Origin of the sequence: Ginsengibacter hankyongi (genome assembly GCF_008710285.1) — a bacterium.
GTDB classification, from domain to species: Bacteria; Bacteroidota; Bacteroidia; order Chitinophagales; family Chitinophagaceae; genus Ginsengibacter; species Ginsengibacter hankyongi.
Map to the genome: position 1 here is coordinate 1 of NZ_VYQF01000015.1, position 57671 is coordinate 57671.

Genomic DNA, 57671 nt, shown 5'->3' on the forward strand with positions numbered 1-57671 from the left:
AAGAAAAATGAAAATTATCCTGTAAACCTATTGCAGAATTTATCTTTTAACCTGTAAACTTTTTTTAGGACGAGTCATATTATCTTAGAAAAATATGTTGGACCTTTTAAATATCTCGCCTCATTCCTGCGCAATGAATGGGTTACTTTTTAGGTATTCAGGTATTAAGAGGGTAATTAATACCTAAAAAATAAAAAAAATAAAATGAAAAAAGCATTATTAGCAATTTCAATTGTAACTATTTCTTTCGCAGCTTGTTCAAGTGGCAATGATAAAGATAAAACTAATGAAGTTACAACAAGTGACACTTCAAACATAGTTACTAAAGACACTATGCAGGTTATTAAAGATTCTACCGTAAAAACAACTGTTACAGTAGATACTACTAAAGTAGATACTTCAAAAAAGAAATAATAAGTTGACGGTAATCCAATTTGAATAAGCGCCTCTTTTTTTGAGGCTCTTATTTAAAAGTCCTTTTTTTGGCGTGAGTGTTCGCGCAGTGTCATTTAATTAAGGAGTCTTGAGTTTATTTTCATTCGCAGATGCCCATCAGCGGAGAAAAAGCCTATCCAGGTTTTTACATTCCGCATGCGGAAGATACTTAGATTTTCGCCCCGAAAGGGGCGAAAATAGTTTTTATACTATAAACGGAACATTAAACCTGCTGAAGGATTTAATACAGTTTTATTATAATCCAGGCCGTAGTTGAAATTACAGTTCAATGTGAGTGCTACAGCGCCTACATTAAAATTAAATCCAACTGTTGTTGAATTATATTTAAGCGAGGTAGCATTTAAATTAACTACGCCTGAAGAAGAAATAACCTGTTTATCAAAAATTTGCCGCCCTACACCGGTGCTTATACGGAAGATTTCTGAAATAAGAACTCCTCCTTCCAACTGGTAAAAATTATTAGATGAGTTTTGATTGGTAGCTAATGTAATATAATTTTGGTCATCAAATATCTGGACCATCGTTTTAGCATTATTAATACCAAAACTCCCAAAACCACCTAACATTGTTCTCCGATCATTTTTATCACGTGCTATTGTTAATCCTAACATGCCGTTTAATTGCCCGTTAATACGGTCGTTATCAAATTTGCCGAAATTACGGTCGCCGGGACCATAATAATAATTCACTGCTGCTCCAATAGAACCGGCAATTCCACTACGACCATTATTGTTTTGTGCATTTACGGAAAAAGCAGATACCGTAAATGCTAAAAAAGCTATTAAAGTTTTCATATCCATTTTTTTAAAGGTTAGAAAAATTATTTTAAAGACACTGCCAAACCAAAATTTATAACAGATGTACCCACACCGGCATCTAAAAACAATTGAAGCAGATCACTTAAATAATATGCTGCACCTACTCTTGCTATTACCCCTAAGCCAACTGAACTTGCCCCGGATTTTACAAGTAAAACCTGGCTGTTACTGTTAGTGAAACTTATAATGTTTTCTGAACGTATATGTGATGTGTTGATACCTAAACCTGCAATAATATAAGGCCTCAACCTGGAGGAATCGTGCGTTACGCTATATTTTGCATAAACATACAATGCGAAAATGTTCTCCTTTAAAGTGATGTTGTTTTGAGTGCTGTCGTAAGTACTATACTCCTGTTTGGAAAATTTATTGGAAGCAAAATCTACTTGCAAACCTAAACGCACCTTGCTCTTAAAGTTTACATCATAGCCAATATTTACAGCAGGAAAAGACCTTGAAGAAGAATAGTTTTTTGCACCATCTACCTTTGTAAAACTCCTGATAAATCCAACAGCTAAACGGAAACTACCCTTTTCAAAAAGAGGGTTACGTTTATAGTCTATTTTAGGAGTAAGACCTGGCTCATTTATTAACGGGTAACCATTATCGAGTGGTGGGTTAAAATATTCCTTTACCTGATTTCGGTAACTTATGGCATATACATCAGTGCGAAGCATGGTATAAATTGGTCCGTCAGGAATGTCGGTGCGTTGGTATGAAATAAGGTAAAGCCCTACTTCTTTTACAAGGCCATAAACTATCTCGCCGTTTGTTTTTATAATAACATCAAACCCCGCATTGTACTGAACAGGCTGAGGTGGAGTCATAAATTTTTTTACTGTATCGGCCTGTCCATAAGTATTGCTAATTACAAATAATAAAATGAAAAATGTAAAGCGAGTAATTTTTAATCTTTTTTTCATAAAAATATAATATGGGTTGCCGTTATTTAATAATGAATATCCGTGAGTGTGCCATTGATAATGTTTATTTTCTTTGTTGAATCCCGGGCATCACATAAAGTCATTTGAAACACGCCCTTAATAAGCTGTTCCGTTATATCTTGCTTTTGTATTTGAAATGTGGCATTACTAATATTGAAATCGCAGAGGTTATAAGCTGATAAATCGTTACTGTTTGTAAGATTAAACAACCTGACATCAGCCAATCCCCTTTCTGTTGAATATACAGGACTGTAAATACCAATTAAATGTGATACGTCTACAGCGTCAAAATTTATAATTAATTGTAAATGATTGCCTGTGTTATCTCTGCCCAAAGCCTGTAGCGTTAAGCGGTTATATAGTCTGCCAGGTTTGGTTGTGTCATTAGGATATACCACAACTTTTGATACATCTGCAAATGAATAACTATCCGATTTCCAGGAAGAGGTTGAATTAAAATCAAATTTTATTAAAGGATTTCGTATAACCTGAACGGTAGCTACATCTTGTGAGCAACTAAAAAAGAAAGCAGTAAAAATCAAGAAAAGTAAAATTGTTGTTTTCATTTTGTAAAAGGTTAGTTGTTATTGAAATTAATTTGGCATAACACGAACCCCTACTTTAATCGTGGAGAAAACTACCGCCAGGTGATGAAGACCTGGCAGTAGTTCTTTACTGGAAAGGGACAGTTATAAATCCATGATTTTTTTCAGCTCTTCTTTGCTCTTACCCAATTTTATTTGAAGTTTTCCTAACATTTCGTCTTTCTTGCCTTCTTCATACATCAGGTCGTTGTCAGTTAACGTTGCAAATTTTTGTTTGAGCTTTCCTTTCTGTTCATTCCAGTTTCCTTTTACTTTTAAATCTGTAGGGTTTGACATTTTATTTAGTTTTTATGGGTGATAAATAGCGAATCATTTTCCCTGGTAAGGTAGGTCAAATAGAAGCCAGCACATATGATGAGGGATATACAAACGTATGATATTAGTCACTAAAGACAATTAGGTGAATTGATGTTTCAGCGGGGTTTTCATTTCCATCCTAAATAAGGCTAACGGTTACGGATAGCCGGAAATGAATTTTCGCGGCAGGAATTTAGTTATAGTGAGGGGTGTCATTAAAAACTATGATAGGAATCAGGACGATTAATCTTTTTTTAAGCGGATATTATGGTAGCTTATGACATTATTTAACAATTAAAATTTACTGTATGTCAGAAAGAAGAATGTACCCGCCTCTCTATCTGGTGGTAATATTTTGCGCACTTGCAGTTGTAACTTTAATATTTTTATTGTTGATATGAAGACTTTATATGCCCGCGATGATTTATTAATAGGTGCAATAAAGCGAACGAGAGTTACAAAGCAAATGGACGAGACATTAATGGATTGTCACGAAAGAGAGCTTATTTTGCTCTGTACAAATGCAAGGCCGGTAATTAGCGACCAACTATTATTTTTTATACAACATTAAGAAACTACCGGTTCATTTAAGTCACGACACACTAAACCAAGGGGAAGGAGAGATTTTAATATTTCATTTACTGAAATATGACAGATACGGTACATCCATTACCCGGTGAAGAGCGAATGCTGACTTCACCATTATAAATCTCTGCCCGGTGCTGAATATTTTTTAGCCCTATGCCGTTTCGGTTGGCGTTTGTATCAAAGCCTTTACCATTATCTTCTATAGCAAGGCTAATGCGGCCATTTTCATATTTTAAATCGATGGCTATCTCCGTAGCCTCAGCATGTTTTAGTATATTATTTAATTGCTCCTGGATTATGCGATAGATCACTAATTTTAGCCCATCGTCTGAAACTGGTTCACAGTAAGAATCATGGGCAAATCTTATTTTTATTTCCCCCACGCGTAAAATATCCGTTACGAGGTCCTTGATGGAAACGATGAGGTCCATCTCCTTGGCTTTCGAGGGGCCTACCAGTGCTTTTGTTAACTTCCTTATCTCTTCTATAGCGGTTAACACATACTCCTGGCTGTTAATTATAAATGGCTTGTATCCCTCGGCAAGGTGTAGTGAATGGCCGAGAAATAGATTGGCTGTTGCCAATAGCTGGTTTACATTATCGTGCAATTCTGCTCCTATTTCCCGCCTTTCCTTTTCCTGGCCACTTATAGCGGCCTTCGCTATTTCTTTTTGGTTATTTATTTTTTCGTCAAGCAATTGCTTTTCCAGTACGATCCGTTCGGTAATATCTGTCACCATTGCCAGGGCTCCCTTATACCTATTGTCCTCGTTAAACAGTGGATTGGCAGAAAGAGTCGTCCAGATCTCTTTGCCTGACTTGGCTATATATTTAAAGTTTTTTTGGCCCGACTGCCCTTCTTGTTTTTCTACCATCATTGTGGCTGCAAGCTCCTTACCATCTTCGTCCATAAAATCGTAGATCTCCCTTCCCATCATTTCTTCTTCACTGTATTCTAATATTTCGCATAATTTTTTATTTACAAAAGTTGTAATGTTATTTTCATCGATCAGCCATATCCCTTCCTGTGCAGTTTCTACTATCTGTCTATATCGCTTTGCACTTTCCTCTATTTTTTTACGGGATAGCACCTGTTCAGTTACATCTATAGCAAAGAAAAATATACCGTCAATTTTATTTTCAATATCCCGATGAGCCTGGTAAATAAAGTTCAGGTAAGTATCAACCAGCTGCCCATCTCCGTGAAAATCAAATTTCACCAGCATTTCACTTGCTGAAAAAGTTTCTCCTGTATTATAAACGCCATCCAATAACTCAAAGATCCCCTGGGATTCCAGTTCCGGCAATACTTCTTTTACGGTTTTACCAATGATATCCTTCTTATCAATTAACTGCAAATAAAGCGGGTTAGCCAATTCATATACGTAGGTAGGCCCTTTGATTACTCCCATGCAGGATGGAGCCTGTGCGTACAGATCAAGAAAGCGTTGTCGTTCAAGTTCAACAGCTTTTTCAAGAACTTTTTTCTCTGTAACATCTTTGGCTATGCAATAAGTGACTTTATCATTGTCATCCCAGGCTGCTGACCATAGCAGTGGCACGATGCTACCATTTTTATGAATGTACCGGTTTTCAAATATCGTAACTGATTGTCCATTTCTTATTTTTACATCCTCTTTTAACGTGATTTCTACATCTTCTTTCAGTACGAGGTCAATAAAAGAGGTGTTGGTTAATTCATCGGGCTTATAGCCCAAAATGCGTTCTGCTGCAGAACTAACTGTAACAAATCTTCCTTCTTCATTTACAGAACAAATCATATCCAAAGAAGAGTCCAATATCTTATTCAGGCCATTCACTGCCTGCTGCAAAGCGCAAGATGTGGCAATAAGATTTTTTTCAGCGTTCCGGCTTTCAGACAGATCCCGTATCACCATGGAAGTTCTGTTTTCTCCGCTGGCGTTTACAAATATAACAGAGGTAATCTCCCCGGGAAAAGTTGTTCCATCTTTGCGTATGCACGTAACTTCTCCCTTTGCCCAGCCATTGCGGGCACGTTCGGCTATAAGGGGTTGTAACCTTGGGTCCGAAAGATCTACAAGGCCCAATCTGCCGGCACGGCAAATTTCCTCTTCAGTCATTTGAAAAATTTCAGAGGCAGCCGGGTTAGCGGCGAGGATATTACCGTCAGTTACTGTAAGCAGCAAGGCATCCTGAATATTTTCATAAAATGTCCTAAACTTTGCTTCGCTTTCCCGCAAAGCATATCCAGCCTCTTTTTGGGAAGTGATATTTTGGCTACTGCCAACTAAAGAGATGGGTTTCCCACTTACATCCCATTGAAAAACTGCATTTAACTTAATATAATGTAAGGATCCATCGTCCCAGGTAATTCTGTATTCAAAGGCTAAATCAGCCCGATCATTTAATGCCTTCTTATACTCTTCGGCGACCCGTTTTTTATCATCAGGATGAACATAGTCCCATAAGATCTCGTAATTGCCGGAATAGCCGGGAACAGTTTTCCCAAAATGAGACATGAGGACATCGTCAGCTATTAGCCTCTTTTGCTCAAACACATATTCCCATATTCCAATACTTGCGGCTCTCGTAGCAAGCAAAACCCTCGATAAATGGGCTGACGTTTCGTTAGATGTTGCATCATTTTTAAAATCTGTGGAACTATATTGCGACGACATATCTCTGCCCGGTGTTTCAACATTATAATATTTCTTTCTCATATTAAAATTATGTTTATGAAAACAAAGTCGGTTAGCGTGGTTGCTGTACAAATTATCCAGGCCTGGCAACATTTTACTATTTCCATGCCAACATGCGATAATGTAATCTCATTAGATGATGAAAAACGGTTAATATTTATTCGGGCAGGTCTGTAGTTTTTTGGCCACGGATGGTTTTACCCTTGGTAATGTTGGGCGGAATACCAACATACGTTTTAATAGAAGGATAATATTTGTATTAATTGGCGATTACATTCACTTAATGCTTATCAGCTACCTCGGAATTTGCATCCTTGCCGGAAGAATATAAATGGTCTGGTGAGCATTTATTTCAACAAAGGAGTGGGATATCATAAATCACCCTTTTTAAAAATCAGAGCTAAGTGCCCGGTAATAGTTTTTGGCACGATTTTACACGCTGTTTGCAAAGGTTGACCTTTTATTTAATTTTAAAACATAACATCATGATCAGAACATTAAAAGTCTTTGTCGCAGGAGTTGTATTCGGGGTTTTGTTTGCTCCTAATAAGGGCACCAAGACAAGAAGAAAGCTTGCAAAGGTATTTTCTAACTGTAAAGAAGATGCTAAGGATTACCTGGTGGACACAGCCAACAACGTTGAATCAAAGATGGAAGCCGCCAAAGAAGCTATTAACAAAATCTAACCCCGTCTATACAGGGACGAACAATTTGAAAGGCGGTGGAATCGTGTGCCGGAGTGGATGGGATAAAATTTATAAGAAGTAAAAAAGAATGGGGCTGTTCAACTAACCTGCATGGTTAACCGAACAGCCCTTCTCCATCAATCGTAGGTATTTTTCATGGGTGCGGTGTTACCGCCGTTACTTATAACGTAGTAACATGTTAGCTATTTTCTTCCTGCATTGCAAGTGCCTTTATTTCGTCATGCGATTCCCGGATCGTTTTCAGTTGCTTTTCTATCATTTCTCTCAGGTAGGCAGGCAGGTGCTCAGCTTTTAATGCTGTTTCATAAGCTTTTCGGGCCGCATCTTCACCAGCATGGCAGTTTTCTAACACTGCGTGCCGGCTGTGCCCGGTAAATACCGCCTTTAAATCCATCCACGCACGGTAAATTTTGCCGCTTGCTGTAGTGCCTTTATCCACGTTTTTACCCATCACCTGTACTTCTTCGGCAAGTGCCATCTTTGCCCTGTGGCTTTGAGCAATCATTGTTGCAAATAAAACTTTAAGATCTTCATCTTCGTTGTCTAATTCTTTAATAGCACGCTCGTACCCGGTGATACGGTCATTATTTATTTGAACAAGGTCCTGGAGAATTTCAATTGTTTCCTTTGTTGTTTCCATATGTTTTTTTAGCTAAACGTATAAAATTTCATGCCAAAACTAAAAAGTCTGGATAAATAAAAAGCTGCAACCAGCAAGGCAGGGGAGGGCAATATGTTTGCATAGCTGGCTCAATTTTCTTTTTTTTGTCTTCAGCCGTTTATATAACGTGGAAGTGTGTACGTAAATATGAGGTCATTTTTTTTGTAAAGGTTCATGGGTTAATTTGGATATAACGATGCAGCCTATGCGCTTTTAAAGCAGTAAGGGAGGTGGACTGAATCTTTTTATTCCGGGAATTGCTATAGGAGTATTTATTACCATTTTCAAATCCATGCCCCGGCGTTGAAACTCTTGCGTATATGCAAGAATGTTATGATTAATTTTCCTTTTCCATTGGTTGAACCATACAAATAAAAAAGGTCCCGGATGGGACTATTCCGGAACCTTTTTGTAAGAAGATAACTATTAAAAAAAAATTAGCGCCACATAAACCCGGAAAGGCTTACATAGAAATTTCCGTTTGAGGTATTCCTGTAAACGCTATATTGAGTAGGATAATACGTGTTGGCAGGGACAAAATGCATGGGCTGCCTGATAGGGCTGGTGCTGTACGAAGTGGCTTCCATAAATGCTTTCGTAACCATTGGCTCATAGAAAGTAACGGCTCCATTGTACGACCCATAGATGAATGTTTTAGTGAAATGCCCGCCATTAAATTCCGGGGCGAGTACATCCAGCCAGTGAAGTCCCATTTGGGGCACACCGAAAGGCCCGGCCACATACCCTGCGGGTATGTAACCTGCCGGAGGATAATTGGCAAACAGGTGATGTGTAGTGGCATCATCTGCTGGGATGGCCATTTGCGCCGCAAGACTGATTTTATAAAAATGAAAATCAAAATGGGGGAACGAATAGATGCCTGGAGGCGGATGCCCCTGCGGATTCCAGTCTAGTTCAAGATGGTCAAAAGGTGTTACAGTTCCGGCCTTCTGGTGCAAGGGTATAATGTAGCTGTTTTCACCGCTGGCAGGCAGGCCCGTCATTACGGATTCGGTTAGCTCAAAACCTATCTCCACGGGAACGCCGCTGTGAGATATCGTAATAAACGAACGCACTTTGCCATCTCCTACATGCACCTCCGGGCCTTTGAAAGTGTTGCTGATTTGCGTTCGGTCCACAGCGGAATTAGCTGCAATTGCATTGACGCCCTGTGGCTGTGATTGATTCATTTCCTTTTGACAGGAAATCACCAGCATTGATGAAATAATTATCAATGCCGGGTAAGATAAAATTTGCTTCATACTATTTAATTTTCGGTTAAAAAATTTTCTACAAATATCTTTTTTTTCATCGTTAAAAATAACAACAAAAAAAAAGTTGTATTAAAAATTGAGACGAACGTCATGTGTTAATTTCATAACTTATCTAACTCTCATCCCTGCCTGAAAAAATTATTTTATACAATCTTAATATATTATGCAGCGGCTTTTAAATAAAGCGTTGGCTGACTGGAATAAAACAAAGTTGATTTGACATCAGCAAATACAGGAGGTTTTATATAACTTATTTGTTAATCGACAAGATTCATTAATCAACATTACCGAGGGCATCAGCAGGATTGTTGTTGATAATTTTTTTCACTGGGTGGATATTATATCCTAACTTTAGCGCTGTTAATTAACTGCTTATTAAGTAACTAACTCGCTAATCTACATTCAATCACTCCTAAGAATAAAGGATATATTGATTATCGGATAATTTGATAACCATTGTCGCCTTTTAAGTTGTTTACCTATTGCATTTACTTAAGGAAAGGTATGTAACCCCATAACTTTTATTCACGATTAATTAGAAAAATCTATGTTTGACTGCAAATTATTTACCCACTTTTATAAGTGGACGTTGGTATGTTTTACCTTGCTGATTTTGTCCCCCGCTTTTGTTAAAGCGCAGCAACTAAAAGCGAGCGATTTTGTTTTGTTTGGAGGATCTTCTTCGGTAGAAATATCATCATCAACAAATATACAGGGGGGATCAATCGGAAGTTATAATCTCGTTACAACGACCGGAAATTCCACCCTTAATTCTAACATCTACAGTGGTGGAACGATTCTGCTTAATAATAGCAATGTTATTAGTGGTAACATCACTGCGGCAAATTCGTCAGGAATAAAAGGCATTGCCCTTTCTGTCGGGTCGTCTGCGAATATTGGAGGCAACATTGACGTGAATGGAAGCATAGTTATTGGTGGTGGAACGGTCTCAGGAAAGGTTACTCACCCGGATAGTACCACTTATACCGGACCTTTGCCGGCAAAGGGCGAATTTGTGGCAGCACCTAATCTGCCCGTTTTTTCGGGTTTACCTGCTGTTACGAATTTTGATTCTGCCGGGACGAAAGATATTACCTCAACGCAAACAATATTACCGGGAGCCTATCGTAACATAATTTTGACAGGGAAACAGGCAATAACATTCTCTGGTTCTGGGACGTATATTTTTAAGTCAATAAAAAACTCAGGGAATCCCAATAGCTTCATCTTCGACTTTGCGAAATCATCAGCTGGTACCTTCAGGATTTACATTTACAATGACGCAGACCTCGATAATATTAGCGCCAGTATACAGAATGGTGGAGATGCTTCCAGGATATTTACTGAAGTTCACGGAACCGGAGCCAGTACTTCTTCCGGAAGCGCATTTGTTATTGCCAATGGATCGTCCAGGAATGCTTCCAAATGGTTTGGTACCGTGTGGGCGCCTAATGGGGGCATAAATATTGGTTCCGGTACAGGGTCGAGCAATCTTACCGGGGCACTGCTGAGTGCTACAAAAGTGACCGTGCAAAGTGGTGTGACGATTAACTATTCGGCTTATTCCGATGGGACGGTGATCTTTCCTTATTATCCTTCCACCGGTAAAGTGAACGACCTGTTGGGATCAGAACTGAATTCACTGTATGCGAATGCAGCCACATTAAAAGACACGGCAAGAAATATTTTCATTATAAGCAACGACTCCGTAATGATTGAAGTGATTGCCAAAGCCGGTAAAGTTGCCGAGCTTTCAGCGTTGTTACAAACTTCTGAATATGGTATGACCAATCTTATCGATAATGGTTCCAATTCATTAATTGTTTCCGGTAAATATCCCATTGCTAATCTTTTAAAACTGGACCTGCTGCCGGATTTTATTGATTATTGCCGCCCGTTATTTCCGCCACTCAGCAATATTGGTGTAACCACATCTAATGGAGATATTGCCATGCATTCGGATTTTGTTCGTAATGGTTATAACGTTTCCGGAGAAGGTGTGAAGGTGGGAATTATTTCAGATAGCTATAATACAATCCCCGGTAATCCGGCAAACACCGATGTTATTAACGGAGATCTCCCGGGAGTTGGAAATCCCGATGGAAATACTACTCCTGTGCAGGTTTTGCAGGACTATCCTTTCGGCAGGAGATCGGATGAAGGACGGGCGATGTTACAAATTGTTCATGATATTGCTCCAAAGGCCCAATTAGGTTTCAGAACGGGTTTCATCAGTGCAACAGATTTTGCCCAGGGCATCAGGCAATTTAAACAGAATAATTACAATGTAATAGCAGATGATGTTACTTATATTACGGAACCTTTTTTTACAGACGGGGTAGTGGCCCAGGCAGTTAATGAAGTAACTGCACAAGGCGTATCATACTTTGCTGCTGCGGGCAATTACGGAAATACTTCATATCAAAGTTCATTCAACAGTGCGCCGGCTCCTGCAGGATTTACAGGTACGGCTCATAACTTCAACAATACCGGCGGTACTGATATTTACCAGGGTGTTTCTCTTGCGCCGGGAACTTATACCATTGTATTGCAATGGCAGGATAACGTCTACTCGCTGGGGCAATCCTCCGGAACGGTGAACGATCTCGATATTTACCTGGTGAAACCCGATGGGTCAACCATTGGTTTCAACAGGAATAATATAGGAGGTGATCCGATAGAAATACTTCCATTCACAGTTACAGCAAGCACGCCCGCAAGTCTGATGATAATAAGAGCATCGGGCACAACACCTGTGAATTTTAAATACGTTGTTTTCCGCGGAGACTTAACCATCAATGAATACAACACAGGCCAGTCTACTATTGTGGGCCAGGCCAATTCAGCCGGTGCAATAACGGTAGGTGCGATCAGGTATAATAAGACGCCTGCCTTTGGAGGTACTTCTCCGTATACAACGGAGACTTTTTCATCGCTTGGCGGAACACCCGTAAATGGCGTTGTGCGAAACAAGCCTGATTTTACTGCGCCGGATGGGGTTAATACGACCGTCAATTTTAGCTCGCTAAATATTGAAGGAGATGCGTTTCCAAACTTCTTCGGAACGTCTGCTGCTGCACCGCATGCAGCGGGCGTCGCTGCCCTTTTGATAGAATCCAAATTGAAGTTTTCTAACCAGGTAATTACTCCAAATGGAATAAGAAGTTTGTTGCAATCGACAGCGCTGGATATCAATTCACCCGGATTTGATTTTTCAAGCGGAGCCGGCCTCATACAGGCCCAAACTGCATTAGCAACATTTGCTGCGCCTACGCCGATAGCTACATCGCTTACAGTTCCTGCGAATACAGTTCCCGGAACAACGAACTTTACTGTAACTGTAGAAGGTAATTATTTCAGTGATTCAACCAAAGTACTCTTCAGGTCCGATACACTTTCAACCACGGTTCTTAGCTCTACGGAGGTGACGGCTACTATACCAGCCTTTACCGGCAACCCGTCGATCCGGGTTTCTACTAAACCAAAATCTATAACCGGAATTGATGGCGGTGTTTCGCAGTCATTGTTTTTCTTTACCATAGCAAAAAAGAAAATTATTATCACCGCTGATAATAAGAGCAAAAAGTACGGCGAAAAAATTCCGGCCTTTACAGCAACTATAACGGTAAATGGTGTTCCTCTTGCCAATTCAGGATTAACCTTAAAGGACATAGGTCTTGATCAGATGACATTTACTTCGCCCGCCACTGACTTTAGTAATGTAGGTAAATATTTTATTAAAGCTTCCCGGACATTTGATACCGCAAATTCGGTAGATGCGGGACTTATCGAATTGTATGATTACACTTTTAACGACGGATTGCTAACGATCGTAAAGATGCCACTGAAAATTACGCCCCAGGATAAAGTGGTTACCTATGGTGATAAAATCAATGGTATTACTTTCAATTATGGATACAATGATGCCAATATTGATGTTGCTAACAGGGCGAATTTCCTGGATAGCATAAAGACGGATCATCTTGCAAATCTGGTCGATACCGCGATAGCATTTGTAAACGGCAAGGCTATTGTTGCGGGGCGCACTTTAACCGCCGGTGACCTGCAAAATATGAGCTTCCTGGCGAGCGGAAAAGCAATTGTGGCCGGCAAGGCAATAGTGGCCGGCAGTCTTGTAACAGATATGAAAGTAATTGAAGTTGGTCTTTCATCTATATTCGATTACGAGCTTAACGATTCCACGGTAGGAAACCTCGTCAACGGAAAAGCGATTGTTGCCGGTAAGGCTCTTGTGGCGGGTAAGGCTATTGTTGCCGGTAAAGCTATTGTTGCAGGCACGCAAATTGTAAACAGTGCCAATATTAATGACACGAGCAATAATAATGTAGTGGTAATAGTTGATTCCGCCGACGTTTATTCAACGGACGGAGAAACACTCAATGAACTTAAATCAATCAACCTCATCACTGGTATCCATGCCGGCGAATCGTTTATTGTTCCCGGTGCCTTCCTTTCGGAAAACTTTGAAGTTAGCTATGGCCTGGGTAAGTTAACGATCCTGCCTTCGGCATTAACTGTTGCAGCCCGCGATACCTTTATCTTCCAGGGGTCGCCGTTGCCGGCATTCCCATCAACCATAAGCGGATTTGTTTACCACGAGTATACCGTGACCGGCGGGCCGCAATTCACGTTATCGCCTACTTATACGGGTAACGCCGGCGTATATACGCTAACGCCGGATTCAGTAGTGTTGAGTAACCCGGCTGATTATTTCATTAATTATGTGCCGGCAAACTTTTACGTAAACCCTGACGGGGGTGGCACTAAAAATGTGAAGCCAAAACTGGAATGCGTGGATACATTAATAAATGATCCATCCGGGTTTAATTACGTGGCGCATTATTCTTATCAAAATGCCAATGCAACGCCTGTATATGTGCCGATAGGCCCTGATAATAGCATAATTGCGACAGGGAGTTACAGTGGTGTTCAGCCACAAGTGTTCCTGCCGTCAGGCGGATCATTCGATATTTATTTCGATGGTAATAAAATGACATGGTTACTGGTAACTTACAACGGAAATCAAAAATCATCCAGTGGCAGCGTTGCGAGCTCAACATCATCGAAATGTAGCCCGGCATATTCTTTCAGCGGCGCCGGTACCAGTATCAGTTTAGCGGGCACTAACGTAACAGCGTACCCTAATCCCGTTACCAGTAAGGTCAGGATAAATATTGCAGCTGCTTCAACCGTTGGCAAGGATATTCTTTTGCTGGACGTGCCTGGCAGGACCTATATACCAAAATCCTATCAGCGAATTTCAGCCAACAGTTTCGAACTCGATGTCAGTAACCTTAACCCGGGAGTATATTTTATTAAAATGGAAATAGATAATGCTTATAAAATCTTTAAGATCTTAAAATTATAACCTGGTAAAATATATCTGCAATAATAAAAATGAGCGGTTCCGCGAACGGCTCATTTTTATTATAATACATTCCGGGGCATCTGGTTTTCGAAATAAAAGAAGGTGTAAATTTATTCAAGTAACTTTCGCAAATGAATAGACAGAAAATATTTTTGAGCATATTTTTTATCGGTCTTTCTGCGTGCTGCATGGCTCAAAAAGGTAAAATTGATAGCTTACAAAACATAATTAGCCAGGGTAAAAATGATACCAGCAAGGTTAAAAATTTACTTTTATTAAGTACAGAGTACATGAGTTCTTCTCCGGCAGATGCTATCAGGTATAGTGATGAAGCCATGAAGCTTGCAGAGAAACTCGGTTATTCAACGGGTATTGCCTTCGCCCATAAGAATATTGGAATGGTTTACTATAACCAGACAAAATATCCCGAAACAATTGAGCATTGGAGTCAATCTTACCTGCTTTTCGATTCAATAGGCGATAAGGTAAACGAAGCATTGCTTCTTAATAATATCGGGTCGGTATATATGAACCAGGGCGACGATCCGAAAGCACTGGAGTATTATTTTAAATCCCTGGAAATTGCTGAACAAACCAAAGATGATCACAAAATAGCCATCGCGATGGGTAATATTGGAACTATTTATTCCAATAACAAATTTACCTATAACAAGGCCATCGGTTACTATCTAAAGGCACTGGATCTTAGTAAGAAGCTCAAAGATCAAAATATTATGGGCGGGCTCATGGTGAATATCGGTGAGACCTATATGAATCGAAATGAAGATGACTCAGCACTCTATTATTTTAACCAGTCGCTGGACGCCTACAGTAATACGGAAAATATTCCTTACTCTTTAAACGATATAGGTAAGATATATACCCGGAAGAAAAATTTTACACTTGCCAGCCAATACCATACCCAGGCACTGTCATTTGCAAAGAAATTTGATTTGAAGTTGGATATTGCACAATCGTACCTTGGCCTTGGAAATACCAATTATAATAAAGGCGATTATGCAAATGCATTGGTTGCTTATAAAAATGCGCAGGTTGTGGCCGATAGTGCAAGCCTGAAAAGGGAATTGAGAGATGCATACAAGGGCCTGGCTTTAGCCTATGCCGGACTTAAGAATTTTAATGACGCTTACAAATATCAAACGCTCTACACCAATATTAAAGACACATTATTTAACCTGGATATCGCCCAAAAGGTGAACAATCTTCAAACAAATTTCGAAATACAGAAAAAGCAAACGCAGATTGATAATCTTACCAAAGACAAAGCCCTCCAGAAGCTGGACCTGCAAAGGCAGAAATTTGCCAGGAATACTTTGGCAGTGAGCCTGGTTTGCGTTTTTATAGTTGTTTTTGTATTGCTAAAATTATATCGAAAAGTCAACCGACGTACGCTCCAGCTAAGGAGATCACTCGAAGAATTAAAATCCACCCAGGCCCAGCTGATTCAATCAGAAAAAATGGCCTCATTAGGATTGCTCACCGCCGGCATAGGGCATGAAATACAAAACCCCCTGAATTTTGTAAATAACTTTTCTGAAGTTAACGTGGAACTATTGCATGATTTGAAAGATGGTCCAATTAAGAAATTAAACAGTGCAGACCAGCTGGAGGCCGATGAAATTTTGACGGATCTTACCCAAAATATGGAAAGGATCATTCATCATGGAAAGCGTGCCGATATAATTATTAAAGGAATGCTACAACATTCGCGGGTAAGCACGGGAGCTAAGGAACTAACGGACCTGAACAGCCTGGCTGATGAATACCTTCGGTTAAGCTATCATGGTTTCAGGGCAAAAAATAAAATACACATTGGCAACCTGGTAACTGATTTCGATAGCAAAATCGGTGAAATAAAAATTGTGCCCCAGGACGTTGGAAGCGTATTGCTAAACTTATATAACAACGCATTTTATTCGGTTAATGAGAAAAAGAAAAAGCTTGGAGATGCATATGAACCAAAGGTAGTAGTAACTACCAAAATGGTAAATGGTAAAGTAGAGATCAGGGTACGCGACAATGGTATGGGTATTCCCAAAAAAGCTTTAGATAAAATATTTCAACCATTCTTTACCACCAAGCCAACGGGTGAAGGCACAGGGTTAGGCTTGTCGTTAAGTTATGATATTGTTACCCAGGAACACGGAGGCACCATACGGGCAGAAACAACAGAAGGTGAGGGGGCCGAGTTTATAATTCAATTACCTGCCTGATACCTGGGGCTACATGTACTTACACCTGTAAAACGAATAATATAGCTACAGAACACGCATTTTCCGTTTGACAATTCACGGTACAGTTAATATAAAATTGCAGAGCATCTTACAAGATTGAAACAATTAATATAGGTATAACCAAACTTACCTTAATTCAGCATCCTGTACTCATTCGGCGAATGACCCACTCTCTGTTTAAACAAACGGGTAAAATGCTGCGGGTATTTAAAGCCAAGCCCGTACGCAATTTCACTAACCGATTTGCTTTCGTCGAATATTCTCTCTTTCGCCACATCTATCACTTTCGATTGAATGTATTCCTGCGCTGTTCTTCCCGTTTCCTTCTTTACCAGGTCTCCAAAATAACCTGCAGATAAATTGAGCTCACCGGCACACCAAGCCACTGAAGGCAGGCCGATAGTTTGCGGCTTGTCTGTTTCAAAATAACCATTCAGCAAATACTCAAACCTTTCTAAGATGCCTTTGTGTACATTGTCACGGGTAATAAACTGGCGATCGTAAAAACGGGTGCAATAGTTCAGGAAAAGTTCAATGTTAGAAACAATTAATTTTTTACTGTGCTTGTCGATGGCATGTTCTAATTCATATTCAATTTTTGAAAAACAATCCAGCACGATTTTTCTTTCACGCTCCGATAAGTGCAGCGCTTCATGAAATTGATAACTGAAAAAGGTATAGTCCTGTATGTGCTTTCCAAGTGGTGTGCCGTGGATTAAATCAGGATGAAATAGCAGTGCATAACCTTTTGGCTGGTAGGTTTCCCCGTTACTATTCACACCTGCAACCTGCCCCGGCGCAATAAATACCAGGGTGCCTTCCTGGTAATCGTAAGTGTGCCGGCCATACACGAGGTCGCCGCATTTTATATCTTTTAAAAAAATTGTATAAAAGCCGAAATACATTTTTGAACCTTGCCGCGGTGAAGCCTTCGACAAGTCAACAACACTCACCAGTGGGTGCAGAGTTTCATTATTGTTAAATGAATTGTAATCGCTGATGGACTCAAATCTTATTATGTTATCCATTTCTGTCGTGTTTTTTTGCTTAATCAAAATTAGCGCATTATTCATGGCCCGGTTAATGTGCATGCTTCAATCAGCAATATTGGTAAATAAATCCGCGATCTGTATACTATGTGAGATGATAATTACCAGCACCTTTGTAAAACTAAATGAAGACGATGCAAGCAGTAAAACTAAATAACGGTGTTGAAATGCCTATACTGGGATTTGGTGTTTTCCAGGTAAGGGATTTGGAAGAATGTGAAAGAAGCGTGGTTGATGCGATTGAGACAGGCTACCGGTTAATTGATACTGCAGCATCGTATATGAATGAAGAGGCAGTAGGAAAAGCAATTAAAAGAAGCGGTGTGCCAAGAGAAGATTTATTTATTACTACCAAGCTCTGGATACAGTCTAACGGTTACGATAATACGAAGAGAGCATTTGAAAGTTCATTAAAGCGATTGCAGTTAGATTACCTGGATTTATATCTTATTCACCAACCTTTCGGAGATGTATATGGTGAATGGAGAGCGATGGAAGAATTGTATAAAGAAGGGAAAGTAAGAGCCATTGGTGTAAGCAACTTTCATGCGGACCGGCTGATTGATTTAATCATTCACAACGAAATTGTTCCGGCCGTAAATCAAATTGAAACGCATCCGTTTCATCAGCAAATTGAAGCACAAAAATTCCTGCAGGAAAATAATGTACAGATAGAAAGCTGGGGCCCGTTTGCCGAAGGCAAGAACAATATGTTTCACAATGAACTGCTCGCTTCCATCGGTAAAAAATATAATAAGAGCATTGCCCAGGTAGTAATTCGCTGGCTTACCCAAAGAGGCGTTGTTGCTATTCCAAAATCAGTGCGTAACGAAAGAATAATAGAGAACTTCAACAGCCTTGATTTTGAGTTAAGTGCAGAAGATATGGAAGCCATTAAAACATTAGACACAAATGCAAGCCTCTTTTTTGACCACCGTGATCCTGCAATGGTAAGATGGCTGGGCGAAAGAAAATTGGATATTTAACTTACTCAATAGACTGCAGGGGTAGTATTGATATTATGTAATTAAACAAAAAAAAATATTATGAAAATTACAAGAATCGGTTCCGAGCCTTCTGCCAAAGGGCCGGAAGATTGGTTTACAGGAGCGGTGCGCATTGATGCGTTGTTTGAGCCAAATGAATCAAGACGTGCAGCCGCCGCCAGCGTTACATTTGAGCCCGGAGCACGAACCGCATGGCATACTCATCCGTTAGGGCAAACATTAATTATTACAGCGGGTTGTGGCTGGGTGCAAAGAGTAGGGGGTGATGTGGAGGAAGTTCATCCCGGGGATATAGTTTGGTTTGAGGCAAATGAAAAGCATTGGCATGGCGCTACCTCCACTACCGGTATGACACATATAGCCATACAGGAAAATTTGAACGGCAAAGTGGTTGAGTGGATGGAGAAAGTTTCCGATGAACAGTATAATAAGAAATAAAATAAACGAAGTTTTCTTTGAGCTCTTTGAGCCTTCGTGGTCAATTCCTTTTGGCTGTGAACACAGGATTTTTTCTATGGGTAAGCATATAAGATACCACAAAGAATACACAAAGGTTATAATTATTAAAAATTAAAAAATAAGTTATCATGCAAAAAAGAAAATTAGGCAAAAGCGGGCTTGAAGTATCTGCATTAGGCCTTGGCTGTATGGGACTCAGTTTTGGCTTAGGTCCTGCAACGGAGAAAAAAGTGGCAATTAATTTAATCAGGAAAGCATTTGAATTGGGTGTTACCTTTTTCGATACTGCTGAAGCATACGGGCCGTATGCCAACGAAGAGCTACTTGGCGAAGCGTTGCAGCCCTTTCGCAACGAAATAGTGATTGCAACCAAATTTGGTTTTAAAGAAGGTAAAACGGTTTTAGGAACCGACAGCAGACCTGAGAATATAAGAGCAGTTGCAGAAGCAGCGCTTAAGCGTTTACGAACAGACGTTATCGACTTATTGTACCAGCATCGCGTTGATCCTAATGTGCCCATTGAGGATGTGGCTGGTACAGTAAAAGAATTGATTGCAGAGGGTAAAGTAAAACACTTTGGTATGTCGGAAGCTGGTGTGGCGTCTATCCGTAAAGCACATGCTGTTCAGCCTGTAACCGCTTTGCAAAGTGAATACTCACTTTGGTGGAGAGAGCCGGAGAAAGAAATAATCCCAACACTCGAAGAACTGGGAATTGGCTTTGTGCCTTTCAGCCCTTTGGGCAAAGGCTTCCTAACGGGGAAGATAGACGCAAATACCACTTTTGATAAAACTGATTTTAGAAATGTTGTTCCGCGTTTTTCTGAAGAAAACAGGAAAGTAAACCAGGCGCTGGTGGATGTGCTTGCAGCGATTGCCAAAGAGAAGAACGCAACTAATGCACAAATAGCATTAGCATGGTTGCTTGCACAAAAGCCTTGGATTGTTCCCATTCCAGGCACAACCAAATTGCATCGGCTGGAGGAAAATGTTGGTGCAGCAGCAATAACGCTCAACCTTAGTGATCTTAAAGAAATCAATGAAGCGGTTTCTAAGATTGATGTGCAAGGCGACCGCTATCCTGAACAGATGCAAAGAATGATTAATCGTTAGGTTATAATATTAATGAAAGACATAGCAACATAAGAATAATATGAAAAACGTAATTGTTGTAATTGGTGCCGGTTCCATCGGCCAGGCCATCGCAAGACGCGTTAGTGCAGGAAAGCATGTTTTGCTTGCTGATATACGACAGGAAAATGCGGACGCGGCTGCGCAAACATTGAGTGATGCAGGTTTTGAAGTTACTACCACAACTGTTGATGTATCGTCAGGAAATTCTGTTCATGCTCTCGTTGAAAAAGCAACATCTTTAGGCGAAGTGTTTGGCGTTATTCATGCTGCTGGTGTTTCCCCTTCGCAGGCGTCGCCTGAAACAATTCTTAAGGTTGATTTGTATGGAACGGCATTAGTGCTGGAAGAATTCGGAAACGTTATAGCGCAGGGCGGGTCTTGCGTTGTCATCGCTTCCCAATCGGGGCATCGATTGCCACCGCTATCAATAGAACAAAACAAAGCTCTTGCAACTACGCCGGTTGAAGAACTATTGAAACTTTCGTTTCTTCAGCCTGGCCAGGTAAAGGATTCTCTACATGCTTATCAACTTTCAAAGCGTGGTAATTCTTTGCGTGTGATGGCTGAAGCTGTTCGCTGGGGCAAACGTGGCGCAAGGGTTAATACCATTAGTCCCGGCATCATTATTACACCGCTTGCAAACGATGAGTTGAAAGGCCCGCGTGGCGAAGGTTACAGGAGAATGATAGACGTATCTGCAGCAAAACGCGCCGGTACACCTGACGAAGTTGGAACAGTCGGCGCATTGTTAATGGGCAATGATGGTGCATTTATTACCGGCAGTGATTTTCTGATGGATGGCGGAGTAACTGCCGCTTATTGGTATGGGGAACTTGCTCCATAATCAGGCGTAACAATAATGAAATATTCGGATTCTATAAAAATAACTTTCAAAATTCTCGATTGTAAAAACATAAAAATCAACAACACATGAAAGCAAAAATTCTCGGGCTGTTTCTATTAATAATGGGTGCGCAATCGTCGTTCGCACAGCAGCCGCCAACGGAAACAATTAAGACTTCCGCAAATAATACACCTGAACAACAGGAAATCATCAACCTTTCCAAACAGAAATGGGATTGGATGGCGAGCAAAAACGTAGATTCTTTAAATATGCTGTTTGATGATAAATCCATGTTCGTTCATATGGGAGGAAGCTGGGGGAAAACCCAGGAACTGGTAACCATTAAAAGTGGCGGTATCTGGTATAAGCAAGCAGAGGTTTACGCAGTTATAGTAAACATGTTTGGTAACACAGCCATCTTATTAAACGACATCGACCTGGTGGCAGAAGTAGGTGGCCGTGAAGTCACCAATCCTTTTATGGTAACTGAAGTGTATATCAAAGAACACGGCAAATGGAAAATGGGTTCATTAACTTTCTCGCACCTGATGAGGCCCGTTAAAATGAATAACAATAACCAGCAGCACTAACGTCACTTTCAAAAGTTGTAACCCGACCTAACTTCCTGTAAACGCAACGGAGACGGCAGCAGTAATGGGTTTTATTATAAACGAAACCATTTCCCTGGGCTCTATAACAGTCCAAGTATCTTTCTACGAAAGTTATTAAAACGATAACCAACTGTAAGTGAAAAATTGGTATTTACCTGGTTCATGTCTTTGATAAGAAGGTCAGTCTGCAGGTTATTCCACCAGGCATGAAAGTAAAAATAAAATGTAGGACCATTATAACCCGCATTCAGCCATGCCTGCATGTTGGTAACTGCATGCAGGCTTTTGTCAGCAGTATTGATCTCTCTTAATAAACCGGCGCCGGTTAAGATGGCGGGTGCAATAATCCACTTGCCTTTATCGATTACAAAATTGTATGTATAGCCGATGCGGCCAATAAATGAAATCCATTCCGGGTGCTGTGATAGAAGACTGTATGTTGTGGAATCTTTTACCAAATTCCTTGAAGGTTTCTTCCAATTGATCTTTTGCCAGGAAGGTGTAGCCATTACAAAAACGGAGCCTGCACTTTTAGCCTGCTTTAAAGAAAAACTTTTTGCCGCATTAAATGAAAATAGTTTTGTGTTGCTGAAAAAATAATAATCGAACCCTGCTGTGGTAAACTGTATTCCCTGGAAAATATAATACCTGCGTTTAACTTTCTCCACGGGTATCAACAGCCCGTTATATGATTCATAATAGGGACGAAAACGCATTTGCTTTCCGCCAAGATTTAATCCCAGGGAAGTATACTGCAGTTTTACATGCCTGTCGAGTTCGGTACCCGGCATAGCCCACGAATAACTCAACGATAGCCATTTATAATTCAGGTTGGTACTGATGTGCGCATTGCTGTTGGCAACAAGGCTATAATTATTTTTTCGCTCGTGGCGACTGTAGAAATTAAATCGTGTACTGTATATGTCGGGGTATATTTCTATAATATTTGTTTTTTCAAATGGCTGGATATAATTTGAATCAACAGCAGACTTTTGAGCAAATGACACGGAATAGCTAAGAATGCCCGTTAGCAAAAAGACGATATTGCTCAGAGTAAAATGCTTCATTAAAATGCCAGGGGTTAATAGTACGCGTTGCAAATAAACGAAAAGAACCAAAGCCCCGTAGTTAAGAATAATATAATACCACTTCTGTTTTTCGTTTCTGATATGATTTACTAACGGTGCCTGCTATTTGTAAATAGCTTTCGATTCATGTTAAACCTGGCTTTTTGTTTGGAAGCATTAATATAAAAAAAGCGCCCGGAATTTCGGGCGCTTTCGTTTAGGATAATCAATTGATGTCTCCGGTTAACTGTTATTGGTTTAGTTGAATTAACTTACCAGTTACAACCTTATTATCTAATATAAACCTGTAAATCAGGTTGGCATTTTTCTGGCCTGGTAAATTCATGTCAAAATTATTGACACCTGCAGCCACATGTCCATGATAAACAGTTTTTACTTTTTGTCCAACAATATTAAATATTTCCAATGTTCCATTTCCTGCATGCGCTGCATTCACCACAAACTTTACCTGGGTATTAAAAGGATTGGGATACGCCTTTACCGTTGTTTGGTCTGAAGCGATCTTGATGGATTGAGTTGGAGCTACTACGCCTATGGCAGGAGGAGCGCAGTTAGACGTTATGTCATTACAACTAACGGGAGCAGAAATACAGCCATCGGAATTTTTAACCTGGATACTGCTTACCGATCCGGAACCAAGGTTGTTAAAAATTCCTGTGTTATTGGTAAAGTCTGTTCCATCAATGCTATAGCTAAACCCACTTCCTCCGGAAGCACTGATTGTTACGCTTCCACTATTTGCACAAAGAGTAGGCTGAACCAGACATACTGTAAATGTAGGTGATGCGGGCGGGGCGTTAACCGTTATATCGCTCCCTGCACTGGAACAAGTACCGTTAGAAGCGTTCAACCCATAAGTGCCCGTTGCTACCGAGCTGAAAGTGCCATCAGAAGCTGCCGTGTATTTTACCACACCAGATTGGGTAAGAGTATAGGTGATTCCGCTTACGGGAGATGTTACAGTGACTGTCGCTGTACTTACCGTACAGGTTGGTTGAGTTACACTTGCTGAAGGTGCTGCCGGCGTTGAAGGCTGTGCATTAACAGTTACATTGCTTCCGTTACTTGAACAAGAACCGTTAGTAGCAGTTAATCCATAAGTGCCTGTTGCTACTGAGCTGAAAGTGCCGTCAGAAGCTGCTGTGTATTTTACCACACCAGATTGGGTAAGAGTATAGGTGACTCCGCTTACGGGAGATGTTACAGTGACAGTCGCTGTACTTACCGTGCAGGTTGGCTGAGTTACGGTTGCTGCCGGTGTTGCCACTGAACCTGTTGCGACGATCGTCCTGGTTCTTACGACAGGATTAGGGCAATTATTCGCATCAGTAAGATTAATGGTATATGTACCTGGAGCAAGATTTGAAAAGGTTATTGAGTCACCTGCAGCAACGGAAACAGGCGTATTATTTCCTAATGCCACTTTGTAAGGTGCTGTACCACCAAATGGTTTCACCTTGATAGAACCCAAAGTAGTACATGTAGCATTTACAGTATCGATATTGGCATCTACACCTGCAATAATATTAAGTAAAGGATTTGTTCCACATTTAGGATTAATGGTGGAAGTATTTGCCAGGAGAATAGGGCACGTGGACCCCGGAGAAGCATCCGTCCATGCTTCCCATATATTGGTCAGCTCCAAGGATTGCCCGCATTTATAACCAAGTTTTTTTGGGTATGGGAAATTAGTAGTAGTGTTTTTTGGTATGGGACCAAAACAGCCTTGTATGGGTGTTGTTGACGCAGTTGTTCCATCAGAATTAAGGATTGTTAGGGTTGCCCAGAAAGCAAAAGATGTCCTTGTTGAACCTGTTTTGTTGTTGATACCTACAGTTAAATTATGAAATACAGAGTCACCTTGCGTACAATTTTCGCATTTTACAACATCAAGCGTTGCACTTACCAGGGACAAATCTTTAGATGTGCATGAACTTGCCGACGGGAAAGTTTGCGCAAATGAATTTGATGAAATAAAAAACAGTAATGTAAAGAATAAGATTTTTAAAGGGCTGAATAAATAATCTGCCCATTTTTTGTCTTTAGAAAGGTTGGCAGGTCTCAAATTTTGAAATTGCCCGGATGTGAAAATTGATTTCATGATTAATTGTTTTACTAATTAAAAAATTGATGTGATTATTTTTCATGCAGAAGAAGAGGCGAGCACATTTGGTTTATCGAATGGATGGATGGACTCACACATAATATTTCGATTGATATTATGTATGGTAAAAGAAGTAATGTAAATGTTTAACTCTGATGCTTCTTGCAACTCAGGGGCAAACTAAGCCGGCTCTTGATAAATGATGAATGGACTGTTTAGAATCTTTTCAGAAGTAAAGATTATTCAACAGAAAAGGAATGATAATTAGCTTTCTAGCGAGACTATTGGATTTTACGATAAAAATCCTGGTGATAAAAATTCGAGTGGTAACTGGAAGAAGCGGGGTTTATAGAATTGAATTGGCTACAAAGTAGCACAAACTCTGTCACATTTCCAAGTAAAAATCGAAGTTTTTTTCAATGAAGTTTACCCCCTAATTTAAAACAATGTGCTTGTTGCTGAACAACCGTTAATTGCAATTGCACAACACACTTTTTGTTGCGGTTGCCGAAACTATTAATTTCAATTCGGCCTTGCTTATTGATTCAGGATAGAACATAGCATGTGAGATTTTATTTATTTTAAACATTGATATAACAAAAGCGCCCGGGAATTCCGGGCGCTTTAGACAGTAGATTATTTTTATCTCTTTTTGCTCTGGGATATTTAACTGCTATTGGTTCAACTGGATTAACTTTCCGGTTACAAGTTTATTATCCAAAATGAATCTGTAAATCAGGTTGGCGTTCTTCTGGCCTGGTAAATTCAGGTCGAAATTATTGACACCTGCGGGAACATATCCGTGGTAAACAGTTTTCACTTTTTGTCCCAGTACATTAAATACTTCCAATGTTCCATTTCCTGCATGACCAGCATTTACAACAAATCTTACCTGGTTATTGAATGGATTAGGATAAGCCTTTACGGTTGTTTGGTCTGATGAAATTTTCGTAGAAGGCTGTGTCATAGAGAGCGGAGTTTGCGGGCTTGAACAATCTGAAGCATCGCAGCTAACCGCTGAAGAAACGCAACCTGTGCTGGTTTGCTTAACTTTTATTCCTGTAACTGAACCGGCAGCGAGACCTGTGAAATTAGTACTTGATTGCCATGTGGTTCCGTTATCTATGCTATACGAATAATCTGTACCTAGTGGACTCTTAATAGTTACACTACCAGTTGTTGGCCCGCACAAAGACGGTTGCGTTACACAGATTGCTGGTGCAGATGGGGGTGTAGTTGACACCGTGACTGTCACATCATCTGTAGCTGTACATCCGTTACTCCCTGTAACTGTCACTGTGTATGTAGTTGTGGACGTTGGCGTCGCTGTCGGATTAGCGATATTCGTTGCACTCAGGCCGGTTGCAGGTGACCAGGAGTACGAAACGCCACCCGAAGCACCAAGGGTTGTGCTGCCGGTGGTACAGTTTAGCGTCACATCGTTGCCTGCGTTTGCAGTCGGCTTTGTATTATCAACCGTTACTTTTACGTTATCGGTAGCTGTACACCCATTAGCCCCTGTCACTGTCACGGTGTAGGTAGTAGTGGACGTAGGCGTCGCTGTGGGATTAGCAATATTGGTTGCACTCAATCCTGCGGATGGTGACCATGAATAGGAAACACCACCTGAAGCTCCGAGAGTAGTACTGGTCGTTGTACAATTTAATGTCGCGTCGCTGCCTGCGTTTGCAGTTGGCTGTGTATTATCTACTGTAACAACTACATCATCTGAAGCTGTACATCCATTACTCCCTGTAACTGTTACTGTGTAGGTAGTTGTGGACGTTGAAGTCGCTGTCGGATTAGCGATATTCGTTGCACTCAGTCCGGCAGATGGTGACCATGAATAGGAAATACCACCTGAAGCTCCAAGAGTCGTACTCTTCGTGGTACAATTTAATGTCACATCGCTGCCTGCATTTGCAGTCGGTGGTGTCGTGTTAACGGTTACCGTTACTGCATCAGTACCGGAACAACCTGTAGAAGTGCTGGTTTTTGTTACAGTATATGTGGTTGTGGAGGAAGGATTGGCTGTCGGGTTAGCGGCAGTTGCATCACTTAACCCCGCTGTTGGAGACCATGAATAGGTAAATCCACTCACCGCTGTTTCGCCAATTTGAGCGCCATTTGGATTGGTGCTGCAGGTCTTTGTAAAATCATTGCCTGCATTGGCTGTTACAGCAGCGGCAGAATTAATAGTTCTTGTATGTGAATTGTTAGTGCAATGAGTTGGAAGGGTTGCGTCAGTTATAGAAATTGTATAAGGAGTGGTTGAGGCCGGAAGATTGCTGAAGGTTGCTGTCCCGCCAGCAGAAACTGTTTTAGTGACACTATTCACCGTAACACTATAAGGAGCTGTGCCGCCATAGGGGCTTACAGAAATTGTTCCTCCCGAAGTACAGGTTGCATTAGTAGTATCAATGTCTGCATTTAAACCAGCCACTACCGTTATTGAAGGCAAAGTTCCGCACTTAGGATTAATAGTAGCAGAATTTAAAGGACATACAGATCCTGGTGATGCATCAGTCCAGGCTAAGTACAAATTGATAATCTTAAGGGATTGACCGCATGTATATCTTACCGTGTCGAAATCGATACCCGTTATATTATTTTTTGGAATCGGGCCGGCACATCTGGTTATTGAACGAGTATGTATAGTGCCATCAGGGTCCGTTAATACAAGAGTGCCCCAAAATGCAAAAGATGTTCTTGTTGAGCCTGTCTTGTTATTAATATAGCCGATTAAATGTCTATTAGTGATTTGAGTGCCAGGTGTACATGAGCCACATATATCACCATTATTCAATTCGGCGCTAACCAATATCAAATCTTTTGATGTGCAGGAACTTGCCGGCGGGAAAGTTTGCGCGAATGAATTAGATGAAATAAAAAGCAGCAACACAAAGAGCAAACTTTTTAAAGGGAGGAATAAATAATCTGCCCATTTTGAACGTTCAGAAATGCTGACAGATCTCAATTTTTGAAATTGTCGGAAAGTGAAAATTGATTTCATGATTAATTGTTTTAATGATAAAAAAATTCTTTTGAATTTTTCATAACGAATGCATGGATGAATGCAGTTAAAAGATTAATCGAAAGGATACCCGGACGGTATTATTAATAATTCGGTGGTAATATTTCAGAAGTAATAGAATGCGTTATAGTTTGTCTCGCAACAAAATAAGGCATTGGTTCTGCAGTATGGATAAAGGACCTGATGTACCAGGAGTACTAGTGTGTGTAGAAAATAATTTAAGGATTGAAATGAAAACAGGTGTGCAGGAAATAGCGAAAGGATTTTTACAAAGGATAATCGTCTTTAAAGTAAATAATTCAATATCTATAACAACCTAACGTTATAACGATCTGATCAGAAGTAATCTGGAGTATTCGCAGAATAGTCTGGACTTTAAATATAACCGTTAGTGTGTTAATGATAGATTGTTGGAGTGAGGAGTAGGTTTTGATAAGAATTGAGTCGGGTGTAAATAGAATTAATTTTTTTCATATTTGCAAGTGTTGGAAAAAATATTTTTAATTACGGATAAAAAAAGGAGCAATCGTTGAATTTATAATCGCCAAATATCCCGGACCCCGGGCTGTGCGGTTGAGCATTAATTAATTTAGACCGTTAGTTCTAATTGAGTAGTTAGCAAGACGGATCATTTAAAATTCCTCGCCTGCGGAAAAATTTTCTCCTCTTCACCAGGCCCTGCCTGCGATCTTTTATTTTGTAAATATGCGGGAATAGATTTTTCATCTGCACGGGACAGGGTAAGCACCGGTAAATCTTCTTTGTGGGCTTCGGTAAGATGGCGCAACAATTTTGAAATATTATAGCAACGTTTCACAATCACATGAATCACTTCTCCTTCTATTTGTAATTTGCCTTCCGCCATTATCAGCCGCGATAGTAAAATTTCTTTCCGGAACGTTTCAAACAGGCTTTCAAAAATAACGAGGTTGGCTACTCCTGTTTCATCTTCAATGGTCATAAAGCAAATACCACCTGCAGTACCGGGCCTTTGCCTTACCAAAACAAGCCCCGCAACTTTTACAAAAGCCCCGTCTTTTAACTTCGGTAACTGGCTGGCCGATATTATATGAAGCTGCTCCAGCTTTTCTCTTATGAAACTTACAGGATGCGCCTTTAACGATAAGGAGGTGGCAGCATAATCATGCACAACATGCTCAGAAGTTGACATAACGGGGATGGTTATACGCTCATATTTAGCATCTGCTGACTGCTGCCCCGAGAACATTTCTACGGGCCGGTCTTTTGTAGATACTTCCCATAACGATTCACGGCGGTCAAGCCCCACAGACCTGAATGCATCTGCATCTGCTAATTTCTGCAATGCAGCTTCAGGCAATAATATATTCCGCAATTCATTAATAGTGCTGTAAGGTTTTTTCCTGTTATTTATAAGCAGTTCCATATCCTCCTGCCTCAACCCTTTTACCTGCCTGAATCCAAGACGAAGGGCACAATACTTACCTGATTTTTCTTCCAGCGTATTATCCCACATGGAATAATTAATATCAACAGGCTTTACTTCCACGCCGTGTTTTCTTGCATCTATAATAATCTGTGCAGGCTGGTAAAATCCCATAGGCATACTATTGAGCAAAGCGCAGGCAAATACATCGGGGTAGTAGCATTTTATCCAGGAAGAAACATATACCAGCAGTGCGAAGCTTGCTGCATGGCTCTCCGGAAAACCATAACTGCCAAAGCCTTCCAGTTGTTTAAATACCCGCAGTGCATATTCCTGCGAATATCCATTTTTAATCATGCCGTTAGTTAGCTTTTCTCTAAACTTAGAAACGAGTCCATTTGCTTTAAATGTTGCCATGCTGCGGCGCAGTTCATCTGCTTCGGTGGGGGTAAATCCTGCTGCTACTATCGCTATCTTCATCGCCTGCTCCTGGAACAAGGGAACACCCAACGTTCTGCCTAAAATATCTTCCAGTTCTTTGGAAGGATATTCAACAGGTTCTTCTTTATTGCGGCGGCGTAAATAAGGATGCACCATATCTCCCTGTATAGGCCCGGGCCTTACAATAGCTACTTCAATAACGAGATCATAAAAACATATTGGCTTTAGCCGGGGCAACATGCTTTGCTGGGCACGGCTTTCAATTTGAAAAACACCGATGGTATCTGCGTGGCAAATCATTTCATATACTTTCGGGTCATCCTGGAGAATGTTGGCTAGTGTAAGGTCAAGACCGTAATGTTCTTTTGCTTTATCAAAAGCTTTGCGGATGCAGGTAAGCATGCCAAGGGCCAGCACATCTATTTTCATAAAACCTAATGCATCAATATCGTCTTTGTTCCATTCAATACAGGTCCTGTCTTCCATACGGGCATTCATAATGGGAACGAGGTCAGATAACTTACCACGGGTAATAACAAAGCCTCCTGTATGTTGGCCCAACTGGCGCGGAAAGCCCATGAACTCTTTTGTAAGTTGTAATACCTTGCGAAGATGCTGATCAGCAGGGTTAAGCCCTTGTTCCGTTAGCCGGTTTCCTTCAAACCATTCATCTGTAAATTCCCAGATGGAACCTGATAAGCGATTGATGGTATCAACAGACAATCCCATTGCTTTACCTACATCTCTTATCGCACCTTTTTGATGTTGCTGTGTAACAGTAGCAATGATAGCGGCACGCTCACGCCCATATTTTTGATAGATGTATTGAATTACTTCTTCACGCCGCTCGTGTTCAAAATCTACATCAATATCAGGTGGCTCATTGCGTGCCGAAGAAATAAACCGCTCAAATAAAAGATCGAATTTTGCAGGGTCAACAGAAGTAATACCCAGGCAATAACAAACCGTTGAATTAGCAGCGGATCCGCGTCCCTGGCAAAGAATTTTTTGCTGCCTTGCATACCGTACAATATCATATACGGTAAGAAAATAAGCAGCATAATTCATTTGCTCAATAAAATGTAACTCATGTTTTATTGCAGCAATCGTTTTTGCAGGAACCAGTTCTCCATACCGTTCTTTTGCTCCCTGCCACGCAAGGAACGTAAGCTCTTCCTGGGGTGTACGTCCTTCAGTAGTGATCTCTTCGGGATATTCATATTTTAATTCATCTAATGAAAACTTACAGGCCGATGCAATTTCCTGTGTATGTTCTATCGCCTCCGGGTATTGACGGAATAGCCGGAGCATTTCTTCCGGGGGCTTCAAATATTTTTCAGCATTCTGGTGCAAACGGAAGCCTGCATTATAGATAGTACATTTTTCACGAACACAGGTAACAATATCCTGCAATTGCCTGCGGGCCGGATGATGGTAATGCACATCATTTGTTGCAACGAGAGGAATATGTATTTGAGATGAAAGCTGTGCAAGGCGGTATAAATATTTGCTGTCATCGCCCTGGTAGCGGCGGGAAGCACCGAGATAAAGATCACTGCCAAAAGCATTGCGATATTCCTGCAATGCAATGGCAAAGGATGCATCAAATTCAAATCGTTCATTTAATCCGCCCGGAGGCAGTACAATAAATTTTATATCCCCGGCATATTGATATACATCTGCTTTATATAAATGGCATTCTCCTTTTTCTGCACGCCGGTTACCCATTGTAAGCAGGTTACACATTTGCGAATATGCTTTTGCGTTAGCAGGGTAGGCGAGAAGGCTTATGCCATCCAACAGGTCGAGCCGGCAGCCAATAATAATGCGGATGCCTGATTTTCTTGCAGCAGCATGAGCACGAACCACGCCCGCAAAACTATTGCGGTCTGTTATAGCGATTTCAGTATATCCTAAGGCAGCAGCCTGTTCTGCAAACTCTTCAGGATGAGAGGCGCCACGCAGAAAACTAAAATTAGTTGTTACCTGTAATTCTGTATAACTCATTACCAAAATTGTTAAGCAAAAAATCCATGAATAAACCATTGATAAGAAGCCTCCGCATCATAATGCCCCGACCTGAAGAGCCAATACCGGCGGCCTTCTTCATCTTCCACACTATAATAATCCCTGTGCTGGCCTTGTTGCAGCCACCATTCCTGTTCTATGCGTTCGGGGCCATCTGCTCTTATCACTTTATGCAGCTTTCCTTTGTAACGAAAAAGCATAGGCGGGTAATCAGGAACAGGAGCAGTTACTTCTATCATTTCCGGTTTGTATAAAATTTGTAAGGGCCTTGGCTTATTTACCTGCCAGTTGGTTTGCAATTTCTCATCCAGGTCAAGCGCTTTTTTAAAGGAACGCTCAGGCCAGTAATGTTCATCAGGCATAAAGCGGTAGATGCAATCATTACCGAGCTTTCCACCAATGCGGTCGAGTAATTCAGACAAAGCCATATCATCCAATTTTTCTTTGCCATTCCATAGGGTTTCCTGCACGGTTGAAAGCGCCTCAACTTTTAAAGCATTCAGTGTAAAGAGTTCTATGCCGGCAGCGGGTTCAATAGTTTCAATTTTAATTTCAAATAATTTAAACAGATGCTTACTGTTACAGGAAGGGCGGTTAGTTCCAATGCTAATGCTTTCAATTTTACCATCTACGCGATAGCCTTTGAACACGGCCATACGCAGGCCTTTTTGCTCTTGCTGTAACCGGTGGCATAAAGTGTTCAGCAATTGTTGTAATGCCATTTCAATTCCTGTTGCTGTTCCTATGGCTTCAAGGCAGGGCAATCTTTCCTGGTAGGGTTCTATAGGTTGCACTGGTATTATACCTTCTTCTTCATAACCTAACGCCTGGCCTAAACGCAGGAGCAGGTTTGTGCCGAAGCGTCTTCTTAATGCACTCTTTGGCATATTCATAAAATCCTTAACATGCCTCAGTCCCAGTTTTTCCAGCAGCTCTGTTGTTGCAGCTTCCACCCGAAGTGCTGCAGGTGGTAATAATTGCAGTGCTCCCTGATGTGTATTGCTTTCAATAATAAGCTCGTGTCCATAGCGGGTAACAGCCCATGCCGCCCCGATTGTATCAGCAATAGCAGCCCTTATATGATACCCGAAATTTTTAATTCGTTTAATGATGTCCGTTAGGTATTGTCTTTCGCTGCCCCACAAATGTGTGCAGCCGGTTACATCAAGTATTAACCCATCAGGAGGATCAATAGCCACAACGGGTGTATAGCGGATGCACCATTCAGCAATGCCTTTTAATAATTTTCCCGGCAGTTCCGGCTGATCATCCAACACTTCCAGGGATAAAATAATAGCTCTTGCATCTGCTACCACCATGCCTTTATAAATGCCCTGCGTTTGTGCGGGTACGTTAGCTGCTGTTACCACCATGCGTCCATGATCGGGCGCAGCTAACACAAAAGGTATTTCCTTTAATCGTGACTGGCGACGGATGAACCAATCCGTTGTAAGATGAGGGAACCATATCGTTGCAAAACGCTTCTGCACTTTATCCTGTTTTCTTCTGCTGCTCCAGCGGAATTGCTGTAATTACCGGGATATACCGGAAGTTGCCTCCAAAAAATTCTATCTGCCATTTGCCGGGCTTTCCATTTCGTACTTTTAATAACTCTACGTTCCAGCGCGGAAATCCAATACCCGGCATATCCGTTAACCCGCTTAAAGAAGAAGTAATCTTCCAACGCGTGATGCATGCGGTTGTATTTAAATTACGTGGATTGCGGCGAAATACAAAACCCGTGACATGGCTTTGTTCCACAGCCAGCTGCAGGCGTCTTGAAGCAGTAAAACTTAATTCCTGCATCTCCCCGATAACGGCAGCTACACCACTGCATTTTAGGGCTTCTTCCATTGACCAGAGAATTTCTTTTTCTTTTTTTAATTGAATAAAAATGATTTTATCAGGAGCAATACCAAATGATTGTAACGCAGGTGGGAAAACACTTTTGGAACTACTGATCCAGATGGATACGCCGGCATTATGCATAAGAGGAGCCAGTATACCGCTAATAAATCCAACGGTTGTAGCCAGGTCTTCTGCTTCTGAAAAAATAAATTCATGTATGGCGCCCAAAGGAAATGAAGCATTGGGAAAAGCATTTTTTATAGGCCCGAGATTAGCATCTACAGCCGTATTCTTCAAGGCAGTTTTAAAGCCTTGTAGGGGAAGAATATCCTTTCGCAATTGAGTGATAATATCTGCTTTTGTTGCTGCCATTTAAATAAATACTATTAAGACTTGCTTTTAATCTTCACACAAAAATACTAAATAATTTAGCATTTATCCCTTTCGACTTTTCCTTTATTCAATTAAAGGGATGTTCAAATCATTTTATCTTATTAACCGAATTTTTATCTTTTTTTCAATATTCTGTAGCTAATAGACAAACTGCATGTGTATGTAGGCGATGAAGATAATTTTTACCTGAACCTTGCAGTGCACGACTTCCAGGATTTTTTGAAGCATACCGAGAACCCGCATTACGAAGGCACATTGAATACGGCGCTCGATGAAGGGCCACGGCTGGCAGCCCGTACCCACTAGCAAACTGCTGCAAATGATGGCGGACCATATTACGGAACATGCACCGAAGGGGGTGGATACTGGGGCGTGGAAGTATTGATGAACAAGATCAAAGTGCTTACAAGACCTAACAGGTTTTCAAAACCTGTTAGGTCTTACACCACCTGCGCCAGAACTGGTAAGCACATGTTGGGACAAATATGTTAAAATAAAGATTTAGTTCCCACTAAAACCCTATCTTAATTGTTTGAGGAATTCTATCTAATCCAATAATTAAAAAGATTATCAATGCAGTCGGAAGAACATATACTACTTCAGGCGACCAAATGCCAAGAAACGTATTTATATAAGCATCTCCCTTAAGAGCAGGATCGTAGATAACCTGCACAGTATCTCCGGCATAATAAGCATCTCTCAGGTATTTATTTCCATAAAATTCATACGTATTATTATTAACCTTAAAATCAACAAGTGGGAGCTGATCATATTTAATTCGACCCTGGGAGTAATATTTTTGCTGGTCAAAATATTTTATGATTCCGGTGGTTTTCTTATAGACGATTGTATGATACAGCTTGGGTATAACTGAATAGCCTAAAAGTAAAGCCATAAGCAACCAATATATTATGTATTTATTGAAGGTTAATTCTTTTGTTTGATTATTAAAGCCCATGATAGCGAAACGTAATTCTTTATATAAATAGTCTATCAGCATGTAAAATATGAAATGTTTTAAATTTTCAAAACCCAGACTGGCGCAAATCTCCAGACCTGTGACTGTTCGTTACTAAATCTTTATTGAAGGATAAATTCGCAATTTAAAGAAAGGGCCGTCACGGTAGTTCATTGTTTAGTTTTAGATTAAAGATTGGCATAAGATTCATTTTGTATGAAATATGTTGTAATAAGAGATGCTAAGTAACGTCAGTGCACAGGTCAGGAGATTTGCGCCAGAACAGGAGTCGATTTTGTTTCTTCGATTTTGGCAATAATCCCGCATTCAATAGCCATTGTATCGTGCATTATTGCTAAAATGTAGGACTCAATAGCCATTGTATCGTGTATTATTGCTAAAATGTAGGACTCAATAGCCATTGTATCGTGTATTATTGCTAAAATGTAGGACTCAATAGCCATTGTATCGTGTATTATTGCTAAAATGTAGGACTCAATAGCCATTGTATCGTGTATTATTGCTAAAATGTAGGACTCAATAGCCATTGTATCGTGTATTATTGCTAAAATGTAGGACTCAATAGCCATTGTATCGTGTATTATTGCTAAAATGTAGGACTCAAAGGACGTTGTTCCCTTGTATGTGTGCCAATAAATCAATGAGCAAAATATTGCAAAGCAATTGCTTATATTCGCGAAGGGGAGCAAGTCTAAGGCCAGGCGGAGACTACAGCAAGGGAATAATAATATAAAATATAAACAAAATTTAAAATTCAAAATCATGAAAAATTTAGGATGTATAGTAGCTTTTTTTTTCGCTGGAAGTGCATTAGTTGTTAATGCTCAAACTCCTGATGCCCTAAAGTCTGCCACTGCTCAAAAATCTCATCAAAAAGGCAATCCCGCTGACACGGAAGTATGGGGACCCCTGCCGGAAGTAGTTACACCCGGAAAAGATTTCAGAGATCCTCCATCTGATGCTATCATTCTATTTGATGGAAAGAATCTGGATCAATGGGTATCTTCAAAAGATGGCTCTGCGGCAAAATGGATTGTTTCTGATGGGGTTTTTACAGTTAACAAGGTTGCTGGTGATATCCAGACAAAGAGAAGTTTTACTAACTATCAACTTCATATAGAGTTTCTTATACCCTCAAATATTACCGGCTCGGGACAGGGACGGGGCAATAGTGGAGTATTTCTGGCTGCAACAAATGGAAAAGCCGGGGGATATGAGATCCAGGTACTTGATGGGTACAATAATGAAAATAAAACTTATGTCAACGGAATGGTAGGCAGTGCCTATAAAGAATCCATCCCGTTAGTAAACCCGGCACGCAAAGCTGGCGAATGGAATGTTTATGATATAGTTTGGAAAGCGCCAACGTTTAATATAGATTCTACAGTGAAGACCCGTGCTAAGGTGACTGTTTTTTTTAACGGGGTGCTGGTCCAAAATGATTATGAATTATTAGGGGAGACTGCCTATCTTGGCAAGCATGAGTATGTATATCATGGACCTGAACCGATCAAATTGCAAGATCATGGTGATCCTGTAAGCTATCGTAATATTTGGGTGCGGGAATTGAAATAATATAATGTATCACCTTTAGTTGATTGAATTAAGAATGGGAGATACTCTATATTGACACGGTGACCTTACTGTCTCAGCGGGGTTTCCCACTAACAAATCCTTTAAAATAAAGCAGTTTCCGTGAAACCCGCTGCCGGGAGAATTTGCACACGTTCGAAGCCTAAGCTTCCTATCATTCGAAGTTCGTTTATGCGTCGGGGTTACACGGGAGGTCATAGAGGTTTAAGACTCTCTGCTGTGTAGCCACGCCGGGACAATAAAATTTGGAGTAAGGGAAGACTATTGTTTCGAGTACCGAAGCGCAACACACCGCGATTTAAAAACCGTTGAACTACCGAATTATTGTTTCAAAAGTTAATTGGTATTATATTAGCCAATCAGATGCTCACTATGATATTAAAGAACTATTTATTTTAAATTTAAATTACATTTATTAAGACATCGTTCTGTGGATGCCGACCTATATGGAATTCCTATTAAACTGATACTTATGTTGCCGAAAAATATACCTCTTAAACTCGCAGTAGCTTTATGCCTTATGAGTGCAGCCATCCCATTATCCTGTAAGAAGAACGGCTCTAACAAAACAATCCCGGGTTCTTCACACAATGTTTATATCGCGGGCTATACGATCAGTCAAACGGGTAGCTATACAGCAACATATTGGAAGAATGATTCACCGGTAAATCTCCCAAATAGTCAGGGATCGGGAGCATACCCCCAAGCTAATGCTATATTCACTAATGGAAGTGATATATATGTGGCTGGCTCTAATAGGGGTAACGGTCTGTTTTGGAAAAACCAGGCACTTCAACCCATACTAAATGCAGTAAATCTCAATCCTAAATCAATATTTATAACTGGCGGCGATGTGTACGTAGCGGGGGATAGTGTACATGACTATCCAAGCAATCTTAACAGTTATGGCACCTTTTGGAAAAATAATGTTCCCGTTTATTTGCCCACTTGCAATCTTTCAACAGGCATCACTGTATCGGGAAATGATGTTTATATATCCGGATCAGGTGCTGGTAAAGCTGCCTACTGGAAAAATGGCAATCCCGTTTATTTAACCGCTTTAGGAGCTAATACTGGCTATGCTTTCGGAATTGCCGTTTCGGGGCAAGATGTATATGTTACCGGGGATACAGCCACTTCTTACACCGGTTTGGAGAGTGTTTACTGGAAAAACGGGATCGCAATGCATTTAGAAAATGGAATTCATGCCTCCGGAATAGCTATTGCCGAAAACGGCGATGTATATGTTAGCGGACAAAGCACCGTAAATTTTAATTCAAGAGCAACATATTGGAAAAATGGTAAATCGATCATTTTATCAAATGCACCTTCTGATGCAAAGGCTATTGCATTATCAGGAGAGGATGTGTATGTAGTTGGAGACACAGTTGCGCCATTTCAGATACCAACTGCGGTTTATTGGAAGAATGGAGTAATGAAAGCCTTAACCCAAGGCACCGTTTCTTCAAGCGCTACTTCCATTTTTATTGAAAACTGACCTTACTGTCTCAGCGGGGTTTCCCACTAACAAGTCTTTTAAAATAAAGCAGTTTCCCCGAACGCCATGGAAGGGATGCAACAGCCGTAGTTTATTTTTTTATTTTCCTTCTTGCATACACATAATCAATAAGGAGTACAACAATTAAAATAACAAGTCCAAAAAATTCCCGTGTTTCTTCTACCCAGGGCGTTTCAGCTTTCATGGTATTTGCAATATCCTGGGCATGGTGTTTCGTGATCCAATCTATTAAACCATTTGTGTCAAACACTTTATATAATGCATATACTGCATAAACTGCAACACCTGTTAAATAGGCACCGGGAAAAAATTTATTCCTATATGCAAGCCAGCACAACGCCGCAGTATACAAATATATTGGCATCCATACGTAAGGATCCGGATCATTGTATTGAAGCGCAGCAAACACTATAAACACAACGCAAAAGAAGATGTTGAAGATTTTCATGATGCAAATAATTAGCGGTGCATAAATATCAGGATTTTCCAACTAATATAAAAGCGCTGCTGAAAAACGCAGCGTAATTATTGTCTCAGCGGGCAATGTCATTAAGTTAGCACAAACCAGGAAGTTTCTATTCGAGGTCTGGATCTCCTTTCATTGGAAGTTCGTCTATGCATCGCCGCACTAGTCCAGGCATATATCAAATTTCCCAGGTGTAAGTTTGGAAGCGTTCTTCCCGGTCACCCTAAAGACAACGGCAAGGAAAACGGCATTTTGAATAAAAATATCATAAATTGACTTCGATTTAAATAAAACGGTTAACGGATTCTGCGATTTTTATTAAATCAACAGTTTTTCAAATGAATTTTTTGATGTCCTCTTAAATTTAAACAAGAAAATATGAATACCTGCAAAATTTACCCACACAGATTTCTGATTCTCTTCTCAACTTTAATTCTTTTTTCTCTGAATCTCAGCTCACAGGTAAAAAGTCCATTATTAAGCGGAAAGGAGAAGGATGCCCTTTTCAGGAATCAGACTCAGATGCTTGAAACATCGCCTTATAAGAATGATAAATGGCAATTTATAGGGCCGACAAATATAAGTGGCCGATGTACCGACGTAGAAGCAGTTTCACCGCGGGGAAAAAATTATACCATTTGGGTCGGTTCCGCTGTTGGTGGATTATGGAAATCGACTAATGAAGGAACTACATTCCAACCTGTTTTTGAAGGGATGCCAACGGCTTCAATAGGAGACATTGCTATAGATCCCGTAAACCCGGATGTGGTCTGGGCAGGCACAGGCGAAGCAAATATTCTCAGAAGCTCTAATGCGGGTTGCGGTGTGTTTAAGACAACTGACGGAGGAAAGAGCTGGAGTTTAATGGGCCTTGAAAATACTTTTACTATCGGACGCATAAGAATAAATCCGCAAAACACTAATATTGTTTATGTTGCAGCAACCGGACATGAATGGACACCAAATGAGGACCGTGGATTATTTAAGACCACCGATGGAGGTAAATCCTGGACAAAAATTCTCTATATCAATTCAAATACGGGCGTTTATGATCTCGTACTGGACCCTAAAGATCCGGATGTTATTTATTGTACCACATGGGAACGCATGCGTCAAAAATGGAGTGACCCGAGGACCTATGAAACCACCACGAACGATGGCATTTGGAAATCAACGGACGGCGGGAAAACATGGAAAAAAATAAATGAGGGTTTACCCGATGCCAATAAAAGGGGTCGCATAGGTATAGATATTGCTCAATCGAATCCTAAAGTACTATATGCTTATGTTGATAACTATGAGGTTGCCGTAAAAGCCAACCCCGGGGAATTAGATGCATACGGGCGGGAGAAATCAACAGGTATTATTAAGGGAGCCACAGTTTACAGGACAGATGATGCCGGAACCACATGGAAACAGGTCAGCGGTTTAACCCCTGATCAAAAGAAATTTATGCAGAAACATTCAGGAACTTATGGATGGGTTTTCGGACAAATAAGAGTGGACCCCCAGGATGAAAATACGGTATATACAATGGGTTTGAGCCTAAACCAGTCAACAGATGGAGGGAAGACCTTTAAGTCGCTGGAGGGGCCTCATTCAGATCACCATGGGCTATGGATTGATCCTGCCAATTCTAATTATCTTTTAGATGTAGATGATGGCGGGCTTGCCATGTCGTACGATAAAGGCATTACCTGGAAATTACCAATTGATGTTTTACCCCTTGGACAGTTCTTTAACCTGGCGTACGACATGAGTGTTCCCTTCAGGGTGTTTGGCTCCGTGCAGGACTATGGAAGCTATTATGGAACGGTGGATCTTGGAAAAGGGAGAGACAAAATATCCCCTGTTGAATTCAAGAGTACGCTCGGAGGTGAAGGCAGTTCTCATGCAGTCAATCCGGTAGATAATAATACTATTTACGCAAGTGGGTTTTACGGGAAGCTTAGACGTGCTACAATCAGCACCTTCCCGCAAAATATTAAAGACCTGTTGCCAAAAATGATGCCCGGAGAAGCGCCTCTTCGTGGTCAGTGGGTTGCCCCAACACTCATTTCTCCTCATAATCCTGATATTATTTATCATGGAATGCAATATGTTATGAAGTCTATAGACCGGGGAGATACCTGGGAATTTATTAGTCCTGATCTTTCATACAACAATCCTAAGAAAAGAGGAGACATCAGCTATCAAACGATTTCTGCACTCGATGAATCACCTTTGCGTTCGGGTTTGCTTTACGCCGGAACTGATGACGGAAGAATCTGGAGGACAAAAGATGGCGGGAAAACCTGGGGTGAAATAAGGAACGGTCCTGTACCTGTAAAGTTTGTTTCAAGGATCGTTGCATCAAAGTATGACATCGGAACCGTCTACATGACCCAAACAGGAAAAAGAGATGATGACTTTCAGGTATATATATGGAAATCGACAGATTTTGGTGATACATGGCAGGATATCTCCGGCAATATCCCGATTGGAGGAGTAAACGTTATAAGAGAAGACCCGGCAAATAAGGACATATTATATGCAGGAACTGATGGAGGTGTTTTTGTTACAAAAGATGGCGGAAAAAAGTGGGAAGTACTTGGAAATCTTCCATTTTCATATGTTCTCGACCTTGCCATTCATCCCCGGGATAACATGATCATTATTTCAACGCATGGACGGGGTATCTGGGTGATGGATGCGAACCCGGTAAATGAAAAAGATAAAATCAAAAAGCCCGATGATGATGATGCCGATGTTCAATAATTGAAAAATGTAGAGGAATATGCTTTTGTGCATATGACAAATTAATTCCCCTGTTATGCATTCCGGTTTTCATTATCCGCAGGAAAGTCCCAGACTGGCGCAGGTCTACAGATCTGTGACTATTCGTTACTAATCTTTATTGAAGGATAAATTCGCAATTTAAAGAAAGGGTAGTCACGGTAGTTCATTGTTTAGTTTTACATTGAAGATTGTAATAAGAGCTATTTTGTATGAAATATGTTATAATAGGAGATGCTAAGTAACGCTTGTGCACGGGTCTGAAGACCTGCGCCAGAACTGAGTAATTAAGCGCAGCAATACCTGCAATAAATAATAAATGATACAAAATGAATTATCTCAAATTTAATACTGCCCGTTTTATCATCATCTTAATTTCCCTCTCCGTTTTCTCGTCTGTTTCGGTGGCTCAGAAAAAAAATACATTTGGAAATAAGCAAGTAGGCCCGCAACCCGATGGTAGTATCCTCGTTCCTTCCAATCAACTCATTCGTCCTGCAGGCTTGCAGGTTAATATACATGGCAGGCCTGTTGATCTGGCGCTTTCGCCGGATGGCAAATTATTGTTTGTAAAAAACATGTCTTCCCTCGATCTCGTAAGAGTAGACGACAAAACCATTCTGCAATCGTTACCCTATAAACATAGCGGCGCTTCCTTTACAGGCATTTGTCTTTCAACTAACGGTCGCCGCGTATTCGTAACAAATGCAACGAATCGAATAGACATTGCCACCGTGGATGATAACAATAGTATGCATTGGAGCGATTCCATCATGCTGCCCAAACCTGCCATTGGCGGGTATCCTGTTCCCGGCGGAATTGCTTTTGATGAAACAGCAAACAAAATTTATGTCACGCTTTCAAGAAGCAATTCGCTGGCAGTTGTTACTGCAAATGACCCGAAAGAAATTATTCAAATACCTGTAGGCATAGCTCCTTACGGTGTAATACTGGTAACTCCGCATAAAGCCTACGTAAGCAACTGGGGCGGCCGCCGGCCTCACAAAGCTGAATCTACTTATAATACTTCCGGCTCGCAGGTGTTGGTAGATCCAAAAACAGGAATCGCAAATGACGGTACCATTTCCGTTATTGACCTGGACAGGAACACAGAAGAAAAATCTATTGAAGTAGGTTTGCATCCGGCCGGAATGGTACTGAGTCCTTCTCATGATAAATTGTATGTTGCCTGTGCAAACAGTGACCTCATTTCGGTAATCGATACAAAAAGTGACCTTATTATTGATACGATATCCGTGCATTTTCAAAAGGACATTCCTTTTGGCAGTGCGCCAAATGCTTTAACTATTTCGCCCGACGGGAAATATCTTTTTGTAGCTAACGGAACTGAAAATGCATTGTGTGTTATACAAACCGGAAGCCCGGCACGCATTCTCGGGTTGATACCAACTGCCTGGTACCCGGGGTCTGTATTGATGGATAGCACCGGCAGCACGCTATATGTTGCCAACGTAAAAGGGATCGGGTCGAGGAACCAAAAAACAAACAGCAGCGGTTTCAATTCACATGACCATGAAGGAACGATCTCTATCATTCCTGTACCGGGTAAGAAAGCGCTTGCTGACATGACGCAAATCGTACATCGGAATAATTCTTATGTTCAGATGTTAGCCAAAACGAAACTTCGTACTAACGGTGCCAGGGTGAAAGTGCCTGTGCCGGTAAGCCCCAATCAAACTTCGGTATTTAAACATGTTGTTTATATCATAAAGGAAAACCGCACTTACGACCAGGTATTGGGTGATATGCCTCGGGCTAACGGAGATAGTTCTTTGGTAGAATTCGGCAAGCATATTTCGCCCAATCATCATAGCCTGGCAGCTTCGTTTGTATTGATGGACAATTTTAATTGCAGTGGTGTTTTAAGCGCCGACGGGCACCAATGGACGGATGAAGCGTACGTGACGGATTACCTCGAAAAATCTTTTGGTGATTTTACACGCAGTTATCCTTATGATGGCGATGATGCTTTGGCTTACGCAAGCTCTGGTTTTATCTGGGATAATGTGCTGGCACATGGTTTGACCTTCCGCGATTATGGCGAATTTGTAAAGACCATCATCGAACCTGAGGGCGCTACATTTCCTGCTATTTATAAAGACCTGCAAAGCGGGCAAAATAAAATCAGGATCCATGCTAAAGCAAATCTTGAACAACTGGATCCGTATATCTGCCCTGACTACGCAGGATTTACTACTACGGTACCCGACGCTTCGCGGGTAAAGGCATTTCTTAAAGAATTGAAAGGGTATGAAAAGAATAATGATCTCCCGAATTTTATCATCATGGAATTACCCAACGACCATACCTCAGGAACAAGGCCGGGTTGGCCCACACCCCAGGCAGCTGTGGCTGATAACGACCTTGCCCTTGGCCGGATTGTAGATGCCATTTCGCATAGCAAGTTCTGGAAAGAGACCTGCATTTTTGTAACCGAAGACGATCCGCAGGCGGGCCTTGATCACGTAGATGGCCACCGGACGGTAGACTTTGTTATCAGTCCGTACACAAAGCGCAGGAAAGTTCTTTCAACGTACTACTCACAAATAAATATGGTGCGGACGATGGAGAATATCCTTGGCCTTCCGCCAATGAATCAACTCGATCTTACGGCGGAACCCATGCTGGATTGTTTTACCAGCCAACCGGATTTTACTCCCTATAATTTTGTAAAGAATAATATTCCGCTTGACCGACTGAATCCTTCATTAGATAATTTATTGGGCGCTCAATTGTATTGGGCCAAAAAATCGCTGGAGCAGGACCTTGATGATGCAGACCGGATAGACGATGATGTTTTTAATCGTATCATCTGGCATGCGGTAAAAGGATATGATAGGCCGTACCCGGTAATTAAAGGCCGAGAGGAGAAATGATGATTTTTATGTAATCCTTGTTGCTTAGGTCCTAAGTACATTTTATGTAATATATTTTTAGAGGTACCAGAAATATTTATCACGGCAAGCGCAACTAACGGTCACAAGCACACTAAGGATTGCAGCAGTTGAAATCTAAGCAAAATAATGCTGGTTAGTAATTTTTTCATTATCGATAAAAAAAAGAGTTTTCAATCTTGTGCCAGCTTCATTCGTGTATTGAATTTGAAGTATAGAATTTTTTAAACTTATTGGAATAATTGGTTGAGCGTCGGCATCAACGCCAGAAACGGAATGATAGCTTTGAATAATATTTACATCGAGCGTAATAGATTCGTTAGGGGCTAAACTAGTCAATGGTTTTAATTTTGCGCAATAGGTAAATACCTCTGGGTTTAGTATTTGAAGATTATATGCAAAATACTTTGAGTTGTTTTTTAAAGTCAAACCGAAAAAGCCTTTAATTTCCCAAATATTTATCATATCCTTTGCGTCAAAGTAATTTTCACCTTCTGGAAGATGCATTGCTCCAGGTCTAACATAACTGCCTGTGCTATGCCTACTACGTTTAATATAATGCAAGGCCGCAACTACTTTAGCTCCTTTAAAATAGTAAAGGAATAGATCAAAAAAATTATTCTTGATAAATATTGGTATTACCATTCCACAAGTTACAAAAAACATCGAGGTAGCTTTTGAGTTTGGTTCCTGCTAACCTTAGCAAGCTTCAAATTGAAAGATAGTGCTGTCCGTATGTGCTTTTGAAAAGAAAAATGAAAATCATCCTGTAAACCTATTGCAGGATTTATCTTTTAACCTGTAAACTTTTTTTAGGACGAGTCATCCTTATTTAGTTAATCGAAATTATTTCTTATCTGTATGTTGAAACGATACTGATGCATCTTGACTATTTTTTTTAAATAATAATTGTACATCGGTCACCTTTTATTTGCAGCCTGTTTATTTCTTTGTCACATTTATTAAATATCCTTCATAGGGTTTCCCGGCGACTGGCCGAAAGTAGATGACAACGCTGTGATCCTGGTCGGAAGAAATATCGCCGGTGAGTGCGGTCATATATTTCGTTATGTACAATTTTAAATCAGGAGCATTTTTTACTCCCACTGTGAGAAAGCTTTCATTCCTGCTTTTAATATCAAAATCCTTCAGTTCAATTATAGCTTGTCCCTTTATGTTTTCGTCGTTATAGGATTTTATATGCCATGATAATTTTTCTGTGAGATTAATAAGCTGGTTCACCACTTCAGTAATTCCCTGTTTGTAAAGCGATTGCCGGAAGTATTGCTGTAGGTCACGAACAACCAATTCGGATAAGCCGGCATCGATAATAAACTGCAGCCCGTATCCCGGCTGGAAAATGATTTGCCTGTTCTGCAGCGCAATGAAAATGATTGCGTCGTTATCGAGCTGGGTCTTCTCCAATCCCAGCTCTTTGGCGATATTTTTTGTGTAAGAACCTGCATCTTCCCCTTCGGGTAACATTTTTATACTGTATAAATATATGGAACAGGTTGTTTTTTTGTGATACGAGGAAAGCAAATTTTCCAGGCCAGCCCGTGTTTTTGAATCCAGGATACCGGCATCGTCCACCACAAAATGGTGCGTTTTGCAGGCACTCAACAGCACCGGCAATATCACCACGAAAATGAATTTTAAATAGCGTTTAGGCATAATTGTTATGTTGAAATAATTTTGGATGACGGGCAACTCTTTTTGGTTTCTTTCATATTCGTGATATTCAGTTACTTTCAAATGATATGTACCCGGGTCCTGGCTTCAACATCTTTTACAATTGTTCTTGGGTCGATTTTTGTCATTATGATTTGTCTTTTACAAACTATCGGCATAGGTAAATTCATTTCTATATTTATATTTTGACCTATCAATCTTGCCTGACTATAATTTTCTAAATATACACACTCTTTTGCACCAAAAAGTTTAGTTCATAATACAATATTCCGACAGTTATAGATGGTAGTGGCTAAGATTTTCCATCCCTCCGAATTGGCGTAGTGCTTATATGCCAATTACCATGACCAGCCCCATTTCCGGTGGCCGGTTTTGTTGGTATCTGTTTGTTGCGGGGAATTCATTTAAATTAAATAGAATGGCCGTTAACAGCCAATTTAGTGTACAGTACATTGCGTCAATAGATTGAAGCCATTACGTCCATTATGAATAATGCCTTATTTTGTTTTTATATAAACAGCAGTTTGCATCGCTCCCTTCTCATCTGAGAAAGTTGAAGTGTATTTAATACCACCACCGGCAGACATTTCAAAAAGTAACGTACCAACCATACCTGCTGGCAGGCCCGGGTAATGAAATAAATTATTGCCAACATATTCGAGGTCCTCACCAAACACACTATTCTTAATCCATAATAATTTATCTTTTACAAATAGTTCACTGATATCTTTTGAATCTTTTTCATTGGCGTAAGTGCCTGCCAGCTTATCTATTGCTGCTGGTTCAACAGCCAGTTTAACAGCCATACTAACGTCAAAGGATACTCGTTTTGATCCGTCTGGTTTCGTTTGCACATCCAGAATTCTTCTCTTTGAGTTGGGAGAAGCTGCATAAGGGTCACCGGAAATATGAGTGTCGCCTGAAAAATATAATTGTGTTACCAAAGGTTGGTAACCTTCGGCAGTAATCATTAAATGGAAATGTGCAGGCCGCCAATAATCAGGAGCAGCGAGGTAGGGCACCGGAAGAATGGTATTGAAAGAATAATTTCCCTTATCATCTGTGAAGGTCGTGCCGCGGTAGCGGTATTCATCGGATGTATTATCATATTCACCCGAACCGCTGCAATGCCATAACTCCACTTTTGCTTTTTTGTAAGGCGTTGTGCAGTCATCGTGTTTTATGATACCACTTAATTCTACCGGGGTACCCTTTTCACCTTTTATAATAAAGTTATTGCGGATGGGACTATTGGGGCGATAATAGGGTCCCAGTATATCTGAGGTAGTTTCACAATCACCCACATATTGTTTACCGTTAAAAAATATAAAACCCGACGTGCTTACTGCTATTGCGCCAAGGGTTGTGTTCCTGATGAAAGATCTGCGTTGCATAAGATTAAATTAGTTGTAAAGAAAATTATGGTTCCTATAAATGTTAATTCATTCTTAGCAATAATACAAGATACGTTGTTTATTGAATTTTGCAAAGTAGGAATTGTTGCTCAGGCAATGTCTCAATTCAGACCCCGTCCAGGTGCAGCATGCTTATTATCATGGCCAGCGACATGCTTATCATGGATTTTATTACCAAAGCTATTTTCGATAAAAATTGGCCTATATTTAGTCAAACTATTTGCTAGTGCAAGGCACCGGTATTTTTAAACATCTTCCTTCTTCACTGTTTGTGTCGACATTAATCTTCATGGTTCTTACTTGGCCGGCACAGGCGCAATTATGTAATGGAAGCTTTGGAGACCCTGTAGTGAATATAACGTTCGGCACTGCAGCAGGCAGCAGCCTCTATGTGCCGTCAGGCAGTTATACTTATACACCCTCCAACTGCCCTAATGATGGATATTATACTATTACAAAAACAACTTCTGGTTGCTTCAATGGGGTTTGGCATACTGTGTTAACTGATCATACGGGCAACGGAGCTTTCATGCTGGTAAACGCATCCTACACGCCCGGTGATTTCTTTTTAACAACGGTCACTAACCTCTGTCCGAATACCACGTACGAATTTTCCGCATGGATTATGAACGTTATGAAGTCCCTTGCTACCATTCTTCCCGAGTTGGTCTTCACTGTTGAAACACCGGGTGGAATCGTCCTGCAGTCCTTTGACACGGGGGACATCCATGTAACTGACACGCCGGAATGGAAGGAATATGGTTTCTCTTTTACAACTCCGCCGGATAATCCTGTTATCGTGTTGCGCATTACCAATAAAGCGCCGGGCGGAATAGGCAATGACCTTGCGCTTGATGATATTACATTTCGCCCTTGTGGCGCCAGGATTTCAGCAAGCATTGTGGGGTCGGTCAATGACACGATTAATGTTTGTGAAACGGATACTAACAGTTACGAATACACGCTTTCAGCAGTTACTCCTTCGGGCTATATTTCTCCAATATATCAATGGCAGTTGAGTACAGATACAGGCGCCACATGGGAGAATATTCCCGGAGCCAGGTCGCTAACGTACCGGACGCAGCCGGTGTATGCCGCCGGAAATTATTGGTACAGGCTGTCGGTGATAGAAGCCGGTGTGGCTAACATCAGTTCGTGCCTGATAGCTTCTGATGTACTGATGATAAATGTGCACGCTAAACCTTTTGTGAGTGCGGGCCCCGACAGAATTATGCTTGTTAATACCTCTTGTACGCTGTCCGGTAAAGCTGAAGGAGACCAAATAAAGTATATATGGTCTCCGGCTCAATACATAAATGATGTGACGCAACTAAACCCCGTTGTTTCTCCACCTGCAGATTTTACTTACATATTGTCGGCTCAATCTTTGACGGGCTGCACTAACGCCGAGAGCGTAAACGTAAAAGTAGTTACCGGTATATATGTGCCGACTGCGTTTACGCCGAATGGAGACGGCAAAAATGACCGGTGGGAAATTCCTTTCCTGGATCGTTCCCTTGGCGCAACAGTTAGCGTGTTCAATCGCTGGGGCGGTTTGATGTATCGGGTTTCATCAGAAACGGTTTCGTGGGATGGAAGCATCAATGGAATTCCACAGCCTGGTGGAATTTATGCTTACATAATCACCTTCAGGAATAGCAATAAAGTATTAAAGGGAACGGTAACGCTTATACGCTGAAATAATTTTTCAGAAGAATTTCAGCAAAGAATCTTTGCGGCTACGGGAAACACTGATACTGGAATTATTGCTCATAACAAGGTAGCCCCCTTCACCACGAACATATTTTGTGACTTCATTTAAATTAACCATAAAAGAATTATGTACACGGACGAAGAATTTAAAATCCATCAATTGTTCTTCAATTTCTTTTAGTGTACGACAGGCAATTATTTTGGTCTTATTTTTCAGGTAAAAATGAGTGTAATTATCATTGGCTTCACAATACAGTACCTGGTCAGAGGAAATCAGTTCAAAGCCTTCGGCAGTTGGAACAGCTACTTTGTTAAACCCGGTCGTGTTTCCATGTATTTGTTTAAGCAGCATCTGAAACTGTTCAGCGTCGGGCAGATGGCGATTCTCCTGCACCCTGGTTACTGCCCTGATCAATTCATTTGGCTCAATTGGTTTTAATAAATAATCGAGTGCACTGAAACGAATTGCCTTAATAGCATATTGATCGTAACTGGTGGTAAAAATAATGGCGAAGGAAATTTCGTTAAACTGCTCCAGCATTTCAAAAGCATTCATTACCGGCATTTCAATATCAAGAAACACCATCTGGGGATTCAGCTTGTTTATGGCTTCCAATCCTTGTTTGGCAGAACGGCATTGCTGTAGCACCTGCACCTGCGGGCAATATTCCTTTAACAACAGGGTGAGTGTTTCCTGGCAATGTAGTTCATCATCAATAATTACAGATTTAATCATATATCAAAGGAATTTTTAGCGTTACCTCGGTCCCACCCGGCGTTCCATCTGGTAGAACAAGGTCCCTGATTATTACAGCGGAACCTTCTGTCTTACCTCGCATCATTTCAATTCTTTTAGCTGTTGTTTGCATACCCATAGATTTGTGAGTGGAAGCCTGTTTGCTTTTAAGTTCACCGGCTTTCTTTCTTCCAACGCCGTCGTCCGTTATTTTGCAATACAGTAAATCACCTTTATCATACAACTCAATTACCAGGTTTCCTTTGCTTTCTTTATGCATCAGTCCGTGCCAGATGGCATTCTCTGCATAGGGCTGAATGATAAGTGGTGGTATTTTTATAACAGCAACATCCAGGTCTTTATCAACCTTTATTTGATAATCAAAATGATAATCAAACCGGAGGGCTTCTAATTCAAGATAAAGGGCTAGTGCCTCTATCTCATCTTCAAGCGGAATCAGCGGAAAGCTGGAATTCTGCAATATCAATCTTACCAGCCTTGAAAATTTGGTCAGGAATTCCGATGCGTGCGCTTTATTATTCTGAAGTATGAACCGATTAATAGCATTAAGCGAGTTAAAAATAAAATGAGGATTCATTTGGGCGCGGAGGGCCTTCATTTCCAATTCCGTTGCTTTCTGATTTAATTCTGCTAATTGCTTTTCTTTTTCGGAGCGCTCAATCTGTAATTTGAATTTCCGGCTAAGCCACCACCTTATGACCAAATAGATAACAGCTGCCAGCAGAACAATGGCAGAAATCCTGAACCACCAGGTTTGCCACCATGGAGGATTAACAATAATAATTATGGTTTTTTCAGCTTGTTCCCCGTCTTTATCAAAAGCTTTTATGTGACATATAAACGTGCCTTGAGGCAGGTTAAAATACTGAAGCTTTTTTTCATCCAATACTTTTCTCCAGGTGTTATCATATCCTTCAAGCATAGTATAATAACTTATGCTTTCCGGATCACGATAGTCCATCGCCGAGAAATTAAAAGCTAAATTGTTTTGATTATACTTTAAGCTTAAATCATTTATCTCTTCAACTGGTTTTTGTATTGAGTTACTTATGCCCGGAACAATGGAAATGCTGTTGATAAAAAAATCTGTAAGAAAAATTTTAAAGTCTCGTTTTATTTCGAGTTCCTGCGGATAAAATATTGAAAACCCGTCGCCATTACCAATACACAACTGGCCTTTTTTATTTTTGAAAGATTTTCCCCAAACAGCAAGGCTATTTTTGCCAATACCAAACTTTTCTCCATAGATAAAGCACTCTTTGGTTAATGGATTGACTTTTATAATTGAAGAAAAAGAAGTTAGCCAAAGATTATGATTATCATCTTCAATAATGCCGCCTATACCGAGGGTACTAATATCTGCAAATAGACTAAAGAAAGGAGAAAAGCTATCGCTCTTTTCGTTGTAGAGATATAGACCTTTTTCAGTGCCGGCCCAAATATTGTTTTTTGAATCCTGGTAAATTGACGGGATGAAAGTTTCAGGTAAGTAATTTTTAAACTTCCCTGTTTTACGATCCATCTTGCTTACACCGCCACCTCCAATAACCCACAACCTGCCTTGCCTGTCTTCTAAAAGATGATTTAAATTGTTTGAACTAATAGAAGCTGGATCTTTTGGATCTGGAAGAAATTGTTTAACCGAACCATCTTTAGGATTATATCTTAATAAACCACCTCCCCACGTTGCAAACCAATTTACTCCCTTTTTATCTTCTAAAACACTTACAAAGCCATACTGTGATGAGTCTTTAAAAAAGTCGCTATTACTGCTAAACTTATAGAGTTTATTGGTATTCTCATCAATTATCCTGATGCCATTATAACTTGCCGACCAAATCTTATCTTCGTCAGATGCATCACTTATCATGGTATGATTTTCAGGCGGGCTTAAAGGATCCGATGGGCTGTGAATAAAATGGGCTATTACATTATTATGCTGATCAAATTTAAAGACGCCGTTTCCTTCTGTGCCGACCCATAAATAGCCATTTTTATCTTCAACAAAACTGTTTGCAGTTTCCCCTGTGGGTATATGTGTAATTGATTTGCGAAAAGGATCAACACGATATAGCAGGTTGCTGGTTTCAGTGGCAATCCATAAAGTCCCATCGCGTGAAGTGAAAGCAGTCCAGGTGGTACTATCGGGAAAACCACTAACGCTTGTTGTATCAGCAATAAAATGGGTTATCTTTTTTGTAAGCGGATCGTATCTTTCTATGCCTTCGTCATAAGTTCCAATCCAAATATTACCGGAAATATCTTCTTTAATGAATGTGATATGGTCCGATGAGTCTCCTTTTTTTACAGGTGGCCTGCTTAATTTTTCGGGATGTTTCGGGTCGTATGTAAGCCTTTCAAATGTTCCTGTTTTTCTATCCATTATATGCAGGCCGTCGCCCTGCGTGCCCACCCAAAAGGTACCGTGGCTATCCTCAAGAATAGCACGCACTTTATCATTGATAAGCGTTTTAGGGTTGTTGGGATCGTGCGTGTAACGGACAAACTTGCCTGTAGTCCTATTAAACTTATTTAGCCCGCCATCTTTATCCGGAACAAATGGAAAGCCATTGCCAGCCCATATTGTTCCTTCTTTATCTTCATATAACACTCTTACCGGGCCATTGCTTAATGTTGTTGAATCTTTATCACTATGACTATAGTAAATGGCCTTACCAGTTTTAGGATCAAACTGGCAAAGTCCATCACTTCCACCTATCCAAATAACACCCAGGTGATCTACAATGATAGCATCGCCCCCCGCAATTTTTAGTTTATAATGTGTAACAATACCCGTGGCTGAATTTATTTTATCAACCTCCCCGGAAACGGGTAACCATACATTGCCCGAAGAATCTGCTGCAATATTCTCGAGGCCGAAAGAATGTATTGAATTGGTGTCAAAAGGATTATTTTTAAAAATTTTCATCCTGTAACCGTCATATCTTTCAACCTGATTATTGCCTTGATCAACAAACCACATGTAGCCCCATTTATCCTGGGTAATTCCGGTTATTTTTCCAAGCGTTAGATCTTTACTACCCGTTACAAGATTAAAGGCAAAAGGCTTTTCCTGAGCTAATATTTCTTTTGAAAGCAAACAAAGAAATATTAATAAACATAATCGGAGTTGCCGTTGCATGCGAGTAAATAATTTGCTAAATATGAATTTATATAACTGTTATTCAGTATCCCGGGTTTTGCACAAGGTTTGGATTAACTGCCAATTGCTCATCTGGAATGGGGAAAATTAAATACTTTGGATCGCTTATATAATCCTTCTCCTGGAACGGCAAAAGAAATTTACCAAACCGGATCATATCCTGCCGCCTCCAGTTTTCCCACCACAGTTCTCTTCCACGTTCATCTAATAAGTCATTAGGACTTAGTGAAGTTAAAGCGCTTACCCCTCTTGATGGATTAGTGCGAATGGCATTAACAAGAGCAAGCGCTGTATTCCCATAAATTCCTGCATTAGTTGGAATTCCTCCCCGTGAGATCGCTTCTGCCTTCATCAGCAAAACATCGCTCAATCGGAAATAAACAAAATTATTTGTTGCAGGGGAAGGGGGATAAAAATTCAAATAATCCGGGGCATATTTAATCGGCCTTATGCCGGGCATTTCCAGGTTTGAGCCCGTTTCAATATTCTGCACATCAGCAGTATAAATAACGGGAAGGAGACCGGAATAAAGTGAATCATCTGTATTGAGATCATACTGCTGACCTATAAGAAATCCAACATTTACCCTGTTACCAGGATTAGGGCGTGAATTAGGATAGGAATAAGCAGTGCCTCTTCGTTTATCTGCCGTGTCAAATTTGTTATAAAAATCCGGTAAAGTGCAAAAGCCGTTAAACCCACCTTGTGCATAATCCAAAGGAAACAGCCACGCAAAAGACACCAGGTAATTGCCATCAGGATTACTCTGTTGGGTAAAAATATTTTCTTTCCCAATCAATGCGTTAGCGTTAATAGGGGAAAAATTATCAAAATAATTTCTACTGAATGAATATTGACCACTGTTTATTATTTCATCCGCCAGGCTAATCACAGTATCCATATCAGCCGCAACAAAAACAGGGTTTAACCTGTTAATATAAACTGCCTTATTGAGATAACATTTCATCAGCAATGTTTTTGCTGCATATTTATTCGCTTCACTTGCAGGGCCATCGGGTAAACTTGGTTCTACAGCATTTATTTCACTAATAATATAGTCCAATGCTTCCATTCCTTTTCGGACTCTGGCTGCCTTAACAACACTCTCTCCTGGTTCACGGTAGGGAACCTGGTCAAAAAGATCCACTTGCCAATACATGGCCCAGGCACGGAGAAATCTTGCTTCGGCTTGTTGCTGAGCCGTAGGATTATATTGAAGCAAATCCGTTGCAGCAAAAACAATCCCGCTCAGGCTATTGAAACAATCATGTATAATAGAACTAGTTGAATTCCATTTTTGCTGATGAAGATCCCGCCATATACCATTGTCATCCCAATTGTTAGCCCTGGTAGGAACAATGGCTTCATCGGTTGATATATCTGCCAATGGAAATATTTGCAGATAACTTGTAAAAGGGTATTCCAGAGAATTATAAACACCCCGTAATAACACGGTAGCAGAGGAATCATTGGTTACCTGTACTGATGTAAGATTTCCCCCGGCGGTTTCATGTAATTTGGTGCAACTATAGATTAGTATGGTTGAAAAAATCATAAATAAAATTAATCTTCCACCTTTCATAACTTTTATTTAATCATAAAGAAAAATTTATCCCAACAATGAAAGACGTGGAAGAAGGGTAACGGGCGAAATCGACTCCCAAACCCGGTACACCGGCAGGGTTTGTGTCCGCATCCACATTCACTTCAGGATCAAATCCGGAATATCTTGTTATAATAAAAAGGTTCTGTGCAGTAATATACATATTGACTCCCTTAAAAGCCTTTGCCACATCACCTATATTGTATGAAATCGTCAGGTTACTCATTTTCAGATAATTTCCTTTTTGGATAGGTCTTGAAGAAGGTGTCACGGGATTGGCTAAAGATTCTTTCACAGGGTTTTGGTACACTGATAAAGCGATATTTCCACCCTGGATACCGTCAACATTCAACAAAGCCATGAGTGTGTTGTTAAAAATATCCTGTCCATAACTTCCATACATATTTGCTGTTAGCAAAAATTTTCCATAACGAAAGCTGGTACTTATCCCTAAGAGCATTTTTGGATTTGGGTCTCCTACATAATGCAATGTGGTACCACTATCCTGGTATGTGGAAAATCCTGTTGACTTATCAAGCCCTAGAAATTTTCTTGTATAAAATGCCTCCATCGGAAGTCCGTTTCGTATGGTCTCAACCGGGCCGGAAAGAAAAGCGGTAGCTATTGGAGCTGGCATACCCGATACATTATTTTTTAGGAAAGTAGCATTCACAGATAAATTCCATTCGAATTCTTTATTCTTTACAATATCTCCATTGACCAACACTTCAAACCCTTTATTATGAATCTGACCATCGAGGTTTATCCATCGAACGATTGAGCCGGGAGGGGCCGGTTGAATTGGTGCACTCGGGAACAATAAACTGGTTGTATTTTTATTAAAATAATCTGCGGTTCCCGAAACCCTGTTATTTAATATTGAAAAGTCAATACCAATATTATATTGCTGGTCTGATTGCCATTTCAGATCAGGGTTAGGGTTATTTAATTGAACAACGGAGCCGCCGTTTTGTAAGGCGTATAACGCCTGTGCCGAACCCGGTGGAAATTCCTGGTTACCTGTTTTACCCCACCCACCGCGGATTTTAAGAGAGTTAATAATATCAACTTTAAAAAATTTCTCCTGGCTAATATTCCAGGCCAAAGCAAAAGAAGGGAAATACCCGTATTTGTTATTTGAGCCGAACTTGGTAGAACCATCAGCCCGGAAAGTTGCCGTTAACAGGTACCTGTCTTTATAATTAAAGATAGTTCTGCCAAAAAAAGACTGCAATTCAGACAAAGGATCTATATAAGAAGCTATACTTCGGCTACCTGGGTCAGAATACTGAAGATAATTCGTGTAATTCAAACCAAAGTTTCCGAACCCAACTCCCTGGGCACCGTTACCACTAAGGCTATAACCCTGGTTAGTGAATTTCATATACTCATATCCCACAATAGCATTCAAATGTAGATTTCGGGCAATTGCTTTATTATAAGTCAATGTATGAGTAAACTGTTCTGTTAAAAGCTCATAATTATTAATACCGGCATTACCTCCTGGCGGATAAAAAGGGTATATGCCAAGCGCCTGGTCCATATAAGATCTTGAGATCCCGGAGCTATAACTAATGCTAAATAATATTTTATATTCTAACCAATCCGAAAATTTGTAATAAGGTGAGAGGCTCCCCAAAACAGTAGTGACTTTTAAAGTTTGTCTTGCAAATTTTGACAATGCGACAGGATTAACATTGTCTCCGCCTGCCATCTTTATTGATCCATCGGCGTTCCTCAATGAGTCTGTAGGATTCCACTGTAAAGCAGTTTGCATTATGCCAGCATTACCATAGCTAAGATCAGCAGAACCATGCTGGAGATACTGGCTCGAATTCAGGTTGATATCCAATCCCAATTTTTTATTTTCAAGGAATTTTAGATTTGAGGTAATGCCTGCATTATACCTTTTAAATCCAGTATTGATAATGATCCCATCCTGGTTTAAATAGCCGGCTGAAAATCGGTATTTACTATTTTCGGTGCCCCCGCTCCCTGCGATAAAATAATTCTGTTGCCAGCTATCATGCAAAACTGCATTCATGCCATCTGCATTTCCACCTTTGTCGTAAGAAGGATCAATACCATAATATTTAATTGCATCCCTGTACTGTGAGGCATTTAATACTTTTATTTTTTTCAAAATGGAGGACACCCCTGCAGAAACAGCAACATCAAGTTTTGTTACGCCGGTTTGTGCCTTCTTAGTATTTATTATTACCACTCCGTATGCCGCCCTTGATCCATATATCGCCGTAGCCGATGCATCTTTTAATATATCTATTGACGCTATGTCTGCAGGATTCAGAAAATTCAGCGGATCATTACCCGGCTGGAGAGATCTGCTATCCAGAGGAACTCCATCCACAACAAATAAAGGCTGGCCTGTACCCACTAGTGCGGAATTTCCCCTGATCTTTATCGTCATAGCGCCTCCTGGTACCCCATTATTGCTGATCATCTGCACACCTGAAACTTTGCCTTGTATCAATTGATCCGGCGAAGAAAAATTTCCTTTATTAAAATCTTTTTCTGATACCGAACCAACCGCCCCGGTAATGTCTTTTTTCTTTGAAGTGCCATATCCGATCATAACAACTTCATCAAGGTTATGGGGAGCGACTGATAATGAAATATTCAATTCAGTCTCATTGCCGGGGATAATTCGCTGCTCACGGTAACCCACATACGAAATAATCATAACATTACCCGGGCCGGCTATTATTGAAAATCTTCCGAGCGTGTCCGTTAACGTCGATTTGCCGCCTCTGCCTATCGTCACTGTCGCCCCAACAAGCGGCTTACCCTCACTGCCGGTAACTTTCCCCCTGATTGTGTTTTGGCTGAAAAGGGAATTGCTAAGAAGAAAGAGAAGAAGGAGAGTTAAAAAAGATAACCTCGTAAGTAAAAAGCACAACGCACTCTTTCTCATAAGAAGTAATTGAAATAGTAATTTAAGAAA

General features: G+C 40.5%; 41 protein-coding genes. 17 read left to right on the top strand and 24 right to left on the bottom strand.

Translation table 11 applies throughout. The features are described 5' to 3' along the window. The first annotated feature begins 204 nt into the window (after positions 1 to 204). A complete protein-coding gene (locus FW778_RS22330; RefSeq protein ID WP_150417121.1) occupies positions 205 to 414 on the top strand; it encodes a hypothetical protein in 210 nt (69 codons plus the stop codon). A 230-nt stretch (positions 415 to 644) separates the two neighbouring features. Here the strand turns inward: FW778_RS22330 and FW778_RS22335 are convergent, their stop codons facing one another. From FW778_RS22335 to FW778_RS22350, 4 genes are all read right to left on the bottom strand, one after another. Next, on the bottom strand, positions 645 to 1250 hold the full coding sequence (locus tag FW778_RS22335; RefSeq protein ID WP_150417122.1) for a hypothetical protein: 606 nt from the start codon (positions 1248 to 1250) through the stop codon (positions 645 to 647). 26 nt (positions 1251 to 1276) lie between these two features. Further along, on the bottom strand, positions 1277 to 2197 hold the full coding sequence (locus FW778_RS22340) for an outer membrane beta-barrel protein (protein ID WP_150417123.1): 921 nt from the start codon (positions 2195 to 2197) through the stop codon (positions 1277 to 1279). Between the two features lie 26 nt (positions 2198 to 2223). Continuing rightward, a complete protein-coding gene (locus FW778_RS22345) occupies positions 2224 to 2784 on the bottom strand; it encodes a hypothetical protein (protein WP_150417124.1) in 561 nt (186 codons plus the stop codon). A 123-nt stretch (positions 2785 to 2907) separates the two neighbouring features. Next, entirely contained in the window at positions 2908 to 3099 is a 192-nt protein-coding gene (locus tag FW778_RS22350) for a CsbD family protein (RefSeq protein ID WP_150417125.1), read from the bottom strand. A 418-nt stretch (positions 3100 to 3517) separates the two neighbouring features. Here FW778_RS22350 and FW778_RS23345 point away from each other — a divergent pair, with 418 nt between their 5' ends. Further along, positions 3518 to 3691, top strand: a complete 174-nt coding sequence (locus FW778_RS23345) for a hypothetical protein (RefSeq protein WP_202552440.1) — start codon at positions 3518 to 3520, stop codon at positions 3689 to 3691. 67 nt (positions 3692 to 3758) lie between these two features. Here the strand turns inward: FW778_RS23345 and FW778_RS22355 are convergent, their stop codons facing one another. After that, the gene (locus FW778_RS22355) at positions 3759 to 6410 is read right to left on the bottom strand and encodes a sensor histidine kinase (protein WP_202552441.1); all 2652 of its coding nucleotides are present in this window, start codon (positions 6408 to 6410) and stop codon (positions 3759 to 3761) included. Between the two features lie 15 nt (positions 6411 to 6425). Between FW778_RS22355 and FW778_RS23350 the strand changes: the two genes are divergently transcribed. Together FW778_RS23350 and FW778_RS22360 are read left to right on the top strand one after the other, a co-directional pair. Beyond that, positions 6426 to 6566: a hypothetical protein gene (locus tag FW778_RS23350; RefSeq protein ID WP_202552442.1), complete on the top strand. Its 141-nt coding sequence runs from the start codon at positions 6426 to 6428 to the stop codon at positions 6564 to 6566. 308 nt (positions 6567 to 6874) lie between these two features. Continuing rightward, a complete protein-coding gene (locus FW778_RS22360; protein WP_150417127.1) occupies positions 6875 to 7075 on the top strand; it encodes a YtxH domain-containing protein in 201 nt (66 codons plus the stop codon). Between the two features lie 199 nt (positions 7076 to 7274). Here FW778_RS22360 and FW778_RS22365 read toward each other — a convergent pair whose 3' ends face one another. Both FW778_RS22365 and FW778_RS22370 read right to left on the bottom strand, forming a co-directional pair. Continuing rightward, positions 7275 to 7736 carry a PA2169 family four-helix-bundle protein gene (locus FW778_RS22365; RefSeq protein WP_150417128.1) on the bottom strand — a complete coding sequence of 154 codons (462 nt, stop codon included), beginning with the start codon at positions 7734 to 7736 and terminating at the stop codon, positions 7275 to 7277. Between the two features lie 458 nt (positions 7737 to 8194). After that, positions 8195 to 9019 carry a DUF5602 domain-containing protein gene (locus FW778_RS22370; RefSeq protein ID WP_150417129.1) on the bottom strand — a complete coding sequence of 275 codons (825 nt, stop codon included), beginning with the start codon at positions 9017 to 9019 and terminating at the stop codon, positions 8195 to 8197. Between the two features lie 559 nt (positions 9020 to 9578). On the opposite strand from FW778_RS22370, the gene FW778_RS22375 reads away from it, so the two are divergent. Continuing rightward, positions 9579 to 14420, top strand: a complete 4842-nt coding sequence (locus FW778_RS22375) for a S8 family serine peptidase (RefSeq protein WP_150417130.1) — start codon at positions 9579 to 9581, stop codon at positions 14418 to 14420. A 131-nt stretch (positions 14421 to 14551) separates the two neighbouring features. Next, positions 14552 to 16654, top strand: coding sequence for a tetratricopeptide repeat protein (locus tag FW778_RS22380; protein ID WP_150417131.1), 2103 nt, complete (start codon positions 14552 to 14554; stop codon positions 16652 to 16654). 152 nt (positions 16655 to 16806) lie between these two features. Here the strand turns inward: FW778_RS22380 and FW778_RS22385 are convergent, their stop codons facing one another. Continuing rightward, positions 16807 to 17703, bottom strand: coding sequence for a helix-turn-helix domain-containing protein (locus tag FW778_RS22385; RefSeq protein ID WP_150417132.1), 897 nt, complete (start codon positions 17701 to 17703; stop codon positions 16807 to 16809). A 155-nt stretch (positions 17704 to 17858) separates the two neighbouring features. Between FW778_RS22385 and FW778_RS22390 the strand changes: the two genes are divergently transcribed. The 5 genes from FW778_RS22390 to FW778_RS22410 all read left to right on the top strand — a co-directional run bounded on the left by FW778_RS22390 (position 17859) and on the right by FW778_RS22410 (position 21757). Next, a complete protein-coding gene (locus FW778_RS22390; protein ID WP_150417190.1) occupies positions 17859 to 18710 on the top strand; it encodes an aldo/keto reductase in 852 nt (283 codons plus the stop codon). 60 nt (positions 18711 to 18770) lie between these two features. After that, positions 18771 to 19169: a (R)-mandelonitrile lyase gene (locus FW778_RS22395; RefSeq protein WP_150417133.1), complete on the top strand. Its 399-nt coding sequence runs from the start codon at positions 18771 to 18773 to the stop codon at positions 19167 to 19169. A 149-nt stretch (positions 19170 to 19318) separates the two neighbouring features. Beyond that, positions 19319 to 20302 (top strand): aldo/keto reductase, encoded by a 984-nt coding sequence (locus tag FW778_RS22400; RefSeq protein ID WP_150417134.1) that lies wholly within the window; start codon positions 19319 to 19321, stop codon positions 20300 to 20302. A gap of 40 nt (positions 20303 to 20342) precedes the next feature. Next, complete coding sequence (locus tag FW778_RS22405) at positions 20343 to 21167, top strand: SDR family oxidoreductase (RefSeq protein WP_150417135.1); 825 nt, start codon at positions 20343 to 20345, stop codon at positions 21165 to 21167. An 86-nt stretch (positions 21168 to 21253) separates the two neighbouring features. Further along, complete coding sequence (locus FW778_RS22410; RefSeq protein WP_150417136.1) at positions 21254 to 21757, top strand: nuclear transport factor 2 family protein; 504 nt, start codon at positions 21254 to 21256, stop codon at positions 21755 to 21757. 101 nt (positions 21758 to 21858) lie between these two features. On the opposite strand, the gene FW778_RS22415 is transcribed toward FW778_RS22410, so the two are convergent. From FW778_RS22415 to FW778_RS22440, 6 genes are all read right to left on the bottom strand, one after another. After that, positions 21859 to 22845, bottom strand: a complete 987-nt coding sequence (locus tag FW778_RS22415) for a DUF4421 family protein (protein WP_150417137.1) — start codon at positions 22843 to 22845, stop codon at positions 21859 to 21861. 250 nt (positions 22846 to 23095) lie between these two features. Further along, positions 23096 to 24967 carry a T9SS type A sorting domain-containing protein gene (locus tag FW778_RS22420; protein WP_150417138.1) on the bottom strand — a complete coding sequence of 624 codons (1872 nt, stop codon included), beginning with the start codon at positions 24965 to 24967 and terminating at the stop codon, positions 23096 to 23098. A gap of 676 nt (positions 24968 to 25643) precedes the next feature. Next, positions 25644 to 27983 (bottom strand): T9SS type A sorting domain-containing protein, encoded by a 2340-nt coding sequence (locus FW778_RS22425; RefSeq protein ID WP_150417139.1) that lies wholly within the window; start codon positions 27981 to 27983, stop codon positions 25644 to 25646. Positions 27984 to 28632: 649 nt separating this feature from the next. Continuing rightward, positions 28633 to 31857: an error-prone DNA polymerase gene (locus FW778_RS22430; protein ID WP_150417140.1), complete on the bottom strand. Its 3225-nt coding sequence runs from the start codon at positions 31855 to 31857 to the stop codon at positions 28633 to 28635. A gap of 11 nt (positions 31858 to 31868) precedes the next feature. Further along, the gene (locus FW778_RS22435) at positions 31869 to 33368 is read right to left on the bottom strand and encodes a Y-family DNA polymerase (protein ID WP_150417141.1); all 1500 of its coding nucleotides are present in this window, start codon (positions 33366 to 33368) and stop codon (positions 31869 to 31871) included. 1 nt (position 33369) lies between these two features. Further along, entirely contained in the window at positions 33370 to 34098 is a 729-nt protein-coding gene (locus FW778_RS22440; protein WP_150417142.1) for an ImuA family protein, read from the bottom strand. Positions 34099 to 34275: 177 nt separating this feature from the next. Here FW778_RS22440 and FW778_RS23355 point away from each other — a divergent pair, with 177 nt between their 5' ends. Then, positions 34276 to 34425, top strand: coding sequence for a hypothetical protein (locus FW778_RS23355; RefSeq protein ID WP_202552443.1), 150 nt, complete (start codon positions 34276 to 34278; stop codon positions 34423 to 34425). Between the two features lie 205 nt (positions 34426 to 34630). Here the strand turns inward: FW778_RS23355 and FW778_RS22445 are convergent, their stop codons facing one another. Both FW778_RS22445 and FW778_RS22450 read right to left on the bottom strand, forming a co-directional pair. Beyond that, positions 34631 to 35119 (bottom strand): DUF3592 domain-containing protein, encoded by a 489-nt coding sequence (locus FW778_RS22445; protein ID WP_150417143.1) that lies wholly within the window; start codon positions 35117 to 35119, stop codon positions 34631 to 34633. Between the two features lie 221 nt (positions 35120 to 35340). Then, positions 35341 to 35667: a hypothetical protein gene (locus tag FW778_RS22450; RefSeq protein WP_150417144.1), complete on the bottom strand. Its 327-nt coding sequence runs from the start codon at positions 35665 to 35667 to the stop codon at positions 35341 to 35343. 193 nt (positions 35668 to 35860) lie between these two features. Here FW778_RS22450 and FW778_RS22455 point away from each other — a divergent pair, with 193 nt between their 5' ends. Both FW778_RS22455 and FW778_RS22460 read left to right on the top strand, forming a co-directional pair. Then, on the top strand, positions 35861 to 36673 hold the full coding sequence (locus FW778_RS22455) for a 3-keto-disaccharide hydrolase (protein ID WP_150417145.1): 813 nt from the start codon (positions 35861 to 35863) through the stop codon (positions 36671 to 36673). A 490-nt stretch (positions 36674 to 37163) separates the two neighbouring features. Further along, a complete protein-coding gene (locus FW778_RS22460) occupies positions 37164 to 38189 on the top strand; it encodes a hypothetical protein (protein WP_150417147.1) in 1026 nt (341 codons plus the stop codon). A 91-nt stretch (positions 38190 to 38280) separates the two neighbouring features. On the opposite strand, the gene FW778_RS22465 is transcribed toward FW778_RS22460, so the two are convergent. Continuing rightward, complete coding sequence (locus tag FW778_RS22465; RefSeq protein ID WP_150417149.1) at positions 38281 to 38658, bottom strand: transmembrane 220 family protein; 378 nt, start codon at positions 38656 to 38658, stop codon at positions 38281 to 38283. Positions 38659 to 39054: 396 nt separating this feature from the next. Here FW778_RS22465 and FW778_RS22470 point away from each other — a divergent pair, with 396 nt between their 5' ends. After that, a complete protein-coding gene (locus FW778_RS22470; RefSeq protein ID WP_150417150.1) occupies positions 39055 to 41433 on the top strand; it encodes a WD40/YVTN/BNR-like repeat-containing protein in 2379 nt (792 codons plus the stop codon). Positions 41434 to 41780: 347 nt separating this feature from the next. Next, positions 41781 to 44348 (top strand): bifunctional YncE family protein/alkaline phosphatase family protein, encoded by a 2568-nt coding sequence (locus tag FW778_RS22475; protein WP_150417152.1) that lies wholly within the window; start codon positions 41781 to 41783, stop codon positions 44346 to 44348. A 135-nt stretch (positions 44349 to 44483) separates the two neighbouring features. On the opposite strand, the gene FW778_RS22480 is transcribed toward FW778_RS22475, so the two are convergent. From FW778_RS22480 to FW778_RS22490, 3 genes are all read right to left on the bottom strand, one after another. Next, positions 44484 to 45032, bottom strand: a complete 549-nt coding sequence (locus FW778_RS22480) for a hypothetical protein (RefSeq protein WP_150417154.1) — start codon at positions 45030 to 45032, stop codon at positions 44484 to 44486. A 276-nt stretch (positions 45033 to 45308) separates the two neighbouring features. Further along, on the bottom strand, positions 45309 to 46040 hold the full coding sequence (locus tag FW778_RS22485; protein ID WP_150417156.1) for a TPM domain-containing protein: 732 nt from the start codon (positions 46038 to 46040) through the stop codon (positions 45309 to 45311). A 515-nt stretch (positions 46041 to 46555) separates the two neighbouring features. Next, a complete protein-coding gene (locus FW778_RS22490; protein WP_150417157.1) occupies positions 46556 to 47452 on the bottom strand; it encodes a dioxygenase family protein in 897 nt (298 codons plus the stop codon). 310 nt (positions 47453 to 47762) lie between these two features. Here FW778_RS22490 and FW778_RS22495 point away from each other — a divergent pair, with 310 nt between their 5' ends. Continuing rightward, a complete protein-coding gene (locus tag FW778_RS22495; RefSeq protein WP_150417159.1) occupies positions 47763 to 49172 on the top strand; it encodes a T9SS type B sorting domain-containing protein in 1410 nt (469 codons plus the stop codon). 9 nt (positions 49173 to 49181) lie between these two features. Here FW778_RS22495 and FW778_RS22500 read toward each other — a convergent pair whose 3' ends face one another. The 4 genes from FW778_RS22500 to FW778_RS22515 all read right to left on the bottom strand — a co-directional run bounded on the left by FW778_RS22500 (position 49182) and on the right by FW778_RS22515 (position 57641). Continuing rightward, positions 49182 to 49922, bottom strand: a complete 741-nt coding sequence (locus FW778_RS22500; RefSeq protein ID WP_150417161.1) for a LytR/AlgR family response regulator transcription factor — start codon at positions 49920 to 49922, stop codon at positions 49182 to 49184. After that, positions 49915 to 53043, bottom strand: coding sequence for a sensor histidine kinase (locus FW778_RS22505; RefSeq protein WP_202552444.1), 3129 nt, complete (start codon positions 53041 to 53043; stop codon positions 49915 to 49917). Before FW778_RS22505 ends, FW778_RS22500 begins: the two co-directional genes overlap by 8 nt. Before the next feature lie 85 nt (positions 53044 to 53128). Next, positions 53129 to 54688, bottom strand: a complete 1560-nt coding sequence (locus tag FW778_RS22510; RefSeq protein WP_202552445.1) for a RagB/SusD family nutrient uptake outer membrane protein — start codon at positions 54686 to 54688, stop codon at positions 53129 to 53131. Positions 54689 to 54701: 13 nt separating this feature from the next. Further along, positions 54702 to 57641 (bottom strand): SusC/RagA family TonB-linked outer membrane protein, encoded by a 2940-nt coding sequence (locus FW778_RS22515; protein ID WP_150417165.1) that lies wholly within the window; start codon positions 57639 to 57641, stop codon positions 54702 to 54704. Positions 57642 to 57671: the final 30 nt, after the last annotated feature.

Coding starts and splice junctions, on each gene's coding strand:
- FW778_RS22425 (WP_150417139.1), bottom strand. CDS start 27,983: ATGAAATCAATTTTCACTTTCCGACAATTTCAAAAATTGAGATCTGTC.
- FW778_RS22420 (WP_150417138.1), bottom strand. CDS start 24,967: ATGAAATCAATTTTCACATCCGGGCAATTTCAAAATTTGAGACCTGCC.
- FW778_RS22365 (WP_150417128.1), bottom strand. CDS start 7,736: ATGGAAACAACAAAGGAAACAATTGAAATTCTCCAGGACCTTGTTCAA.
- FW778_RS22495 (WP_150417159.1), top strand. CDS start 47,763: ATGGTTCTTACTTGGCCGGCACAGGCGCAATTATGTAATGGAAGCTTT.
- FW778_RS22375 (WP_150417130.1), top strand. CDS start 9,579: ATGTTTGACTGCAAATTATTTACCCACTTTTATAAGTGGACGTTGGTA.
- FW778_RS22445 (WP_150417143.1), bottom strand. CDS start 35,119: ATGCTGATAGACTATTTATATAAAGAATTACGTTTCGCTATCATGGGC.
- FW778_RS22480 (WP_150417154.1), bottom strand. CDS start 45,032: ATGTTTTTTGTAACTTGTGGAATGGTAATACCAATATTTATCAAGAAT.
- FW778_RS22335 (WP_150417122.1), bottom strand. CDS start 1,250: ATGAAAACTTTAATAGCTTTTTTAGCATTTACGGTATCTGCTTTTTCC.
- FW778_RS22340 (WP_150417123.1), bottom strand. CDS start 2,197: ATGAAAAAAAGATTAAAAATTACTCGCTTTACATTTTTCATTTTATTA.
- FW778_RS22385 (WP_150417132.1), bottom strand. CDS start 17,703: ATGGATAACATAATAAGATTTGAGTCCATCAGCGATTACAATTCATTT.
- FW778_RS22510 (WP_202552445.1), bottom strand. CDS start 54,688: ATGAAAGGTGGAAGATTAATTTTATTTATGATTTTTTCAACCATACTA.
- FW778_RS22450 (WP_150417144.1), bottom strand. CDS start 35,667: ATGGCTATTGAGTCCTACATTTTAGCAATAATACACGATACAATGGCT.
- FW778_RS22490 (WP_150417157.1), bottom strand. CDS start 47,452: ATGCAACGCAGATCTTTCATCAGGAACACAACCCTTGGCGCAATAGCA.
- FW778_RS22330 (WP_150417121.1), top strand. CDS start 205: ATGAAAAAAGCATTATTAGCAATTTCAATTGTAACTATTTCTTTCGCA.
- FW778_RS22380 (WP_150417131.1), top strand. CDS start 14,552: ATGAATAGACAGAAAATATTTTTGAGCATATTTTTTATCGGTCTTTCT.
- FW778_RS22395 (WP_150417133.1), top strand. CDS start 18,771: ATGAAAATTACAAGAATCGGTTCCGAGCCTTCTGCCAAAGGGCCGGAA.
- FW778_RS22470 (WP_150417150.1), top strand. CDS start 39,055: ATGAATACCTGCAAAATTTACCCACACAGATTTCTGATTCTCTTCTCA.
- FW778_RS22455 (WP_150417145.1), top strand. CDS start 35,861: ATGAAAAATTTAGGATGTATAGTAGCTTTTTTTTTCGCTGGAAGTGCA.
- FW778_RS22500 (WP_150417161.1), bottom strand. CDS start 49,922: ATGATTAAATCTGTAATTATTGATGATGAACTACATTGCCAGGAAACA.
- FW778_RS22400 (WP_150417134.1), top strand. CDS start 19,319: ATGCAAAAAAGAAAATTAGGCAAAAGCGGGCTTGAAGTATCTGCATTA.
- FW778_RS22360 (WP_150417127.1), top strand. CDS start 6,875: ATGATCAGAACATTAAAAGTCTTTGTCGCAGGAGTTGTATTCGGGGTT.
- FW778_RS22440 (WP_150417142.1), bottom strand. CDS start 34,098: ATGGCAGCAACAAAAGCAGATATTATCACTCAATTGCGAAAGGATATT.
- FW778_RS22410 (WP_150417136.1), top strand. CDS start 21,254: ATGAAAGCAAAAATTCTCGGGCTGTTTCTATTAATAATGGGTGCGCAA.
- FW778_RS23345 (WP_202552440.1), top strand. CDS start 3,518: ATGAAGACTTTATATGCCCGCGATGATTTATTAATAGGTGCAATAAAG.
- FW778_RS22415 (WP_150417137.1), bottom strand. CDS start 22,845: ATGAAGCATTTTACTCTGAGCAATATCGTCTTTTTGCTAACGGGCATT.
- FW778_RS23350 (WP_202552442.1), top strand. CDS start 6,426: ATGAAAACAAAGTCGGTTAGCGTGGTTGCTGTACAAATTATCCAGGCC.
- FW778_RS22390 (WP_150417190.1), top strand. CDS start 17,859: ATGCAAGCAGTAAAACTAAATAACGGTGTTGAAATGCCTATACTGGGA.
- FW778_RS22355 (WP_202552441.1), bottom strand. CDS start 6,410: ATGAGAAAGAAATATTATAATGTTGAAACACCGGGCAGAGATATGTCG.
- FW778_RS22350 (WP_150417125.1), bottom strand. CDS start 3,099: ATGTCAAACCCTACAGATTTAAAAGTAAAAGGAAACTGGAATGAACAG.
- FW778_RS22465 (WP_150417149.1), bottom strand. CDS start 38,658: ATGAAAATCTTCAACATCTTCTTTTGCGTTGTGTTTATAGTGTTTGCT.
- FW778_RS22460 (WP_150417147.1), top strand. CDS start 37,164: ATGTTGCCGAAAAATATACCTCTTAAACTCGCAGTAGCTTTATGCCTT.
- FW778_RS22345 (WP_150417124.1), bottom strand. CDS start 2,784: ATGAAAACAACAATTTTACTTTTCTTGATTTTTACTGCTTTCTTTTTT.
- FW778_RS22485 (WP_150417156.1), bottom strand. CDS start 46,040: ATGCCTAAACGCTATTTAAAATTCATTTTCGTGGTGATATTGCCGGTG.
- FW778_RS22405 (WP_150417135.1), top strand. CDS start 20,343: ATGAAAAACGTAATTGTTGTAATTGGTGCCGGTTCCATCGGCCAGGCC.
- FW778_RS22370 (WP_150417129.1), bottom strand. CDS start 9,019: ATGAAGCAAATTTTATCTTACCCGGCATTGATAATTATTTCATCAATG.
- FW778_RS22515 (WP_150417165.1), bottom strand. CDS start 57,641: ATGAGAAAGAGTGCGTTGTGCTTTTTACTTACGAGGTTATCTTTTTTA.
- FW778_RS22475 (WP_150417152.1), top strand. CDS start 41,781: ATGAATTATCTCAAATTTAATACTGCCCGTTTTATCATCATCTTAATT.
- FW778_RS22430 (WP_150417140.1), bottom strand. CDS start 31,857: ATGAGTTATACAGAATTACAGGTAACAACTAATTTTAGTTTTCTGCGT.